The organism is Sulfuriferula sp., from assembly GCF_054605375.1.
In genome coordinates this window covers 1-41121 of sequence record NZ_JBTSEG010000024.1, presented here as the reverse complement: position 1 = coordinate 41121, position 41121 = coordinate 1, and the positions used below count along the sequence as shown (strand labels likewise).

Annotated in this window: 37 protein-coding genes and 1 other RNA gene; 28 read left to right on the top strand and 10 right to left on the bottom strand. The window is 54.9% G+C overall.

The window, feature by feature from the left end; genetic code table 11:
• Window positions 1-366 precede the first annotated feature (366 nt).
• The 3 genes from ACYCZJ_RS12720 to ACYCZJ_RS12710 form a co-directional block, all read right to left on the bottom strand.
• Window positions 367-993 carry a hypothetical protein gene (locus ACYCZJ_RS12720; RefSeq protein ID WP_461554600.1) on the bottom strand — a complete coding sequence of 209 codons (627 nt, stop codon included), beginning with the start codon at window positions 991-993 and terminating at the stop codon, window positions 367-369.
• Between the two features lie 53 nt (window positions 994-1046).
• A complete protein-coding gene (locus tag ACYCZJ_RS12715; protein WP_461554599.1) occupies window positions 1047-1799 on the bottom strand; it encodes a DUF975 family protein in 753 nt (250 codons plus the stop codon).
• A 656-nt stretch (window positions 1800-2455) separates the two neighbouring features.
• Complete coding sequence (locus ACYCZJ_RS12710; RefSeq protein ID WP_461554598.1) at window positions 2456-3082, bottom strand: DJ-1/PfpI family protein; 627 nt, start codon at window positions 3080-3082, stop codon at window positions 2456-2458.
• Window positions 3083-3576: 494 nt separating this feature from the next.
• On the opposite strand from ACYCZJ_RS12710, the gene ACYCZJ_RS12705 reads away from it, so the two are divergent.
• The 14 genes from ACYCZJ_RS12705 (at window position 3577) to ACYCZJ_RS12640 (ending at window position 20395) form a co-directional block, all read left to right on the top strand.
• On the top strand, window positions 3577-4329 hold the full coding sequence (locus tag ACYCZJ_RS12705; RefSeq protein WP_461554597.1) for a GntR family transcriptional regulator: 753 nt from the start codon (window positions 3577-3579) through the stop codon (window positions 4327-4329).
• 33 nt (window positions 4330-4362) lie between these two features.
• Window positions 4363-6093: a fumarate reductase/succinate dehydrogenase flavoprotein subunit gene (locus tag ACYCZJ_RS12700; protein WP_461554596.1), complete on the top strand. Its 1731-nt coding sequence runs from the start codon at window positions 4363-4365 to the stop codon at window positions 6091-6093.
• 12 nt (window positions 6094-6105) lie between these two features.
• Entirely contained in the window at window positions 6106-6339 is a 234-nt protein-coding gene (locus ACYCZJ_RS12695) for a 4Fe-4S dicluster domain-containing protein (protein WP_461554595.1), read from the top strand.
• Window positions 6340-6354: 15 nt separating this feature from the next.
• Window positions 6355-7317: a HEAT repeat domain-containing protein gene (locus ACYCZJ_RS12690; RefSeq protein WP_461554594.1), complete on the top strand. Its 963-nt coding sequence runs from the start codon at window positions 6355-6357 to the stop codon at window positions 7315-7317.
• A gap of 25 nt (window positions 7318-7342) precedes the next feature.
• Window positions 7343-7669, top strand: coding sequence for a ferredoxin FdxA (fdxA, locus tag ACYCZJ_RS12685; RefSeq protein WP_461554593.1), 327 nt, complete (start codon window positions 7343-7345; stop codon window positions 7667-7669).
• Between the two features lie 178 nt (window positions 7670-7847).
• Complete coding sequence (locus tag ACYCZJ_RS12680; RefSeq protein WP_461554592.1) at window positions 7848-9311, top strand: ABC transporter substrate-binding protein; 1464 nt, start codon at window positions 7848-7850, stop codon at window positions 9309-9311.
• Entirely contained in the window at window positions 9311-10264 is a 954-nt protein-coding gene (locus ACYCZJ_RS12675; RefSeq protein WP_461554591.1) for an ABC transporter permease, read from the top strand. Before ACYCZJ_RS12680 ends, ACYCZJ_RS12675 begins: the two co-directional genes overlap by 1 nt.
• Window positions 10261-11115 carry an ABC transporter ATP-binding protein gene (locus ACYCZJ_RS12670; RefSeq protein ID WP_461554590.1) on the top strand — a complete coding sequence of 285 codons (855 nt, stop codon included), beginning with the start codon at window positions 10261-10263 and terminating at the stop codon, window positions 11113-11115. The genes ACYCZJ_RS12675 and ACYCZJ_RS12670 overlap by 4 nt, the downstream gene beginning before the upstream one ends.
• Window positions 11116-11261: 146 nt before the next feature.
• Window positions 11262-14813 carry an FAD-dependent oxidoreductase gene (locus ACYCZJ_RS12665; protein ID WP_461554589.1) on the top strand — a complete coding sequence of 1184 codons (3552 nt, stop codon included), beginning with the start codon at window positions 11262-11264 and terminating at the stop codon, window positions 14811-14813.
• On the top strand, window positions 14813-15115 hold the full coding sequence (locus tag ACYCZJ_RS12660; protein ID WP_461554588.1) for a DUF971 domain-containing protein: 303 nt from the start codon (window positions 14813-14815) through the stop codon (window positions 15113-15115). The genes ACYCZJ_RS12665 and ACYCZJ_RS12660 overlap by 1 nt, the downstream gene beginning before the upstream one ends.
• A gap of 37 nt (window positions 15116-15152) precedes the next feature.
• Window positions 15153-15905 (top strand): sulfite exporter TauE/SafE family protein, encoded by a 753-nt coding sequence (locus tag ACYCZJ_RS12655; protein ID WP_461554587.1) that lies wholly within the window; start codon window positions 15153-15155, stop codon window positions 15903-15905.
• 182 nt (window positions 15906-16087) lie between these two features.
• Window positions 16088-17680, top strand: coding sequence for a DUF1800 domain-containing protein (locus ACYCZJ_RS12650; protein WP_461554586.1), 1593 nt, complete (start codon window positions 16088-16090; stop codon window positions 17678-17680).
• Window positions 17681-17705: 25 nt separating this feature from the next.
• Complete coding sequence (locus ACYCZJ_RS12645; RefSeq protein ID WP_461554585.1) at window positions 17706-18932, top strand: DUF1501 domain-containing protein; 1227 nt, start codon at window positions 17706-17708, stop codon at window positions 18930-18932.
• A gap of 503 nt (window positions 18933-19435) precedes the next feature.
• The gene (locus ACYCZJ_RS12640; protein WP_461554584.1) at window positions 19436-20395 is read left to right on the top strand and encodes a chemotaxis protein; all 960 of its coding nucleotides are present in this window, start codon (window positions 19436-19438) and stop codon (window positions 20393-20395) included.
• Window positions 20396-20447: 52 nt separating this feature from the next.
• On the opposite strand, the gene ACYCZJ_RS12635 is transcribed toward ACYCZJ_RS12640, so the two are convergent.
• Together ACYCZJ_RS12635 and ACYCZJ_RS12630 are read right to left on the bottom strand one after the other, a co-directional pair.
• Entirely contained in the window at window positions 20448-22928 is a 2481-nt protein-coding gene (locus ACYCZJ_RS12635; RefSeq protein WP_461554583.1) for a P-loop NTPase, read from the bottom strand.
• Window positions 22929-23163: 235 nt separating this feature from the next.
• Window positions 23164-24078 (bottom strand): LysR family transcriptional regulator, encoded by a 915-nt coding sequence (locus ACYCZJ_RS12630; protein ID WP_461554582.1) that lies wholly within the window; start codon window positions 24076-24078, stop codon window positions 23164-23166.
• Window positions 24079-24199: 121 nt separating this feature from the next.
• On the opposite strand from ACYCZJ_RS12630, the gene ACYCZJ_RS12625 reads away from it, so the two are divergent.
• The 6 genes from ACYCZJ_RS12625 to ACYCZJ_RS12600 all read left to right on the top strand — a co-directional run bounded on the left by ACYCZJ_RS12625 (window position 24200) and on the right by ACYCZJ_RS12600 (window position 29139).
• A complete protein-coding gene (locus ACYCZJ_RS12625; RefSeq protein ID WP_461554581.1) occupies window positions 24200-24745 on the top strand; it encodes a cytochrome b in 546 nt (181 codons plus the stop codon).
• Between the two features lie 10 nt (window positions 24746-24755).
• Entirely contained in the window at window positions 24756-25343 is a 588-nt protein-coding gene (locus ACYCZJ_RS12620) for a YceI family protein (RefSeq protein WP_461554580.1), read from the top strand.
• Window positions 25344-25379: 36 nt separating this feature from the next.
• Entirely contained in the window at window positions 25380-25946 is a 567-nt protein-coding gene (locus tag ACYCZJ_RS12615) for a YceI family protein (protein ID WP_461554579.1), read from the top strand.
• An 11-nt stretch (window positions 25947-25957) separates the two neighbouring features.
• Window positions 25958-26740, top strand: a complete 783-nt coding sequence (locus tag ACYCZJ_RS12610; RefSeq protein WP_461554578.1) for a DODA-type extradiol aromatic ring-opening family dioxygenase — start codon at window positions 25958-25960, stop codon at window positions 26738-26740.
• 55 nt (window positions 26741-26795) lie between these two features.
• Window positions 26796-27347 (top strand): NADPH-dependent FMN reductase, encoded by a 552-nt coding sequence (locus tag ACYCZJ_RS12605; RefSeq protein ID WP_461554577.1) that lies wholly within the window; start codon window positions 26796-26798, stop codon window positions 27345-27347.
• A gap of 229 nt (window positions 27348-27576) precedes the next feature.
• Entirely contained in the window at window positions 27577-29139 is a 1563-nt protein-coding gene (locus ACYCZJ_RS12600) for a phospholipase C (RefSeq protein ID WP_461554576.1), read from the top strand.
• Between the two features lie 116 nt (window positions 29140-29255).
• On the opposite strand, the gene ACYCZJ_RS12595 is transcribed toward ACYCZJ_RS12600, so the two are convergent.
• On the bottom strand, window positions 29256-31220 hold the full coding sequence (locus ACYCZJ_RS12595) for an APC family permease (RefSeq protein ID WP_461554575.1): 1965 nt from the start codon (window positions 31218-31220) through the stop codon (window positions 29256-29258).
• Between the two features lie 84 nt (window positions 31221-31304).
• Here ACYCZJ_RS12595 and ffs point away from each other — a divergent pair.
• From ffs to ACYCZJ_RS12560, 7 genes are all read left to right on the top strand, one after another.
• Window positions 31305-31403, top strand: an RNA gene (ffs, locus tag ACYCZJ_RS12590) — signal recognition particle sRNA small type.
• Window positions 31404-31448: 45 nt separating this feature from the next.
• On the top strand, window positions 31449-33107 hold the full coding sequence (gene dnaX, locus ACYCZJ_RS12585) for a DNA polymerase III subunit gamma/tau (RefSeq protein ID WP_461554574.1): 1659 nt from the start codon (window positions 31449-31451) through the stop codon (window positions 33105-33107).
• A 1-nt stretch (window position 33108) separates the two neighbouring features.
• The gene (locus ACYCZJ_RS12580; RefSeq protein ID WP_124706171.1) at window positions 33109-33435 is read left to right on the top strand and encodes a YbaB/EbfC family nucleoid-associated protein; all 327 of its coding nucleotides are present in this window, start codon (window positions 33109-33111) and stop codon (window positions 33433-33435) included.
• 112 nt (window positions 33436-33547) lie between these two features.
• On the top strand, window positions 33548-34147 hold the full coding sequence (gene recR / locus ACYCZJ_RS12575) for a recombination mediator RecR (RefSeq protein WP_124706170.1): 600 nt from the start codon (window positions 33548-33550) through the stop codon (window positions 34145-34147).
• Between the two features lie 145 nt (window positions 34148-34292).
• On the top strand, window positions 34293-35669 hold the full coding sequence (gene purB, locus ACYCZJ_RS12570) for an adenylosuccinate lyase (protein ID WP_461554573.1): 1377 nt from the start codon (window positions 34293-34295) through the stop codon (window positions 35667-35669).
• A gap of 57 nt (window positions 35670-35726) precedes the next feature.
• Window positions 35727-36584, top strand: a complete 858-nt coding sequence (locus ACYCZJ_RS12565; protein ID WP_461554572.1) for a tetratricopeptide repeat protein — start codon at window positions 35727-35729, stop codon at window positions 36582-36584.
• Window positions 36585-36602: 18 nt separating this feature from the next.
• The gene (locus ACYCZJ_RS12560; RefSeq protein WP_461554571.1) at window positions 36603-37349 is read left to right on the top strand and encodes a GAF domain-containing protein; all 747 of its coding nucleotides are present in this window, start codon (window positions 36603-36605) and stop codon (window positions 37347-37349) included.
• Window positions 37350-37388: 39 nt separating this feature from the next.
• Here the strand turns inward: ACYCZJ_RS12560 and ACYCZJ_RS12555 are convergent, their stop codons facing one another.
• Both ACYCZJ_RS12555 and ACYCZJ_RS12550 read right to left on the bottom strand, forming a co-directional pair.
• Window positions 37389-38087: a Crp/Fnr family transcriptional regulator gene (locus tag ACYCZJ_RS12555; protein ID WP_461554570.1), complete on the bottom strand. Its 699-nt coding sequence runs from the start codon at window positions 38085-38087 to the stop codon at window positions 37389-37391.
• Window positions 38088-38316: 229 nt separating this feature from the next.
• The gene (locus ACYCZJ_RS12550; RefSeq protein WP_461554569.1) at window positions 38317-38727 is read right to left on the bottom strand and encodes a hypothetical protein; all 411 of its coding nucleotides are present in this window, start codon (window positions 38725-38727) and stop codon (window positions 38317-38319) included.
• 299 nt (window positions 38728-39026) lie between these two features.
• Between ACYCZJ_RS12550 and ACYCZJ_RS12545 the strand changes: the two genes are divergently transcribed.
• Window positions 39027-39890, top strand: coding sequence for a YihY/virulence factor BrkB family protein (locus ACYCZJ_RS12545; protein ID WP_461554568.1), 864 nt, complete (start codon window positions 39027-39029; stop codon window positions 39888-39890).
• Window positions 39891-40009: 119 nt separating this feature from the next.
• On the opposite strand, the gene ACYCZJ_RS12540 is transcribed toward ACYCZJ_RS12545, so the two are convergent.
• Together ACYCZJ_RS12540 and ACYCZJ_RS12535 are read right to left on the bottom strand one after the other, a co-directional pair.
• Window positions 40010-40798, bottom strand: coding sequence for a DUF4197 domain-containing protein (locus ACYCZJ_RS12540; protein ID WP_461554567.1), 789 nt, complete (start codon window positions 40796-40798; stop codon window positions 40010-40012).
• A 114-nt stretch (window positions 40799-40912) separates the two neighbouring features.
• Window positions 40913-41121 (bottom strand): trehalose-6-phosphate synthase (locus ACYCZJ_RS12535; protein ID WP_461554566.1); only part of this gene is annotated, 209 nt, incomplete at its 5' end.

Here is a 41121-nt window from a genome sequence, read left to right as displayed (position 1 = left end):
CAAAAAAATGGACCATGCCCATCCAGAACTGGCGCAATGCAATGAGCCGATTTATTATCGCCTTCGAGGATCGACTTCAAGGACATATTTAAACGCGGGGCAGTTACACAGAATTATTTACAGGCTCAAGCCCCTTAGTGCATAACAATTATTATTTATGGCAGCCATTATGCCCATTTAATTCACTGATTCGCAAACGCTTTGACCTTTCTGCGTCTCTATAATAACTCTCAATAATACGGGCAGCGCAGCCGCGTCTGAACGGCTGTTTTGGCCCAGTGACTTCAAATTCTGTTCACGTGAGTGCTGAAGCATGAACTACTATTTTGCTGGAAGCAGAAACACCCGGCTTGGGTATTACCAAGTCTAATGTAAGGGGTGCGCAACCTCCATATTGTCCCGCTTGCCATCGGCATCAGGCGCTTTATCTGCACCCTGAAACTGAATCTTCATTGGATTCAAAGTGGATACAAAATTCTCAAACGCGGGTCGCAGATGTTCAAAGGCTTTCTGTGTCCGAGAGGTAAGCACGATGATAAGAAAAACATTGCCAGCGTCCGCGTATGCGACCAACTCATGATTGCCATACTGGTCGCCGGAAAGCTGTCTGACCAGGGCTGAGTTCTTCTTTTGAAAAGCGAGCGAGTTTGCGACTTGAACTTGCAACTTCGGTGATTGAATACGGAAACGCGTTATTTCGTCTTCGGCAAATTGTTCCAATGAAAATTCACCTTTATCGCTCACAGTGACATACATGATGCCCGGGGCATTCGCCATCGCTGTGCCTTTTGGCCATAAGGCAACCACTACGCCGGACGGTTCGTTGGCTGGGCACACGGCCTCCCAATTTTTGGGTGTGGCAAAGAGGAAAGCCCAATTCTGCCCATAGACAATTGCGCACCCTGTTTCCGCTCTTGACGTTGCGGGCATGAGCAAACACAACGCGAGAAGCACGGTGTATGCATATTTGGATTTTGGCATGTCGACACTCATCAATGATGCCTGACGAAAGTAACCAGTTTGCGCAGCTTTCCGGACAAACCCGGTTATTGCACCGAGGCCACCCCGAACATTTTTTTATACAGGAGGCCCTGCACGATAGCCAATAGTGGCAGCATCCAGATCAAGCCGATAAAGATAGGTAAACAGGCAAGAAGAAACATGATACCCATCGCCAGATAGAGGAAGAAAACTTTGAACCAGTGTTTGGAAATGGCTTTGCGTGATGTTTCCAGCGCTTCCCACACGCCCATGTTCCTATCCATCATTAAAGCCATGCTCATCAGGTAGGCAACAGAAAGATAGATACCTGGAATGATCAATAACACATATCCCAGCATGATTAGCAGCGTCAACACAATGCCCAGCAGAGTAAGTGGAATGACTTTGGCATAAGCCCGAAAAACTGAGCCCGCATCGATTTCCGCATCGACTGAACGCCGGATGCCAAGTACGATGATACCTGCCACCAATGGATAAGTTATCGGAATACTGACTAACATGGTGATTGCCAGCCAGAAGAATCCGGCGCCTAGCTGGTGATGCTGAAACAGGAGATTCGGGTCGGGAAAAATCAGCTTTTGTACTACACTCACAATCGTGGCAATGACTATATATGCCAGAAAAGCCAGCAGAATAGCCCCCTTGGCACCACTGGTTTTTTCCCATCCTTCTGCGATGATGGCTGTGATGGAAAAGTCATACTGACCACTGATACCTCCTTCCAGTGAGCTCTGGCCTTCGATATCCAGAGTTTGCTGTTCCAGTTGTGCTGTAGGCGTGGCGTATGGATTCGTCATGTTTTTCCCCTTATGCGGTACACAAAGTTTATTTATTGTTCTGAAAATACTACGGCATTGATATTACAGTCCCATTTTGTCAGCGTCTCAGTCTCGATCTCTTCTTTATAGCGCTGCAGCTTGCATATAACGCCTCCTGATGGACCTCAATTTGAGGTTTATGAAGTGTCTAGAAAAGCTGCGGCGATTCATTAACGGCATTCTGTTGTCCGTGGCATATCAGGACGGCTTAGCGTACTTAATTTTCCATTGTGATTAAAAATCAGTACTGGAGAAATTTTGCATCAACTGCATGCCATCACGCGTAGCATCGGCACGCTTGGTGAAGGCTCGCGCTGTTTACTGGGAAAAACAGCGCGCTGATTGGCGTTATAGGCCAGCGTAATGACGCATTGCGATTGTAGCCAGAATTCCGGCAATCGCTAAAATCGCCATTAGTTGAAGTATGGTCAGACCTTTTTGTACATGCTTTGCATTGCGCATATTTGGCTATTCTCATGTGGATAGATTGGGCTTTCCTCTTTTGTCGTCTGTCAAAGAATACACAGAACCAAAGGAGATGCCGGATATATGACTGCAGGCGATTTCAAAAAACCAAATCCATCGATCAGTTTCCTTGATTTTGAGGAGCCCATATATGTTATGTCTTGTTAGGCTCAGAGTTCAATTCTGCGGGCATTGTTATAAGGATACGGATATTCCATATGTTTGGCTGTGGCTTGCGCAATGGCTTCACCCCAATAGCGGGCGACAACCTTGAGTGCCATATCAATACCCGCAGAGATACCTGCGGATGTAAATATTCGCCCATCCTCAACAACATGCTTGTCATACTCAACTGTTACTGCTGGAAATGACTCGCGCATCCAGTCGAGCGAACGCCAGTGAGTTGTGGCATGACGCCCGTCTAGTAACCCAGCAAACCCAAGTAGCATTGAACCGGTACAAACCGATGTCAATGTTTCAACTTCTGACGCACGGATACGAAGCCAATTAAGCATCGCGGGATTTTTGAGTTCTGTGCGGGTTCCCCAGCCACCAGGAACAACGAGAATATCCAGCTTGGGGCAGCTCTCAAATGTGTGGTCAGGAATGACTTTCATGCCCCCCGATGTAACCACTGGATTGCTTTTCTCCGCGATCAGCAGTGTTTCAAATGGCGATATTTCTTCCCATCGCTTTTCCTCATTGAGGCGGGTGGTTGAAAAAACTTCGAAGGGCCCGCAAAAATCGAGAACCTCGATATTCTCAAACAACACGATTCCGACAAGTTTTCGTTCCATGCTTTTCCTTTTTGCAAAGCCTAATTTGGTTTTGTATATTCCAGTGACAGTTTGATGATATGTCTTAAATCAGAATAGGGTAAGCCAGCGCCAGTTATAGCGTGCAGGTACTATCCAAAATCTCCTTTCATCTAACCAATAGCCTCGTACAAAACGCCACATCAATGCGTAGATACGCATAATTCAAGCGCGGTTTTGCGTATTCCTCAAGCGGCTAATTTACCTGCGTTGCACCAACGGATTGATGGTTAATATCAATCTCGCGCAATGCCTGTTGATTCGGCTCAAGCCAAGTACATTTTTAGTGCGTGCTGCTCTCTTGCGCACAAATCCGGTGCCAAATAGATGCGCTTCATCCTGTTTTCTGTTGGCGCATTAATTCATATATTTCAAATTGTTAGATTGATATTCAAGAAACTTAACATGCTGGCATGCGGTTTGCTTTGTTTCATCATGTCATAACAAGTAAGCATGTGGATTGGAGCGTGTGAATAATGGATCCGAAAAAAGAAACCGTGCTGTCTTTGTCGCCGGTGCCGCTGTATACGCAGATCAAGGAAATACTGCGCAACCGCATCCTTGATGGAACCTACAAGGCACACGAACAGATGCCTTCGGAAAGCGATTTGACGCGATCTTTTAGCGTAAGCCGGATTACGGTTCGCCAGGCGCTGGGTGACCTGCAGAAAGAAGGGTTGATTTTCAAGATACATGGCAAAGGCACGTATGTCTCGCAACCCAAGGCATTCCAGAATCTCGGCAAGCTGCAAGGGTTTGGCGAGGCAATGGCCACGATGGGATATGAAACCTTCTCACAGGTCATCAGTTTCAAGATCGTCCCTGCCGATAAAGTAGTCGCGATGAAACTGGGGCTGGACGAGAACGAAATGGTGTCCGAAATCCGCCGCGTACGGTATCTGAACCGTTCCCCCATCTCGCTGGACGTGACCTATCTGCCGAAATCAATCGGCGAACGCCTGATCAAGGAAGACCTCGCGCATCGCGACATCTTTCTGATTCTGGAAAACGAATACGGTTATTCGCTGGGCCAGGCGGAACTGCAGATCGAAGCCATGCTGGCGGATGAATCCCTGGGCAGGCTGATCCAGTTGCAGGAAGGATCGCCGGTTCTGCGCATCGAGCGTCTGACATTTACCACTGACAACCAGCCGCTTGATTTCGAATATCTCTACTACCGCGGCGATGCCTTCCAATACCGGCTTCGCGTCGAACGCGGCCGCATTTAACGTCGACTCATTTAGAACAAGGAGAAGCATTCAATGAATACCATCGAAATGGAAGTGGATGTACTGGTGATTGGCGGCGGTACGGCTGGTCCGATGGCCGCGGCCAAAGCCAAGGAAAAGAACCCTGCATTACGCGTACTGGTGATGGAAAAAGCCAACGTCAAACGCAGTGGCGCCATCTCCATGGGGATGGATGGGCTTAACAATGCGGTCATCCCGGGTCATGCCACGCCCGAGCAGTATGTGAAGGAAATCACCGTCGCTAATGACGGTATCGTCAACCAGAAGACGGTAATGAAATACGCCACCAGCAGCTTTGACATGATTCAGGAACTGGATAGCTGGGGGGTGAAATTTGAAAAGGACGAGACCGGCGATTATGCGGTCAAGAAAGTCCATCACATCGGTACTTATGTTTTGCCCATGCCGGAAGGACACAACATGAAGAAAGTGCTGTACCGGCAGCTGAAAAAGCGGCGCGTTGAAATCACCAATCGGTTGATGGCAACCCGTTTGCTGCTGGATGAAAATGGAGCGATTGCCGGCGCGATGGCAGTCGACAGCCGTACTGCCGATTTCTATGTGATCCGTTCGAAGACCGTCATTCTGGCAACCGGCGCAGCCGGGCGTCTGGGCATGCCCTCATCCGGTTATCTGTTCGGTACTTATGAAAACCCCACCAATGCAGGAGATGGATACAGCCTGGCTTATCACGCAGGCGCCGAGCTTTCCGGTATCGAGTGCTTCCAGATCAACCCTTTGATCAAGGATTACAACGGCCCTTCCTGCGCTTATGTCACCGGTCCATTCGGTGGCTACACCGCCAACGCAAACGGAGACCGTTTCATCGAGTGCGATTACTGGAGCGGCCAGATGATGATGGAGTTCTACAAAGAACTCGAAGGCGGCAACGGGCCGGTGTTCCTGAAGATGGATCATCTGGCCGAAGAAACCATTTCCACGATTGAAGAGATTCTGCATACCAATGAAAGGCCGAGCCGTGGACGTTTTCACGAAGGACGTGGTCTCGACTATCGCACCGGCATGGTGGAAATGCATATCTCCGAGATCGGTCTGTGCAGCGGCCACAGTGGTTCAGGCGTGTGGGTCAACGAGCACGCTGAAACCACCGTGCCGGGCTTGTACGCTGCCGGTGACCTCGCTTGCGTGCCGCATAACTACATGCTGGGCGCGTTCGTTTACGGCAAGCTGGCCGGTGAAAGTGCGGCGGAATATTGTGCCAATCACGCCCTGCCGCCGGTCGATAACACCCAGGTTGAAGAAGAGCGCAAGCGCGTATGGGGGCCGCTGGATGTGGTCGACGGACTGCCTCCCAGCCAGGTCGAATATAAATTGCGGCGCATGGTTAACGACTATCTACAGCCACCTAAAGTCACCCGCAAGATGGAAATCGGGCTGCAGCGCTTCGCGGAAATCGAAGAGGATCTTTCCCGGATGAGTGCAGCAAATCCGCACGAATTGATGCGCGCAATGGAGATACACGCCATCCGCGACTGCGCCGAGATGGCAGCACAGGCATCACTGTACCGTAAGGAAAGCCGCTGGGGTCTGTACCACTATCGAGTGGATTATCCGGAGAAAAACGACGCCGACTGGTTCGTACATGTGCAGGTAAAGAAAGATGCCAACGGCAACATGAGTTGTTTCACGCGGCCGATCGAACCTTATATCGTTGCCCTCGACGAGGAAGAAAAGACCGCTTATCAAAAACTTCGGATCGTCAAAGAACCCGCGGCCGCCTAAAGGAGAGATGCCATGACTTACGCCTTCAACCGAGTAACCGTGCCTGTCACGGTAGATGAAGAAAAATGTATTGCCGCCAAGGGCTGCACCGTATGCGTGGACGTATGCCCGCTCGACATACTGGCAATCGATCTTGCCAAAGGCACGGCTTACATGAAATTCGACGAGTGCTGGTATTGCATGCCCTGCGAGAAAGATTGTCCGACCGGGGCCGTGCATGTCGATATTCCCTATTTGTTGCGTTAAGCCTGGAGCCAGACCATGACCGCACTCAGTATCCAAGATGGACTATCAGCGCAGCTGAAGCAGCGCATGACCGACGCCGATCCGGAAATCAGACGCATTGCGCTGATGGATCTGGCCGACAGCGAAGACGAGGACTTGATCGTCCCGCTATTAATCGAAGCGCTACAGGACGTCGATGCCAATGTTCGGGCCGAGGCAGCGGCTGCTCTGGAAGGCTACGAGAGCGAAGCCGTGGTGACGGCGCTGATTGGCGTGCTGACGGATAGCGATCCGCAGGTTGGCGCCAATGCAGCGCTATCGCTAGGTGAACTGAAAGACTCAAGTCTCGGCGGTGTATTGCTGAACGCGCTGGATGCCTCCTCAGGATATGCCAAGGCAGCGATTTTCCGGGCGCTGAAAGAACTCAAGGTGGCAGGTAGTTTGGAACCCGCCCTGGCAGCCATTACCGATGCCGATGCCGATGTGCGACAGGCGGCGGTCGGCGTGCTGGGTTATCTCAAGGATCCGCGCGCGTTGACATCATTGTCCAGGGTGGCCACGCAGGATGCAGATTCAGAAGTGAGGCGCATCGCGGTGGGAGCTCTCGGCTTTGCTCCAGCATTGCCTGTTGTGTTCCCTGCCTTGGCCGATGCCATGAATGATGAATCCTGGCAGGTGCGCGAGGAAGCCGTCATGACACTGGGCAAGTTGCGCGCGGAAAACGCGGTGCCGCAACTCATTGCCGCAATGCAGGACAGCTATTGGCAAGTCAGGATCAAGGCTGCACGCAGTCTCGGCAGGCTCAGGAGTCGTGCGGCTTTGCCCGTACTGTGCGAGGCACTGGTGCACCCGGTGAGCAATTTACGCAAGGAAGCCGCTGTCGCCCTGGGTGAAGTGGGCGATCCGGAAGCATTGCCCGCACTGGAAAAAGCGCTCGAAGACCCCGATCCGGATGTGCGCAAACTGGCCAGGCTGGCCATGACGCAGATAGCGCGCTGATCAAGCGGGCTGAAAGGAAAAAACCATGACCTATATCGTTGCCGAACCCTGCATCCGCTGCAAGTTTACTGATTGTGTTGAGGTATGCCCGGTGGATTGCTTCCATGAGGGCCCCAATTTTTTGGTGATCAACGCAGCTGTGTGCATCGACTGTTCGCTGTGCGTGGATGAATGTCCTGCCGGTGCAATTTTCGCTGAAGAAGATTTGCCGCCGGAGTATGAAAAATACGTGGTTTTGAACGAAGAGCTGTCCCAGTTGTGGCCGGTCATCAGTGCCCGTGTGGATGCGCCGGCAGATGCTGATGAATGGATGGGTGTGCAGGAGAAATTTCAGTATCTGCAAACAGGTTGAAATGTGCACCGCATGAATGCAGTGCACGCCACTACAGGTCGCACGCTTGAGGGGCATGGAACACAGTGGCAAGAGGATAAAGATTCAATAAAACAGGTTGTTATAAAAAAATACTCGCTGGGTATGAAAGTTGCCTATTTAAATACATGTGTAACTTATTTTAAAAGGGGTACTTATTGTGATTACGCGGCTAACAAGTAATACAACCGGAACAAAAGCATCATTATTTAAGCTGCTACTCGCAGCTGCGGCGCTGGCGTCCTCGGCATTTTTAACGGTGGTGGCACATGCCGAAGACGTGACGCTCGGTATCGGTATCCAGAACACCACGACCAATACAGTCACTGCCGGAATAGTCATCGAGAAGCTGGGCTTGCTGGAAAAATATTTGCCGAAGACCGGCAAGTACAAGGATATCCATTTCAAGATCGATTGGCAGAATTTCACATCCGGTCCACCAGTCACCAACGGCATGATCGCGAACAAGTTGCAGATCGGGATGATGGGTGACTATCCATTGCTGGTGAATGGCGCCACTTTCCAGAACAGTAACGATACCAAGAGCGAGCTGGTCGCGATTATTGCGTACAACAAGGATGGCGCAGGCAATGGCGTCGTGGTGCGCAAGGACTCGCCTTACTACCAGTTGTCCGACCTGAAAGGCAAGAGCATATCCGTGCCGTTCGGTTCTGCAGCCCATGGCATGCTGTTGAAGGCGATGGAGGACAGGGGCTGGAAGGATGATTTCTGGAAGCTGTCGAATCAGAGCCCGGAAGTCGGCACGACCAATTTGCAGGAGGGCAAGATTGATGCGCATGCGGATTTTGTGCCATTCGCGGAACTGCTCCCCTATCGCGGCTTTGCGCGCAAAATCTTCGACGGCGTCGAAACCAAGGTACCCACCATGCACGGCATCGTGGTGCGCAAGGATTTTGCGGACAAATATCCGGAAGTCGTCGTTGCCTATCTGAAAGCGCTGCTGGATGCGAACGACTGGGTTCGCAAGAATCCACAATTGGCCGCAGAAAAAATTCAGGACTGGACCAAGATCGAAAAAGAGGTGGTCTATATATTTCTTGGGCCAAGCGGTATCCACACCCTGGACCCGACCATCAAGCCGAAATGGATAGAAACCATCAAATACGACACCGGCGTGCTGCAGCGCATGGGGAAGGTAAAGCAATTCAATGCGGATGCCTGGGTTAACGAGTCCTATATTCGCGAAGCTTTCAAGGAAAAAGGCCTGGATTACGACAAGCAGAAGGCGAGTTTTGCCGGGTATGAAATTGGCGGCATGGACCCCTTGTGCAAAAAGCTGATCAAGGACCCCAGAGCAGGTGGAGAGGTGTGGATAGAAAATGGCGCCATTACAGCCTATAGCTCTCCGGACTGTACCCTGGCTGCGGTAAAGAAAGCCACATCCGAAGGCAAGAAAATCGATGTGGTTTACCTGTTCGACAAGACGTACGGCATCAAGCTGTTCGCCGACAAGGCGTTCTATGCCCTCAATGCCAAACAGCCAAAACATCCTTCCATCGTCCCGTTCCTGTTGAAAAATGATGCCGCCGCGTACGCAGCCAGGCATGGGGGCAAGGTTGCGGATTATACCGAAGCGCTTGCAGCTGCAAGCGTGGGGAGGTAATGATGCGAACCGCAGAGCTGATCAACTATCACGAAGAGACAAACGATGCGGCAAGTGCGCCGGAGAGGGCGGCAACGCCAGCTAATGACCAGGGCAAAGTGATCGCCGAACAAACGGTTGGCCAGACCTCGCCTGGTCATGCAGCCTGGCGAAATCTGACAGACAGTGCCGGACGCAATCTCGGCTCCGCGTTGCTTGCACTGACCTCCATCGCACTGTTCATCGGAGCCTGGTACCTGGCCGTGAAATACCGGGTCGACTTCTATGTCCGGTTTACCAATATCCCGGCACCGCTGGATGTCTTCAAAGAGATGGTGGACTTGAGCAAGAGCGACAGTTTCTACGAAAACATGCTGATCAGTTTGCGTAGAGTCCTGCTGGGGTTTGGCATCGCTGTGGTTTTCAGTGTCGCTTTGGGGCTCGTCATCGGCCGCTATAGGTTGGCCCGGCAACTCATGTCCCCGATCCTTGAAATACTTCGGCCGATTCCTGCCATTGCCTGGGTGCCCATCGCCATCATGTTGTGGCCGACCAACGAGGGCAGCATCGTCTTCATCACTTTCCTCGGGTCGTTTTTTCCGATCCTGCTGAGTACGGTGCACGGCGTGACGAGTGTCGATCCGGTGCTGATTCGTGCCGCACGCAGTCTTGGCGCGAAAGAGCCCGCATTGTTGCGGCAGGTCATCTTGCCGGCCGCGCTGCCGCAAATCTTCAACGGCCTGTCAGTCGGCATGGGTGTGGCCTGGGTTTCATTAATCGCCGCAGAAATGATTTCCGGTCAATACGGGATCGGCTATTTCACTTGGGAAGCCTATTCCCTGATCCAGTATTCCGACATAGTCATCGGCATGATCGTCATTGGATTCCTGGGCCTGGCCTGCAGCACGGCAATTCGCTGGATCGGGCGTTTGAGCATGCCCTGGGCTAACCAGAACGGAGGGAGCAAGGCATGATGGCAGATAAAGGCAACGTGGAAATCAGGAATCTGGACGTTCGCTTCGGTTCGGGTGCAAATGTGGTCGATGCCGTCAATGAGGTCAGCATTGATGTGAAACCGGGTGAATTTGTCTCCATACTCGGCCCATCCGGCTGCGGGAAATCAACGCTGCTGAATGTCGTGGCGGGCTTCGTCAAACGTACGGGAGGCAGCGTACTGGTTGACGGCAAGGAGGTGCGCGGACCGGGCGCCGAGCGTGGCATGGTATTCCAGCAGTACTCGCTATTTCCCTGGATGACGGTGCGCAAGAACGTGGAGTTCGGTCTGAAAATGCAAGGCCGTCAAAGAAGTGAACGGGAAACAGCGGCCCGAACCCTGCTCGGGCTGGCCGGATTGCTCGCGTTCGAAAATCATTACCCGGACCAGTTGTCGGGGGGGATGAAGCAGCGCGTCGGCATCGTCCGCGCGCTGGCAACCAGCCCACAGGTGCTGCTGATGGACGAGCCTTTCGGTGCGCTGGATGCACAGACTCGCGTCGTGATGCAGCAAATCCTGACCAACATGTGGCAACGCTTCCGGCTCTCCGTGCTGTTCATCACGCACGATATTGACGAATCCATTTTCCTCTCCGACAAAGTCTACGTGATGACCGCGAGACCCGGCCGCATCAAGGCGGAAATCGAAGTGCCGCTGCCGCGGCCGCGTGTCGCGGAAATGACCACGTCAAATGAATTTCTCCTGCTGAAACGGCAGCTGCATGAGCTTATCCGCGAAGAAAGTTTCAAGGCCATGGGTGGCGACCTCAAAGAGGGAATGGGCGGGTTCGGCATGGAAGTCGGTCCGCAAGGTGTGGCCGAACTGATTTAGCCACGCAGCAGGAGCAGGCAATCGTGCCTGGCTTGCTGCATGAGGACTTGTAATTACATGTCTTGTCGTGGTGAGCGCTTGATCCGTATGCAGGCGAAACAGATGCCTGCCTGAAGGAATATAGATTGTTTCAAGAAGGAACAGAGATGACATCATTCGAATTGAAGTTACCCGGATTCAAATACGCAGACATCTACGAAGCGGAGCGCTTGCCAGTACTGGATGAATTGTTTCTGCGCTTCATGACGCAACGTGACAGCCAGCTGGCAGCGCAATTTCTGGCGTATAGAAATGGGGCTGAGACCAGTGCCGTAGCAGAGTCAGGATTGCTCATCGATGCAGGCCGGTATCTGGAAGATTTTCTGGTGGGCGCATTCGGCGTTGAAACGGCACGTAACGAGTTAAGGCGGCAGCAGCTACTCGACAAGCCGGTTCATGCGTTCAAGGAAAAATTCATCAAGCCGCGCGTGCGCCGCAAGCGCGCCGCGACCCGCTCATTTGAAATGCTGGATGACCTGCTGGAACAGAAGCTGGATACACAGGACACAACCGACCGGGAACTGGCCGTTGCCAGACTGTGGGTATCGGCTGCGGAGTCCGGGGCCGACGATACCCTGAGTCTGCTGGAAGAATGGGCTTATGCCGCCTACAACACCCCGGAAGGTAAGAAACGCGTCGCCGGTTGGATCAGCTTCAAACTGCCGCAGAAAATCGAATACATGAAACTGGTACCGACCGTCGCACTGGAAAACGATGCGGCCGGGCGGGTCGGTGGACTGCCAGAACGGCAGCGTCGCCGTGACGGTTTCGGGTTGACGGACCCGCGCTTCAATCTGCGCGAAACCATGGATCATGTGCATTACTGCGTTTACTGCCATGACCATGAAGGCGACTTTTGCTCCAAGGGATTTCCGGACAAGGAAAATGGCGGATTTCGCACCAATTCGCTGGGCGTGGAGCTCACCGGTTGTCCACTGGAAGAGCGGATATCGGAAGCGCATACACTGAAGCTGGACGCCTATACGCTGGCTGCGCTGGCGGTGATCATGATCGACAATCCGCTGGTGCCTGCCACCGGCAACCGCATCTGCAACGACTGCATGAAGGGCTGTATTTACCAGAAGCAGGATCCGGTCGATATTCCGCAGATCGAGACGCGCATTCTGACCGATGTCCTGAGCTGGTCGTGGGGATTCGAAATCTATTATCTGCTGACGCGCTGGAACCCGCTCAATCGGGCTCGTCCCTATGCGTTGCCGCATCATGGCACGCGAATTCTATGCGTCGGAGCGGGACCGGCAGGGTTCAATCTGTCGCATCATCTGCTGCAATCAGGATTCGGCGTCGTGGCCATTGACGGGCTGAAAATCGAACCGCTGGAACAGGTCTGGACAGGAACAGACGGTGCAATCCCGGCGCCAGTGGAGCACATCAGCGACTTGAACGAACCACTCGATGAACGCGTGATGAGCGGGTTCGGCGGCGTGGCCGAGTACGGCATCACGGTGCGCTGGGACAAGAACTTCCTCAAGCTGGTGTACCTGACCCTGGCGCGCAATCGGCATTTCCGGGTTTACGGCGGCGTGCGTTTCGGCGGCACCATGACCATAGACGATGCCTGGACGCTGGGCTTCGAACATATAGCCCTGGCCACCGGTGCCGGCAAACCCACGGTGATCCAGATCAAGAACAACCTGGCGCATGGCATCCGTCAGGCCAGTGATTTCCTGATGGCGCTGCAACTCACCGGCGCCTCGAAAAAAGACAGTCTGGCCAATCTGCAAGTCCGGCTGCCGGCACTTGTTGTAGGCGGTGGACTCAGCGCCATCGATACGGCAACCGAAGTCCAGGCTTATTACGTGCTGCAAGTCGAGAAGATGCTGGAACGTTTTGAAAAGCTCACTTTGGCAGGCCGCTGGGACGCCACTTTAAATAAAGTAGAGCAGGGCATTTTTGAAGAATATCTGGCTCACGCCAGGCTGATTCGCGCGGAACGGCGACGTGCAGCCGTAGCCAACGAAACGCCGAATTTTGCGCCGCTGCTGCAGGCGTGGGGTGGCGTTACCGTGGTTTACCGGCGCGGGATGAACGAATCGCCAGCCTATCTGCGCAATCACGAAGAAATTGAAAAGGCTTTGCAGGAAGGGATTTTTTACGCGCAAGGGCTGGATCCGGCAGAAGCAGTACTGGATGAAGCGGGTCATGTGCAGGGCATGATGTTTCGCCGTTTGGTCGTGGATGCGCAAGGTGCCTGGGTCGATAGCGGCGAGCAGATTGAGTTGCCGGCGCGCTCGGTATTTGTTGCCGCAGGCAGCAGCCCCAACACGGTTTACAATCGTGAGCACCCGGGCGAGTTCGAGATGGACGGCAAATATTTCGCGACGCATAAACAGCTAACAGGCGAGACAAGTTTGCGCAGAGCGGCGTCAACAGGGAACTGCAAGAGTGCGGATATCGGCTTCCTGACTTCGTATCAAAAGGGTGAACACCGAATCAGTATCTATGGCGATAATCACCCGCAGTTTCAGGGTAGCGTGGTGAAGGCCATGGCTTCCGGAAAGCTGGGCGCACGCGAGATCGCAACGCTGTTCGCGCAGCGACTGCAGACACCGGTTGATTCCACCGTACAGGCCGCCTGGCAAGGCTTTGTGGAAAATCTGGACAGCTGGCTTTGCCCGGTGGTCACTCAGGTGGAACGCCTGGGCGGCAACGTGATGAGCGTCACGGTACGGGCGCGCCAGGCAGCCCAGAATTGGCAGCCGGGCCAGATTTACCGGCTGCAGAATTTCCATGCGCGTGCCGATCAATTGCAGGGGACCGTGCTGCAAATGGAAGGCATGGCCATCGACGGCATCGACGTGGATAAACAGACTGGGGAAATCAAACTGCTGGTGAACGAGGTCGGGGCCTCCAGTCGCATTGCTGCCCAGCTCGCACCGGGCGAGCCGGTAGTCCTGATGGGGCCGACCGGTACCGGTCTGCCCATGCCCGAGAACCAGACCGTCACGGTCATGGGTGGCCATTCCGCCGTGACCAGCACCATTGATGGCAGCACCGCCTGGCACGCTGCGGGCAATCAGGTCATCTTTATCGGGCATTTTCGTAACGGGCTACAGGCGCAAGCGGTGCAGGCGGTCATGGAAATCCTCTCCGATCAGGCGATATGGATACTCGACGAAGGTCCGGCGATCCATTGCAAACGCGCGCAGGACAGCTGCTTTACGCATGGCGTCGACGACTACATCAGCGCCTGCCTGGAAACCGAAGGCAGCTATTCAAACTGGCTGGGGCAAACGGATACGCTGCTGCTGTCCGATAACCCGGCCACCATGGATCGTATGTCCGGCGCCTTGCGCACCGCCTTGCGGCATTTGCTGAAACCGCAGCTCAAGGCGCTGGTGGCGGTGAATAGCCCGATGCAATGCATGATGAAGGAAGTTTGCGCCCAGTGCCTGTGCCAGCATCACGATCCGGAGACGAAATTACCCGCGAGTGTGGTATTTTCGTGCTTTAATCAGCATCAGCCGCTGTTCGCTGTGGATTTTGTGAATCTCAAGGCGCGCCAGGGGCAAAACAGCGTGCAGGAGAAAGTGAGCAATTTATGGCTAAGCTATCTTCTGGACAGGAAAAATCGCCATGCGCATGAACGCATTGCCTCGGTTGAAGCGGCGGCGCAGCGCATGGCGCAAGGGGAATAATGATGTCGAATGAACCGGTACCCATCGAGATACGCCAGCTTGCCGTTTCACGGGAACTGGAGATCAGCTGGAGTGACGGGTTTGTCAGCCGTTTTAAAGACGCGGCGTTGCGGCGCGCCTGCCACTGCACGACCTGCAGGCAGATAACCGCCAGGCACGAAGCCATTCCCTGCCCGGAAGATATCCGCATCCTGTCGATTGTTCCGGTGGGATCGTATGCGATGCAGCTCGGCTTTGATGACGGACATGATCGCGGAATTTTTCCATGGAGCTATTTGCGGCAGCTTGAGTGCGCGGCGTGACGTTCCCTATTGCATTGCCCGGGTTTGAGGGGCGCGCATGTTAGGGAGCATTGCGCTGTTATTCGCGGTGGTTGGTGTGGGAATACTGGTCGGGTCGGTGGGGGTCGGCGGGATACTGCTCCCCTCGGTGTTAACCATGCTGACCGGCATGGCGATCCACCAGAGCATGGCGACTTCGTTATTCACGTTTATTTTTGCGGGGATAGCCGGCACGTTCTTTTTTCATCGGCAGGGCAGCATCGACTGGAAATTGGCGCAGCCGGTTTGCGCGGGCGCGGCAGTCGCGGGTTTCCTGGGCGCATGGGCAAATTCAAGACTGAACGCACCTTCACTGGCTTTGATTCTGGCCGTGATCATCATCCTCGCGGGTATTTATACGTTGCGCGCCGGTCGTGACGAAATGCAGGCCGCATGGGGAGGTCATCCACACAGGCAGCGCCTGCTATTGGTCGGCATCGGCGCGGTGGCCGGATTCGGTTCCGGGCTGACAGGCGTGGGTGGCCCGGTGTTGTCCGTGCCGCTGATGGTCCTGTCCGGCTTTTCTCCGCTCACGGCAATCGGCGTAAGCCAGGTCATTCAGATCGTCGGGGCTGCATCCGGCACCTTGGGCAACCTGCGTTACGGGACCATCGATTTTGGAGTCGCCGGCCTCATTATTGTCTTTGAAATAGGCGGCGTATTTCTCGGCGCCCATATTGCCCACATCGCCGATACCCACGTCCTTAAAAAATTCGTCGGCGTGCTCTGCATCGTGGTGGGCGCGGTTTTTCTGGTACGTAGCATTGCCTGACTGCGCGCCTGCTTGAACAGGGGAAACCCTGATCTATCCCGTGCCCGGTTGTCCGGGCGTTCTGTCCGTCATTCCAACTCCCGTCAACCAAAGCGCCCCGATTGGCGTTATTGGAGTCACACTCCCGGGTAGCTGTATCAGGCAATCCCCTTCATTTCGATTTTGAATTCAGAGGAAAATACATGCCGGAATCCCCCCCGGGCTGGAGCCGCCGCCGCTTTCTGACGCTGTCCGGCATGGCCGGACTCTCGCTCGCTGCCTGCGCCGCCCGGGTACCTGCGCATGGCGGTCAGGCACAAGCCGCGCTGGGTTCGGCACTCGAGAATGCCGCGCGTGATCATCCCGTAGCCTTGATCAACCGGCTGACCTGGGGGGCGACGCTGGGCGACCTGAACAGCCTGCGCCAGCGCGGCGTGGGGCGCTATGTAAACGCCCAGTTACGCCCTGCGGCTGATCCGGTTTTGCCGCCCGAAGTCGTTGCACAGTTGCAGGCCATGACCATCAACCGCACGCCTGTGGCCGATCTGGCGCGCAGCAGCTTCGAGCAGTTGCGCAGCATTCGCACGAGCGACCTGCCGGCAGACGAAAAGCAGCAGCAACTCAAAACCGCGCAGCAAGGCATCAGCAATCTGGCGCGCGAAGCGGCCGAACAGCAACTGCTGTATGCGCTGTATTCGCCCAACCAGTTGCAGGAACAACTGGCCTGGTTCTGGATGAACCATTTTTCGGTGTTTCAGTACAAGGGCATATTGCGGCCCATGATGGGCGACTACTACGCCCGGGTCATCAAGCCGCACGCGCTGGGGCGTTTCCGTGACTTGTTCCGGGCGACGGTGTTCAGCCCGCAAATGCTCATCTATCTGGACAACGCCAACAACGCGCGCGGCCATATCAACGAAAATTACGCGCGAGAGATCATGGAGCTGCACACCCTGGGCGTGGGTGCCGGTTATACCCAGCAGGATGTGACCAACCTCGCCCGCGTGCTCACCGGTCTCGGGGTGAAGCTGACCGGCCATCCGGCACGCGTGCGCCCGGCCTTGCGCGCCGATCTGTGGCAGAGCGATCTGGTGGTGTTCAACCCGATGCGTCACGACCCCGATCCCAAACTGGTGCTGGGTCGTACCTTCCAGGGCCACGGGCTGGACGAGATCAACGAAGTGATCGAGCTGCTGGCGGCTCATCCGGCAACCGCGCGCCATGTCAGCACCCGGCTCGCGCAGTATTTTGTGGCCGATGCGCCGCCGCCTGCGTTGATCGACCACATGAGCGCAACCTGGCTGCGCACCGATGGCGATATTGCCGCGGTATTGCAGGCGATGCTGACCACGCCGCAGTTTGCGCAGTCGCTCGGTGGCCTGTTCAAGAACCCGGCCCACTATGTCGTGTCGGCCGTGCGTCTGGCCTACGAGGGCCGCGTCATTCGCAATGCCCAGCCGATGGTGAACTGGCTGGCGCGTCTGGGTGAGCCGCTGTATGGCCGGCAGACGCCCGACGGCTACCCGCTGGACGCCGCCGCCTGGAGCAGCTCGGGGCAGATGACCGCACGCTTTGAATTGGCGCGTTTGATCGGCAGCGGTCCGGCGGGGTTGTTCAAGACAGACGCCCCCGGCGCGCAGCCAGCGGCGGCTTTTCCACAGTTATCCAATGCGTTTTATTACCAGGCGTTGCAGCCGGTGTTGTCACCAGCCACGCGCCAGGCGCTGCAGCAAGCCAACAGCCCGCAAGACTGGAACGCGCTGTTATTGTCCTCACCCGAGTTCATGCGCCGTTGAGCGCAATGTGATCAGGAGTCTTTCCATGGATCGTCGCCAATTACTCAAGCTTTTTGCTGCCGCATCGCTGGCCGCAGCCAGTACCCGGTTGTGGGCAGCGCCGCCGGGCAGTGAACAGGGGCCGCGTTTCCTGCTGGTGTTTTTGCGCGGCGGGTACGACGCCGCCAACCTGCTGGTGCCCTACAGCAGCGATTTCTATTACGAGAGCCGGCCCCACATCGCGGTGCCCAGGCCGGAGAGTGGCCCCGGTGCAGCCATTGCGCTGAACACGGATTGGGCGCTGCACCCGGCGCTTACCGATACCGTGCTGCCGCTCTACCATCAGGGACAGGCTGCTTTCGTGCCGTTTGCCGGCACGCAGGATATGACGCGCAGCCATTTCGAAACCCAGGACCACATCGAACTCGGTCAGGGTGCCAACCCGCGCGATTTCCGTAACGGATTTTTGAATCGCCTGGCCAGCGTGCTGGGCAATCGGGCGCAGCCCATGGCCTTCACCGCGCAATTGCCGCTGAGCCTGAGCGGGCCGGATCGCGTGCCGAATATGGCGATGGCCAATGCCGGTAAAGGCGGGCTGAATACCCATAACAACGACTTGCTCGTGCAGATGTATCGCGGTACGAATATGGACGCTACGGTTCGCGAAGGTATCGCCGTACAAAAACAGGTGATGAGCGACATGCAGAACGCCAGCGCCGCAGGCTACGCGGGCGAGATGCTGGCGGCCAGCCGTGGCGCCGCCAACCCGCGCAGCTTTGCAGCCCAGGCGCAACGTATCGGCACGCTGATGCGCAACCAGTTCAACATCGGATTTGTCGATGTCGGCGGCTGGGATACCCACGTGGGCGAGGCCGGGCGCAACGGCGCCGAAGGCCAGCTTGCGCAGCGCCTGAGCGAACTCGGCGCCGGGCTGGCTGCCCTGCCGCAAGCCATGGGTCCGGCGTGGAACCAGACCGTGGTCGTGGTGCTGAGCGAATTCGGCCGTACCTTCCGCGAAAACGGCAATCGCGGTACCGATCACGGTCACGGCACGGTCTATTGGGTACTGGGCGGCGCGGTGCGTGGCGGGCGCATCGCCGGTGAACAGGTGCAGGTCGCCCGGTCCACCCTCAATCAGGATCGCGACTGGCCGGTGCTGACCGGCTACCGTAGTTTGCTGGGCGGCATTTTCCGGCGCCAGTGGGGCCTCAGCCCCGCGCAACTGAACAGCGTGTTCCCGGGCGCAGTGCCGGTTGATTTGCAGCTGGTTTGACCACGCCTGGCAGGTGTGTCACGGCCGCTGATTGAAACGCTTGCCGATTCAGGCGATCGTCCTGCCGAAATCTCTTCCATCCCCCTTAATAACGTCCACGCGAAGTGCCCTGAACCGCGCCGCAGCGGCCCGGCGCCGCCGTATAGCGCATTCCTGATTCTGATAGACAAATTAATTCAAGTTCTGGATGCGGCCGGTCGATAAGAAAGTACCCGCATCATAAATAGCGCATGGACCAACCGGGTTATGGACGGACAATAAATCAGGCGCTTGACGGGTGGTTCGATTGAGCAAGTAAACTCTGGTAACAACCAGTCTCTTGCTGCCGGGTTCCGCAAAACCCTGCGTGCCACCCGGAAGAGTCAGTCAACAGGTTTCAGTTAAGGAATGGAAAGATATGCCGACGCTAGCGTTGATCGCCAACAACCCCATCTCGTAGTGGGCAAAATTGAATCAGGCAGTACGCTGCCAACACATAAAACGCTGTCAACAAGGTGAACAACATGGGTTCAGCTCAACAGGAAATCGATGAACGCGCAAATCTGACGGGTTCCAACAAATTTGAATTGCTGCTATTCAAACTCGGTAGCAGTGCCGGCAGTGATCGATCAGAATTATTCGGTATCAATGTATTCAAGATCCGCGAGATCGTGGCAATGCCCGAGATTACCGTCGTCGCCGGCGCGTCTCCGCATTTGCTCGGTGTGGTGAACCTGCGCGGGCAGGTTATTTCGGTGATTGATCTGCCTGCGATCATGGGGTGCCAACCCAAAACCGGCCTGAATATCATGCTGGTGACTGAATTTGCGCGCACCACCCAGGCCTTTGCCGTCGAGTCGGTTGAAGATATCGTGCGTCTGGACTGGGGTCAGGTCCTCTCGGCGGAAGCCAGTACGGCGGATGGCCTGGTCACCAGCATCGCGCGGCTGGATGGCAATACCGATCGTTCGCGTCTGGCACAGGTGCTGGATGTGGAGACCATATTGCGCAGCATGACAGCGACCACCAGCCCGGATGTAAACCTCGAAACTATCGGCCCGAAAATCAATCTCAAACCGGGCAGTATTGTCCTTGCCGCCGATGACTCCATCGTCGCCCGTTCCCTGATCGAGCAAGGTCTGGCGGCAATGGGCATCCATTACATCATGACCAAAACCGGAAAAGAAGCCTGGGATCATCTCCAGTCCGTCGCACGCGTGGCCGAGAGTGAAGGCGCGCCGGTGTCCGACAAGATAGCAATGGTGCTGACCGACCTGGAAATGCCGGAAATGGATGGATTTACGCTGACGCGGAAAATCAAGCAGGACACGCGCTTCCGCGGGATTCCGGTGGTGATCCATTCATCGCTTACCGGCATTGCCAATGAAGACCATGTCAAGAATGTCGGGGCAGATGCCTACGTAGCGAAATTCGTGGCGGAGGAATTGGCCACCACCATGCGTAAGGTGCTGACGCAATCGTAATGCTGCGTCAGCAGGTGAACTGAATTGAAGTCGTCGCGGCTCTGGTGGCGGCTTACCTTTTGATCGCTAAATACTCTTTCATCTTGCGCTGGAAAAACTCATCTTCTTTAAAGTATTTAATCCCAAAATTAATACACTCTTTTAGACGCCGCGATGCATCTTTATGACTGGGATTGATTGACAAAATTTTGAGAAGTAGGTCACACAGTGTTGAGGTCGGGTATGCGTCAGAGTTGCCCCGGCCGAGCCGTTCTGTTTCAAGAAGGGCGACTCCCTCCTCATATGCTGATTCATCAGTGCAACCAGATTCAATGTACTTATCAACCAGTGCAGTACCTAACGAATGACGTGTCTGGAAAGAATTGTAATGAATAAGCCCTGTGCGAAAGCAATCGATAGCATTATCAAGCTCCCCAATTTTTCTATAGAATCGGCCAAAATGTAGCCAAAATACACCGTCTTTTCCATAGACCTTTTGTGCTTCATGATAAGTTTTTTCAGTATCGATTCTTCTAGAACCTTCTTGGAAATATTTATCGTATAAGAAATTAAACGAAATAATTTTCTTGTATATTTGATAGGCAATCGGATGATACTTAATGTCTTCAATAGAGAATTGCCGGGAAATATATTCAAGAATTCCCATAATAAATTCGACAGAGCCATGGCCGGATATGCAATTATCAAAATAATATTCCGCAATAACTCTATGTCGACAGTTGAGTTTTCCTGCTGGACAAAGCACGATGTCGAGCAAATCTGCATTTAAACAACTTACAATCTGTTCGACGCTGGTCTGGAGAAAACCCGCAACATATTTAATAGGTATCTGAAATCCAAGAGTATTCATAATTGCTGCAACATCGAGTATTCGGTGAGGCAGCACGCCTTCTACAGAATGGTAGTCAAGGTAAATCTTTTGCTCGAAGTTCTCATGTGTCGTTAGTGAGAACAATGTAGAAAGAAGATCTCCACCATACCCCCGTTCCTTATCCACAATGATGTTCGCACGCTTTTCGATTGAAAACTCTGAGAATCCCTCATATGTAAGTCCATGTTCGTCAATCTTCAAAGCTATTGAAATAGCATCATTCACTATTAGCCGCCCCATTTCGAACTGGCTTGAGATATCTTTACAGTCCTCCAATTGGCGCTCGTTCTTCTTATAATCTTTTGCTCGATCCTCTAGAATAAATAGGCAATGTGGTTTCTTCTTGTCCCTTAGCCGGTTAGCGATAGCATTAACTGCATAGTAGTACTCAGCTGCAGAATAAAATACGATTACAGATTTACCTGAGAAAGCACTCACAATCTCAAAAAGAAGATCTACATCGATTCCATTGGCAGATTCATATTCGTAGACGTAGGGGTAAGTCTTAATGAGTTCATATAGAGCGGCCCTTATTGTTGTCGTCTTGCCAGAGCCGCTTGGACCAACTACATTTATTATGCTCACGCCATCTGTTTGAGCCTTCATGGCAATGCCAAGTAGCTTGATTAACTCACTGATTCTAGAAGTGGCAGCATGTGCAGAATTGGAAATATAGAACCAATCTGGGTCTACCCCTGTCATGAAGTGGCGAAGTATCCCAACGGATTTGCTAACCCGATCCAACTCGGTAAGTACTGGACAAAAGGCTTCCTTGAACCAACTTCTCGCCTTAAGATTTACCCTTGCCGTTTTCGATGCTGGAACCGTATCTTGAATTATTTCGTCAATGGAGCGAGCTGTTAGATTTGAGAAAATACTTTCAAAAAACTCTTCGGCAGTAGCGTCAATAACATCAAAACCTGCGGCAATATAGTTTTCTCGCTTAATTTCATCTGGACTTGGCATTACAATCCAGTTTTGTCCGCCTGAAATTTCTCCGTACAGCCTCAGTCTCGCGGCCAAGTGGGAATCTATATCTGCTTCATCTAGCTGATTGCCAATGACCACAAGGCCACCAACCATTATTTTCGCAGCAAGCTCGTTATGCCAATCAAGAGTTCGGCTTCCGGCATTGGCGTATTCAAAGTTTGAAAAGATGAAGCCATCTGCTAGTTTTTTTATACTTCCATGAATGGAAACGACCGGTACGGTTCCTATAGAGCTACTAGCTAATTGCGGCTCAGTAAAGTTGAAGAAACTGAATTCAGCTCCCAGAATCCCTTTGGACTTAGCCTGCTTAAATGCAATCTCCAAAACATTGTCTATGTTTGTTGTGTAAATTCGACTCCATACATATTTAAACATTTTCTCTTGCCAGGGTTTTGCTGTCTGGACAGTAAAACATTTTGCAAGAAAATCTTGGAACTCGGGGATCTTTCTAGACGCAAATAGGTAGGCATCTTTCAAGGATGTCCGTGCGCCTGCTTTTGTTCCAGCCTTTTTCAAGAGCATGTCGCGCAAACCATCACCGCTAGGAATCCCCGACCCCGTTTCGGTGATATTTCCAAGACTAAAACCTGCTCCTAAGAGTAGAGATATCTCCCCCTTATTGATAAGTGGGCAAATTAATTCTTTTACTTTGTCGATATCATCCGAACGCATGCATTTCACCTAATTTTTTAATGATTTTTCGATTTGAGTGCGACCATATGCATCATCTAAACCATGGGCACAAATGTAGTCTCCCCGTTCAAGTAACTCGGCGGTTACAGTTATATACCCAAAAAATTTCTCGCTTAATGTAGGCTTTTTTCGTTTTCCCGGCAAATCGTTTGAAACATGCAAGCGCATTAGCGAGAAAAACAAAATCGTCCCGTGAGGTTTTTCTTGTACTCCCTCACTTCATTTTCAGAATCCCGTCCCACGGCGGTTTGGGCCCTATGCGTTGGGCAAGATATTCGACCAGGGTACTGACGCGATGGGGCACATAGCGGTTGCTCGGGAAGACGGCGTAGATACCCGCTTCCGAAGTTTGAAATCCGCGCAGCAGTATTTCCAGTTTGTGTTCCCGCACGGCTTGTTCGGCCATGAAGGTGGGGGCGCTGGTGATGCAGATGCCGCGAATCGCGGCGGCGAGCAGGGCATCGCCGCTGTTGGCTTTGAGCCGGCCGCTCACCGGGAACCACTGCGTTTTGCCGTCCATGATGAAAGGCCAGCTTGAGTGGGTAGTGAGCAGATAGCCGGCGCACTCGTGCTGGATCAGTTCTTTGGGATGTTTGGGCCGGCCGTGGCGCTTCAGGTAATCGGGTGCGGCGAGGATGACGGCGCGGCTGCTGCCGATCTTGCGTGCCACGTCGCCGGGGTCGAGCCGGTCCGAGATGCGGATGGCCAGGTCGAAGCCGCCTTCTATCAAATTAACGCGCTGGTCGCTGAATACCAGTTCGATCGATATCGCCGGGTTGGCGGCCATGAAATCGCCGAACATCGGCATCAATTGCTGAATGCCGAACGAATACGGCAGGGTGATGCGGATATGCCCGCGCGGTGCGTGCTGGTCGTCGGTCAGGCTGGCTTCGGCGGCATCCACCAGGCTTAAAATTTCGCGGCATTTTTCCAGGTAGCCAGCACCGGTTGAAGTGAGGCTCAAACGCCGTGTGCTGCGCGCCAGCAATTTGCTGCCCAGATGCGTTTCCAGCGCGGCGATCTGCCGTGTGACCACCGAGCGTGCCACGTTCATTTGTTGCGCCACGGCAGAAAAACTGCCGAGTTCGACTACCCTGAGAAAGAGCCGCATGCTGTCCAGCCTGTCCATGAACGCCCTTTCATTGTTGCTTTAAACGCAATGATAATTTGTTAATTGTAGACTATTTCAACTACAACGACTTGCGTAAAGTACACCCATCGATCAACCCCTCGCGTTGCGGATTTTGTCCATGAGCCAACCTGTCAGCTATACCCGTACTGCAATAGTCCTGCATTGGCTGGTGGCCATTGCGATTATCGCGTCTTTCGGTGTGGGCCTGTACATGTACGATCTGCCGTTGTCACCCGACAAGCTGAAAATCTATTCGTGGCACAAATGGGCGGGGGTGACGATCTTCGCGCTGGTGCTGTTGCGGTTGTTCTGGCGGCTTGCATATCGGCCACCGGCAGCGCCTGCCGGCATGCCTGCCTGGCAGCATGCCGCAGCGGAATATGCACACTATCTGCTGTATGCCCTGATGGTGGCGGTGCCGCTGAGTGGCTGGCTGATGAGTTCGGCCAAGGGATTCCAGACGGTGTATTTCGGCGTGCTGCCGTTGCCCGACTTGCTTGCCAAAAACAAGGAACTGGGCGAGGTGCTCACCGTGGTGCACAGATGGCTGAATTTCACTCTGGCCGGGCTGGTGGTGATTCATGTGGGCGCGGCGCTCAAGCATCATTTTTTCGACCACGACACTGTGCTCGCACGCATGCTGCCTTTTATCAGGAAGCCTTAGGAGATTTGCAATGAACAGCTTGATTAAAAAAACTGGACTGCTGGCCGGCGCGTTGGTCTTGTGGGCAAGCTGTGGCGCGCAGGCGCTCGAATTCAACCAGCTACAGGCAGACAAGAGCGCGGTGTCGTTTGTGTACAAACAGATGAATGTGCCGATTGAAGGCAGCTTCAAACGCTTTCATGGGCAGATCAGTTTTGACCCGGCGAAACCGGCGCAGGCGCGGGCTGAAATCGACATTGACCTGGCCAGTATCGACGCCGGTTCCGACGAAGCCAATGACGAGGTCGCAGGCAAGCTCTGGTTCAACACCAAGGCATACCCTGTGGCGCGTTTTGTGGCCACGTCGATCAAGCCGCTCGGCAACAATCGGTTCGAGGTGGCGGGCAGGATGAGCATCAAGGGCCGTACGCACGATGAACGAGCCGTGGCCACGTTTCAACCGCAAGGCAGCAACGGCGTGTTCGCAGGCAGTCTGGTTTTGAAACGCGCCGGCTATGGCATCGGCGAAGGCATGTGGGCCGATTTCGGCACCGTAGCCAACGACGTACAAATCAAATTTCGTCTGGTGGCCGCTGCGGCAGCCGCCGGTAAGAAGTAGTTGCTTGTACCCATTTTTTAACCAAGGAGATTCACCATGAAAAAACTCGCTATCGCACTGGCTTTTGCTTCAATCAGCACCGTTACATTCGCTGCGCCGGTCACGTTCAATATTGATACCGCGCATACTGCGCCGCGTTTCGAATACAACCATTTCGGCTACTCCAACCAGATACACAGCTTCGACAAGACCAGCGGCAAGATCGTGCTGGATAGCGCGGCGCATACCGGTTCGGTGGATCTCACCATTGATGCCAAATCGGTCAACACCGGCTTCCCGCTGTTCAATGAGCATATCCAGGACAAGGATTTTTTCGATACGGCGGACTACCCGGCCATCACGTTCAAATCGACCGGCGTGAAATTCAAGGGTGACAAACCGGTATCGGTGGAAGGCAACCTGACGGTCAAGGGAATCACCAGGCCGGTCACGCTGACCGTCACCTCGTTTCAGCAAATGGTGAACCCGATCCTGAAGCGGGATGCGATCGGCGCCAATGCGATGGCAAAAATCAAGCGCTCGGATTTCAACATGGGCAAATACGCGCCGTATGTTTCCGATGACGTGAACCTCATCATCGCTGTCGAGGCGGTGAAAGAGTAAGGGAGTACAGCATGTCCCGCATGCCTGTTGTTTTTGTTTCTCACGGCGCACCGGATGCCTTGCTGAATGCGCCGGACGCGGTGGCTTGCTGGCGCGAGATCGGCCAGCAGGTTGCGGATCCTGTCGCGATACTCGTGGTTTCGGCGCACTGGGAGGCGCGCGTGGCGACGGCCAGCTTGTCCGGGGCACCGGAAACCCTGCACGATTTCACTGGTTTTCCGCAGGCGCTATACCGCATGCAATACCCCGCGCCGGGTGCGCCGCAGCTGGCTGAACGTGCGGTGGCGTTGCTATCTGCGGCCGGCATGGCGGCGGAGCTTCACCCCGGCCGCGGGCTGGATCATGGCGCATGGGCGCCGCTGTCGGCGATGTACGCGCAAGCCAATGTGCCGGTGACGCAACTCTCGCTGGTGCGCAATGCCGGCGTCGCGGCCCATGTTGCCATGGGACAGGCGCTTGCAGCCTTGCGCGATGAGGGTGTGCTCATCGTCGCGTCCGGCGCGATTACGCATCACTTCGGCTGGCTGGATTGGCAAGCTAAAGCAGATCAGCCGCCTGTGTCGCAAGCGCAGGCGTTTACCGATTGGGTCGCCGAACGGTTAGCCATGCGGGATGTTTCCGGAATGCTCGCATACCGCGCTGCGCCATACGGCGCGGAGGCGCATCCAACCGAGGAGCATTTTCTGCCGCTGTTCGTGGCGCTGGGCGCTGCGGGCGACGATACACCGCAGCGCTACCGCCCGAATTTTGCCTATGGCGGCATGGCCATGGATGCCTATCTATGGCGCGGATGAGCCAGGGCTGTAGCACGGGTTATTAATTCATTCATCATTTTTACAGGAGATCATCATGAGCCAATATCAAATTGCCGTTATTGTCGGAAGCCTGCGCAAGGATTCATTCAACCGCAAACTGGCGAGCGCCATGGAAAAACTGGCACCGCCGGAATTCTCGTTCAAGCAATTGCAGATCGGCGATCTGCCGCTTTACGATCAGGACGAAGATGCGAATCAGGCCGATGCCGTCAAGCGTTTGAAAACGGAAATCATGGCAGCGCAGGGCGTGTTGTTCGTCACGCCTGAATATAACCGCTCCATCTCAGGCGTACTGAAAAATGCCATTGATCATGCCTCGCGGCCATACGGGCAGAGCGCATGGACCGGCAAGCCCGCCGGGATATTGGGTACCTCGGTCGGCCCGCACGGTACGGCGATGGCACAGCAGCATCTGCGCAATATACTTGCCTCTCTGGATATGCCTACGCTGGGACAACCCGAAGCCTATATTCATGCGCGGGAAGGCTTGTTTGACGAGTCCGGCAGCATAGGTGAAAGCAGTAAGGATTTTTTGCAGAAGTGGATGAACAGATATGTTGTCTGGGTGAAAAATCATACGGCCTGACCCGGTAAAAAGTGGGAAAGTCAGGACTCGACAGGTGATCTGTGCAGAAATCCTTTGGCAAATAAATCCGCAAAATCATTCGCATGTGACGGCTGACAGCAATTGGTAAGTATTTTGTAAGTTGATGTTCATCTCCCCGCAGTACGAGATAGGCAGACTGGAACTGCTGTACCTCTACAGGCCCAAAAGACCGGGCTTTCTCTGAAACTCAATAAAGGGGAGTTAAACCATGGCCTCCAGCCATAAGTCATATTTCAAGTCTCGCCAGACGGTTCTTGCATTCGCGCTATGTGCCGCGCTTCACACAGCCATGACGCCATTTGCCATGGCTTCTGACGACAGCCGGACTGCGACACCGATCAAGCACGTGGTGGTGATTTTTCAGGAAAACGTGTCTTTCGATCATTATTTTGCAACTTACCCGCATGCAGCCAATCCGGCCGGCTCGCCTGCTTTTATGCCGCAGCATGGGACACCTTCGATCAACGGATTGACGCCCGAACTGATCAACAATAATCCTAACTCAGTTAAACCGTTCAGGCTGGATCGCAGCCAGGCGATGACGTGCGACATGGATCACCGCTATACCCAGGAGCAGCAGGCCGCAGATGCCGGCCTGATGGACAAGTTCGTACAGAATACCGGCGCCCATTACGGCAGTTGCGACCCGTCACAGGTGATGGGGTATTACGATGGCAACACGGTGACCGCGCTGTGGAATTACGCGCAGCATTTCGCCATGAGCGACAACTCCTTCAGCACGACTTACGGGCCTTCCACACCGGGTGCGCTGAATCTGGTCGCGGGCCAGACGCATGGCGTGACGCCGGCCGACCTCGCCGGGGTGACAGCCAACGGTACGGTGATCAGCGATGCCGATCCTGCGTATGACGATTGCTCCAACCATACCAAACCGGTGTTGGCGATGAGCGGTACCAACGTGGGCGACTTGCTGAACAGCAAGGGCGTGACCTGGGGATGGTTCCAGGGCGGTTTCCGCCCCACCGGCATGAGCAACGGCAAGCCGGTGTGCGGCGCGACCAGCCAGAATATCGCCGGGAAAAGCGTGAGCGATTACAGCCCGCACCACGAGCCGTTCCAGTATTACGCGTCCACGTCCAATCCCCACCATGTGGCGCCTTCATCGGTGGCGATGATCGGCAAGCAGGACCAGGCCAATCATCAATATGACCTGTCCGATTTCTGGTCGGCGGCAGAATCCCGCCACATGCCCGAGGTGAGTTTCCTGAAGGCCAAAATGTCGCAGGATGGCCATGCGGGTTATTCGGATCCGCTGGATGAGCAGACCTTCCTGGTGCAAACCCTCAACCGGCTACAGCATTTGCCGGAGTGGAAGAATACGGCCGTGATCATTGCCTATGACGATTCGGATGGCTGGTATGACCATGTCATGCCGCCGATTGTCATGCAGTCCAACGATCCCGCCTACGATGCGCTGACCGGCCCGGGAAGCTGCGGCACGGCTGCGCAGGGCGCGTATCAGGATCGTTGCGGTTATGGCCCGCGCCAGCCGCTGCTGGTGATCTCTCCTTACGCCAAATCCAACTTCGTTGACCATGCAGTGACCGATCAATCTTCCATCCTGCGCTTCATTGAAGACAACTGGAATCTGGGTCGCATCGGTGATGATTCGGCAGATGCCAAGGCCGGTTCGCTATCGAATATGTTCGATTTCAGGATGGGTCCGGCGCGTAACCGATTGTTCCTCGATCCGGCAAGCGGCCAGGGTGTAAATGGTGGCGACCATGATGCAAACGGGAACCATGGCTAAGCATTCATGTTTTAAATAAAAGGAGAAGCGTTTCCTCTGGCGAGTGGTGCTGGCTGCACCACTCGTTTTTTTTTAAGCTGCGCGACGAAAATACGTATTCGCAATGGATCGCGCTTTCATACCTTCATCGGCAAAATGACCATCTGCATCCCTTGCAGATGAAGCCGGCGTTGCAGCACGTCGGCGGTCTGGTTATGGAGCAGGCGGGTTCCCCAGTTGTCATGCACGAAGATCAGTTTGCTGGCGAAGAATACGCAGTTGGAATAATCCGCATGGGTCTGTTGCGCGAGCTTGGTGAGTTCCTGAGCCACGTCGCTACCATAGGCCAGCCGGGCTTCGGCAGCCAGGTCATGGTGATGGCAGAAATTAACGAAATACTGGAGGTTTTCACCGACTTCATCGCGCAGGTTTTCGAGCGCGCCGGTGCCGCCATAGCTTTGAGTGTCCACCTCACCGACGCTGAGGAAAATGAAATTCTTGAAATGATCCGGGAACAGGCGCTGTATCCAGAGCAGGCTGTGCATGCCGCTGCCCCGGCTTTTCCCCACCAGCAGTACCGCGGTGGGCAGGGCAGGGTCGAGCACGGGCGGCGTGGCTACCGGCGCCATCTCCTGTGCGGCAAATAAATTATCCACCTGCTTGAGCTGGGCGCGGGTTTCATCATAGTGGCGGCGCACCAGCAAGCCTGCGCCAATGACCATGCTGGTAATGAGTACGGTCATCCAGCCGCCCTCGCTGAATTTTTCGACAATCAGCACGATCAATATACCGCCGGTGACCGACAGGCCTGTGCCGGACAAGGCCAGACGCCATATCCATTTCTGTTCCACACCGCGATTGCGCCACCAGTAGATGCACATGCCGGCCATCGATAGCGAAAAGGTCAGAAACACATTGATGCCATACAACACCACCAGCAACGTGACGTTGCCACGCGTCAACAGCAATACGCCGATCGCCGCGACTGCCATCAGCATCACGCCATTGCGTGTCACCAGCCGGCTCGACAGATAGCTGAACTGGTGGGGCACCCAGCGATCTGCCGCCATATTGGCAAGCACCGCCGGGCCACCCAGAAAACCGGTGTTGGCAGCGACAAACAACAGCCCCGCCTCCAGCGCCAGCACAACGGGCAACAACCAGCGTGCCCAATCGATGCCGCCCAGCGTCCAGCTGCGCAGGATTTCCCTGAATACCACGGCATTCAGGGTTTCACCAGGCACGTGGTGCACATTCCAGAGCAGATACAGCATGATGATGCCGCTGGCGGTGAAAGCCAGTGATACAGCCAGGTAGAACATGGTCCACTTGCCGGTGCGCGCACGTGGTTCAGCCAGCGTATTGACGTTGTTGGAAACGGCTTCCAGCCCGGTGTAGGTACCGCCGCCGGTCGAGTAGGCCAGCAGCAGGTGGGAGATGATGAACATCCAGCCCATCTGCGCACTCAGGTTAAATGTTTCGGTGGCAGTGTCGTGCATCAGGGTAGGCAAGCGGCTGCTGTGAAACAGGATGCCGTACACAATCAGCACCAGATGGATCACGACAAAGCCGAGAAAAATGGGCAGCAGAAACTTGATGGATTCTTTCAGTCCGCGCAGATTCAGGATCACCAGCAGCAATACAAATATCAATCCGGTGGCCAGCTTGAAAGCCTGCGCTCCAGCCGGCAGCAGGGAAAACAGCGCATCGGCGCCGCTCGCGACTGAAATGGCGATGGTGAGCACATAGTCCACAATCAGTGCTGCACCTGATATCAACCCGGCATGCGGGCCAATGAGTTTGGTGGCGACTTTGTAGCCGCCGCCTCCGCTGGGGAATAATTCGATGACCTGGTTATACGCAAACGAGATCACGAACACCGTGATGGCGGTGGCGATTGCCAGATACAGTGCCAGATGGGTATGCTGGCCAAGCGCGAGGAAGGCTTCTTCGGGACCGTAACAGGAAGACGACAAACCATCCGCACCCAGCCCCACCCAGGCAAAGAAGGCGATTAGCGCGATATGCTGGCGCGTTTCCGGCTTCATCGGATCGCGCGGGGCACCGAAAATCTTGTCTCTAAGCACGTGCAGTGTAGGCATTGCCGTGATTTGTTGTCTGCAGTTATCCGTGACCGCGCACTATAACGCTTTGCCGCACCTTGAGGCTAGCGTAGAATATATAGCGGCGGGCCTCCCCGCATTGCAAGGTGGTGAACCTGGTCAGGTCCGGAAGGAAGCAGCCACAGCTATTTATTGCAAGTGCCGGGGGCCGGGCTCGCCACTTCCACAGCCCGTCTCATCTTTGTGTTTCTGTTAAACTTGGGCGCTATGGCATATCAAGTATTGGCGCGTAAGTGGCGCCCCAAATCCTTTGCAGAGCTGGCCGGTCAGGAGCATGTGGTGCGTGCGCTGAGCAACGCGCTGACCCAGAACCGGCTGCATCATGCCTATTTGTTTACCGGTACGCGCGGCGTCGGCAAAACGACGGTAGCGCGCATTCTAGCCAAAGCACTCAACTGTGAAACCGGGATAGGTGCCACCCCGTGCGGAGTGTGCTCGGCATGCACGCAGATCGATAGCGGGCGCTTTGTCGATTTGCTGGAGCTGGACGCTGCTTCCAATACCGGCATCGACAACATGCGCGAAGTGCTGGACAACGCGCAATATGCACCCACGGTAGGCCGCTTCAAGGTTTACATCATCGACGAAGTGCACATGCTGTCCAAGGCGGCGTTCAACTCCATGCTGAAAACGCTGGAGGAACCGCCCGAGCACGTCAAATTCATCCTCGCCACCACCGATCCCCAGAAGATTCCGGTCACCGTACTGTCGCGCTGCCTGCAATTCAACCTCAAGCAAATGGCGCCGGAAATGGTGCGCGAACATCTGGACAAGGTGCTCGGGCTGGAAGGCATCCCATCCGAGCCCGCCGCGTTGCGCCTGATTGCGCGCGCCGCCGCCGGCAGCATGCGCGATGCGTTGTCGCTGCTGGATCAGGCTATCGCCTACGGCAATGGGCAGGTGCTGGAAGACACGGTGCGCAGCATGCTGGGCGCGATTGACCAGCGTTACCTGTTCAATCTGTTGAATGCGCTGGTGGCAGCCGATGGCGCGGCGCTGCTGGGCGAGGCGGATCAGATGGCTGCGCGCAGTATCGCTTTCGACGCGGCCTTGCAGGAACTGGGCGCGCTGCTGCACAAGATTGCACTGGCGCAAACCGTACCCGCCGCGCTGCCGGATGACTTGCCCGAGCGCGACGCCATTCTCGAACTGGCGCAACGCATCGATGCCGAGACAGTCCAACTTTACTACCAGATCAGCATCCTCGGGCGGCGCGACTTGGCGCTGGCCCCGGATGAATTCGCCGGTTTCACCATGACCTTGCTGCGCATGCTCGCATTCGTGCCCGACATGGGCGGTACGCATATTTCTGCGCCATCCGATGCGCCGGTCATGAGCCGCCCGGTTCGCCCTGCGCCAGTGCTGGTGGCGCGGGAGCCAGATGCGCAAGCCGTGTCAGCGCCGCCACCTGCTGCACCGGTTTCCACCCAGAATGTACCCCCTGAACCCGTACCGGCTGCTGCACCTTCCCAAATCACGGCTTTTGATGGCGATTGGACGGCCTTGGTAACGACTTTAAAATTAGGCGGGCAGGCGCGCATGCTGGCCGTGCATAGCGAGCTTGAATCCTGCGCAGGCGACTGCCTGCAGTTAAGGGTGCCGGTTGCCCATAAGCATCTCGCCGACAAGTCCTATCAAGACAAGCTGCGTGAAGCGATCAGTACCCATTTTGGCCGGCCCATGCGCCTCCAGGTCAGCCTCGCGGAGGGCGAAGCCAATACGCCGGTGCGCCAGCAGAATGAGGCGCGGGCCGCACGCCAGAGCGAGGCGGAAGCTGTTATCGCCGCCGACCCGTTTGTGCAGGACGTGATGCAGCAATTCGATGCCCGTGTTGTCGAAATTAAATCTATCGCAAAGGAGCAGTGAAATGATGAAAGGTGGTTTGGGCAACATGATGAAGCAGGCCCAGCAAATGCAGGAAAACATGAAAAAAATGCAGGATCAGCTGGCTGACGTCGAAGTTGAGGGCGTGGCAGGGGCTGGCATGGTCAAAGTGTTGATGACCTGCCGCAACGATGTGCGCCGGGTGACCATCGACCCCAGCCTGATGAGCGACGACAAGGATATGCTCGAAGATCTCATCGCTGCCGCCATGAATGATGCCGTGCGCAAGGCTGAGGCGACTACCCAGGAGAAAATGGCCGGTTTTACCTCCGGACTTAACTTGCCTCCCGGCTTCAAGCTGCCGTTCTGATTTTTTTGTGCACCTGGGTTGAAGCTGCCGCAGGACGGGGCGACAGCGCCTGGCGCTGCGCTTCCTGTGGCAAAAAGCAAAAAAGTGTTACCTATACTTTCGTTGACATTCTATGAAATCCCCCACCAGTCTTGAGCGTTTGATCGAGGCGTTGCGCATATTGCCCGGCGTTGGGCCCAAGTCCGCCCAGCGCATGGCCTATCATTTGCTGCAGCGCGACCGCAATGGTGCGCAACGGCTGGGGCAGGCAATCGATCAGGCGCTGGTCAAGTTGCAGCATTGCGAGAAATGCAACGACCTGACTGAAGGCAGCCTTTGTGCAATTTGCGCCGCGCCGAATCGCAATCCCGCCCAACTGGCTGTCGTGGAAATGCCCACAGACCTGTTGATGATGGAACAGACGCAAAGCTACAGCGGGCTGTATTTTGTGCTGATGGGCCGGCTGTCGCCGCTGGATGGCGTGGGGCCGCGCGAAATTCATCTCGACCGCCTGATTCGTCGTGCCACCGATGGCGTGGTGACGGAAATCGTCCTGGCCACCAATTTCACCACCGAGGGCGAAGCCACGGCGCATGCCATCGCCGAGTTGCTGCACGCGCGCGGACTCAAGGTGACGCGTATTGCCCGGGGCGTGCCGGTGGGCGGCGAGCTGGAGCATGTGGATTCCGGCACCCTGGCGCAGGCAGTACTGGATCGGCGCGACTGGACATAAGCCGCTACGGAAAAACCACACGTTCGCCTTTTAAGCCACTCTGCTGCCGGATATTCGCTTCCAATAGGTGCGGTCGCGTGACAAGGGCGCAGTCGTACCCCACTTTTCCGGGTAAAATCGGGCTTTTGCCTTACCGGAAACAGTCATGAGCTTCTCTTCCCTTACCGCCCTGTCTCCCCTTGATGGCCGCTATGCTGCCAAAGTCGAAGCGCTGCGTGCGCATTTCAGCGAGTTCGGCCTGATCCGGAATCGTGTCACGGTCGAGATCGAATGGCTCAAGGCACTGGCCGCCGAGCCGGCGTTTTGCGAGGTGCCGGTGTTTTCGCCCGCCACCATCGCGGTGCTGGATGCAGCCGCAGCCGATTTTTCCGAAGCCGATGCCGAGCGCGTCAAGGAGATCGAGCGCACCACCAATCACGATGTGAAAGCAGTGGAGTACTTCCTGCGCGAGCGCTTCGCCAGTAATCCCGAGGTGATGCAAGTGAGTGAATTCATCCACTTCGCCTGCACCTCCGAGGACATCAATAATCTGTCGCATGCGCTGATGCTCAAGGCGGCACGCGCGACGGTACTGCTGCCTGCGCTGGATAAAGTGACCGCCCGTCTCACCGCGCTGGCGCATGAGCACGCCGAACTGCCGATGCTGTCACGCACGCACGGGCAGCCCGCATCGCCGACTACACTCGGCAAGGAAATGGCCAACGTGGCCTATCGGTTGCAACGTCAGGCTGAGCAAATCAACAGCGTGCCGATGCTCGGCAAAATCAACGGTGCAGTAGGCAATTACAACGCCCACCTGTCCGCTTATCCCGACTTCGGCTGGGAAGGGTTTGCACAGCGCTTCGTGCAAGGGCTGGGCCTGAGCTTCAATCCCTACACCATCCAGATCGAGCCGCACGATTACATGGCCGAGCTGTTCGACGCGGTGAGCCGCGCCAATACCGTGCTGATCGACCTCAACCGCGATATCTGGGGTTATATCTCGGTAGGCTATTTCAAGCAGAAGGTGAAGGCGGGCGAGATCGGTTCCTCGACCATGCCGCACAAGGTGAATCCGATTGATTTCGAAAATGCCGAGGGCAACCTCGGGCTGGCCAATGCGCTGCTGCGCCATCTGGCGGAAAAACTGCCGGTGTCACGCTGGCAGCGCGATCTTACCGACTCGACCGTGCTGCGCAACATGGGTGTGGCACTGGGTTACGCGCTGCTCGGCTACGACTCGTGCCTGCGCGGTTTGAACAAGCTGGAAGCCAACCCGCAGCGCCTGGCCGAAGATCTGGATCACAACTGGGAAGTGCTGGCCGAGCCGATCCAGACCGTGATGCGCCGTTACAACGTGCCCAATGCCTATGAACAGCTGAAGGAACTGACGCGTGGCAAGTCCGGCATCAACCGCGATAGTTTGCATCAATTCATTCAGACGCTGGCCATTCCGGAAGCCGACAAGGCGCGTCTGCTGGCCATGACGCCCGCCAGCTATATTGGCAGGGCCGCGGAGCTGGCGCGCCGCAGCAGCACTTGAAAATATATTTCGCCGTCGCGATTTTAATCACGTTAATGGTGATCAGGAAACCCGGACATGACCGAATATTCGCTTGATGTAGATGCACATAATTTTCAGCAGGTAGTCATCGAAGGCTCGAAAAAGGTCCCGGTAATCGTGGACTTCTGGGCGGAATGGTGTGGCCCGTGCCGTGCGCTCAAGCCGGTGCTGGAAAAGCTCGCAAATGCCTACCAGGGCAGGTTCATTCTCGCCAAGATCGACTCTGATGCGAATCAGGATCTGGCCACGAAATATGGCGTGCGCGGCATTCCCAACATCAAGGCTTTTGTCGATGGTGAAATGGTGGACGAGTTCTCGGGTGTGGTTCCGGAGCCCGCCATTCGCGAATTCATCGAGCGCCTGTTGCCGTCGCCCGCAGATGGCGTGCGCCTGGAAGCAATGCAGGTATTCGCCGATGGCGATGCAGCACGCGCCTTGCAAATGCTTGCCGAGGCGAGCAAGCTCGATTCACAGAATGAACGCGTCCGGCTGGATGCGGCCGAGGTCATGCTGTCACTGAATGAGCTGGAAGAAGTGGGCCGCCTGCTCGAATCGCTGTCGGCGCAAACCGCAGGTGAGGCACGTGCCATGCAGCTGATGGCGCGCCTGCAGTTTGCACGCCAGGCGGAAAGTGGCGATGATGAAGCCAGTCTGATTGCAGCGGTGACTGCCAGCCCGAAAGACCAGGCAGCTCGTCTCAATCTGGCTAACTTGCGGGTTGCCCAGCAACGCTATCAGGAAGCAATGGATGAGTTGCTGGAAATGATGCAACGTGACAAAACCTGGCAGGATGGCCTCGCCCGCAAAACCATGCTGAATGTTTTCAATTTGCTTGGTGGCAGCGGTGAACTGGTGACTGCTTACCGGCGTAAAATGGCGGCGGCACTTAACTAGCGTTTCTGGGGGTTCAAGATGACCGGTAACCCGCTCGACAAGTTGCATGATCTGGCCGGCTTTCTGGAATCGCCGGACAGCCTGGAATACAACCTCGGGCACCTGGTTACGCTGGCCGCCGACACGCTGGATGCTGCGCATTGCTCCATCATGCTACAGATCGAAGGAGACGGCGAAGACTTGCGGCTGCGGGTATGCGCTACGCATGGCGCATTGCCGGATGTGGCATTTACGCAGACGGTGGGACGCGGGGAAGGGATAGCCGGGCACGTCGTTGCTAGCGGCGTGTCGCTCCTGGTTGAAGATATCGAGCAGTCGATTTTTACTGATTATGCGCGTCGACCGGGAGCAAATGCGCATAGTCTGATGTCCGTCCCGTTGAGTGTCAACGGCAAGCTTATCGGTGTCATCAACGTGTCAGAGCCGAATAGCCGTTTGCCATTTATCCAGACTGATCTGGCCCTGCTGGAGACGGTGGCATTTTTTGTGGGAAAGTCGATCCAGGTGGTTCAATTGCAAAACCTGCTCAATTCGCGCTTTGCCCAGATTGCGCTGGCGCAGGAAGCGGAAAAAGCCATTGGCGGGGTGATGCTGTCTACTGCGTACGATACCGATAAAATGGCCAGGATCGTGGCGAAATCGTTTTTCCGAGAGATGACCCAGGCAGGTTTTGGATCCAATCAGATCATTCAGGCGGCCTCGGAAATTATTTCCCAACTATCCACCAGCTTGCACAAACACAGCAAACGCCTGGATAAATCCTGATCCCCTGAATGCACCATCCATGTTCAATTGTCCGTACCATCAGCCCAGTACACTCTGATACAGGGTTCGTTCTGCCCGGTAACATTCGCATGATGCGGTTTCCAGGCCACTGGGGTCGAGAATCGTGATATTTCCTCTGCGATAACTGATCAGATTTCTCCGTTGCAGTGCGGTGGCAGCCTTGGTAATGCCCACACGGCGCACTCCCAGCATATAGGCCATGTCTTCATGAGTTAAATGGAAACAATCGGCGCAGGCCCGGTCTCGGGTCATCAGCAACAAACGTGCAAGCCGCTGTTCAACCACATGGAAACGCATACAGGCTGCCATGCGTGCAAATTGATTCTTCAAAACGTAAGCATAAGCTTGCAGACGTTGTTGCAAAACCATGCTGTACCGGATTTCACTGGTAAAGGTGGTGGCCGGCATGCGTAATGCGGAACCGGTTCCCTGAACAACTGCATAAAATGCTGCCACATCGACACCAAACATGAGGGGTGTACCTAACATGCCTTCCCATCCGACCAAACCGATCTCCAGATGCGAATGACCGTCGATCATCATCACCAGTGAAATGAAGCTGTCGACAGGAAAATAAACATACTCGATAGGGGTGCCTGGCACATTGAGTTCATCCTTAAAGTCGAGGTGAACAGATTCGCATCTTGCCAGAAAATGTTCGTGATCCTTATGTGGCAGCCTGGAAAGCAGGAGATTTTCTGATGTAACGAGTGACATGAAAACGCTCCGGTGATGGCGAGAGATCAAATCCAAAGCACAAGGCGCGAGAACGCATGGTGATGATGTCGTATAGAGGCATGCGCAAAAAATCGGCATGCTTGCTTAATCGTAATGCATTCGCATACAGGCGATGTTCGGCAACGGGATCAATGCCGAATCCACCTGAATGACCATATGTGGAGCAGCATGGCCTTACTCAGGCAAGCCATGCTTTATTCCATATGGATTAATTGTTGCCTGGAGCCGGTGGTGGAACAATCACCGTGGTGTTGCCGCCAGTTGCTCCGGTATCTCCTGTCGCTCCAGTTGAACCTTTTGCACCATCATAGCCAGTAGCGCCCTGTGAGCCGGTTGCACCCGAGTCTCCAGTTGCACCGGCGTCGCCAGGCGCTCCCTGAGGACCAGCAGGGCCAGGTACAACAACGGTTGGTCCCGGGGTTTCGGCGGGTGGAGTGTTGACGACTACGGGTTGTTTTTCGCATGCGCTAAGTGCAAATACTGCAACAAGTGCGGTAGCCAGCAATGAATATTTCATGATTTTATTACCTCCGATTGTAGGAAACCTGCAGTTTCCGATATGCATTAAAATTGAAATCAGTTCTGATAACAATTGTGGTAAGTCAACCAGCACGGTCAATTATCAGGAGCCCGTAATGGTTAAAATAACGCGTACGGATAGCGTAATTTTCCCGAAGTTGATGTACTCGAATTGCCTTGCCTGTGCGCAGAATAGAATTAATCGCCGGGTGACTCTGTGCGTTAGCGAACGTATAGATAAATTATCAATATTCAGAAAATCCGCTAGTCATGAGTCTATGTATGAAAAATGCGTGCGGCTACATACCGGCTCCAGCCATTGAAGGGTAGAAACTATCTTCTGTCATCGGCCTGTCGGTTTGCTTGGGCAGGTTATTTTTACAACCGGGTTACCCTCAAATGAAGAAAATAATACTCGAATCATTAAAGTCGTGGATAGAGCACCGCGCTGCAAGCAAAGGCGCTGCATTGGCTTTTTATACTTTATTTTCCATGACCCCGATCCTGATGTTGGCGGTTGCCATTGCGGGTTATTTTTTTGGAGTGCAGGCGGCTCAGGGTGAGATCATCGGGCAGATACAAGGTCTGGTGGGGCCGAATGGTGCGCAGGCGATCCAGGCCTTGCTGGCTGCAGCGCGTAATCCTGTATCAGGGTTGATGGCAACAATCAGTGCCGTGGTGCTGCTGGTGATTGGCGCAAGTAGTGTATTTGCCGAATTAAAAAGTAGCCTGGATGAAATATGGGGTATATCACGGCCTGGCCATTCCGCCTTTTTTACGTTGCTCCGGGCGCGTTTCCTGTCCTTCAGCCTGGTGCTGGTACTGGCATTTCTGCTGCTGATTTCATTGGTATTCAGCGCTGCCATCGCCATGCTCGAACGGTATGCAGGCAATATGTGGAACGGCTCGCTGATCGTTCTGTCTGGTGTCTCCGTGCTCTTCTCGTTTGGAATTATTGCTATTCTGTTTGCGGTCATATACAAAATGCTTCCGGATGCGCCCTTGTCCTGGCGTGACGTCTGGATAGGCGCTTTAATCACGGCATTGTTATTCAGTTTGGGGAAATACGGGATCGGACTGTATCTGGGTAACAGCGGCGTAGCGTCCAGCTTTGGCGCCGCCGGTGCGATGATCGCCTTGTTGTTATGGGTTTATTATTCAGCGCAAATTTTTTTCCTGGGAGCTGAATTTACGCGTCAGTATGCACTCATGTATGGCAGTCTCCAGGCACGGAGAGACCGCAGTTTGCAAGAAGGTAATTGATTCCCCGTAAGAGTGCTACATGGCTGCTGGCTCAAATGTTAGCGTGCAATCCTTAAGCACCGGAACATGGTTGGTTTGTGGCCGGGCGGTACATGGTAGCAACTACTGCATGGAAACGATCAGTTTTTGATTGCTGAAAAAACCTTTTTTGCCAGTGCGCCTGTGGCCTCCAATGGATTCGCGCGGATGGCTTTTTCCTGCTCGGCCATCATCACGAACAAACCGTCCAATGCCTTGCGGGTAACGTAGTCATCCATTTTGGCATCGCGTTGATCCACCAGACCTAATGCAGCGCCTTTTGCAGCGAACTGATCGTATTTCTGGGCAAGCTGCACTTTTTCCATGGATTTCTCGACAATAGGCTTGAATTTACCGGTCAGTGCTGTTTCGGTTTTCTTGCGAAAGTATTGCGTGGCTGCTTCATTGCCGCCAGTGAGTATGTTTTTGGCATCGTCCACACTCATGGTCTTGACTGCGCCGGCCAGCAACTTTCTTGCTTCAGGCACAGCTGCTTCTGCAGCGCGATTCATGGAGGCAATCAAGTCGTCGGCGTATTTTCCCATCCCCACTGTTTGCATCAGGCCCGCGATTTTTTGCAGATTTTCAGGCAACGGAATGCGTACCTTGTCATTGCCAAGATAGCCGTTCTGTTTCGCCAGTTCGCTCACCGCCGTTTCTGCACCCTGCGTGAGCGCCTGTTTCAGACTGGTGACTTGATCCTTGTTGCTGAAATTCGCCAACCCGGCCGCGGAAGCCGAGGTGTTGTCCGTGTTTTGCGGCAAGGATTTACCCAGATTGAGAATCTGGTCACTGTTAATCATTCCACCCAAATCAAAGGCCAGTGCCGATGAAGAGAAAAACACAACGGATGCAGCAAATACATTGTAGATAAAGTAATACTTCGGCATGATCATCCTCTTTATATTAAGTATTCCGCTCGATGTGACAGGCGAATCCTGCCCCACTCTAACGCCGCATCTGTCAGCATGTCAGTGAAGCATCCATTGCAATGAACCGGTTGGTCATGTGGCAGCGCCGGGGTCATCGCTGCGCACTGCGCGCAGGAAGCCGTCACCCCAGGAGCGCACGTCATTGGCGCGAACGACAGCGGACAGTCGAGACATGCGATAGGCGCGATCATCCTCTGCCAGCGTAAGCGCCAGATGGAGTGCCTGCTCCATGCTGGACGCATCGTATGGATTGGTCAACAGGGCGCCATGCAGTTCAACTG

Coding starts and splice junctions, on each gene's coding strand:
- ACYCZJ_RS12720 (WP_461554600.1), bottom strand. CDS start 993: ATGAGTGTCGACATGCCAAAATCCAAATATGCATACACCGTGCTTCTC.
- ACYCZJ_RS12715 (WP_461554599.1), bottom strand. CDS start 1,799: ATGACGAATCCATACGCCACGCCTACAGCACAACTGGAACAGCAAACT.
- ACYCZJ_RS12710 (WP_461554598.1), bottom strand. CDS start 3,082: ATGGAACGAAAACTTGTCGGAATCGTGTTGTTTGAGAATATCGAGGTT.
- ACYCZJ_RS12705 (WP_461554597.1), top strand. CDS start 3,577: ATGGATCCGAAAAAAGAAACCGTGCTGTCTTTGTCGCCGGTGCCGCTG.
- ACYCZJ_RS12700 (WP_461554596.1), top strand. CDS start 4,363: ATGAATACCATCGAAATGGAAGTGGATGTACTGGTGATTGGCGGCGGT.
- ACYCZJ_RS12695 (WP_461554595.1), top strand. CDS start 6,106: ATGACTTACGCCTTCAACCGAGTAACCGTGCCTGTCACGGTAGATGAA.
- ACYCZJ_RS12690 (WP_461554594.1), top strand. CDS start 6,355: ATGACCGCACTCAGTATCCAAGATGGACTATCAGCGCAGCTGAAGCAG.
- fdxA (WP_461554593.1), top strand. CDS start 7,343: ATGACCTATATCGTTGCCGAACCCTGCATCCGCTGCAAGTTTACTGAT.
- ACYCZJ_RS12675 (WP_461554591.1), top strand. CDS start 9,311: ATGATGCGAACCGCAGAGCTGATCAACTATCACGAAGAGACAAACGAT.
- ACYCZJ_RS12670 (WP_461554590.1), top strand. CDS start 10,261: ATGATGGCAGATAAAGGCAACGTGGAAATCAGGAATCTGGACGTTCGC.
- ACYCZJ_RS12665 (WP_461554589.1), top strand. CDS start 11,262: ATGACATCATTCGAATTGAAGTTACCCGGATTCAAATACGCAGACATC.
- ACYCZJ_RS12660 (WP_461554588.1), top strand. CDS start 14,813: ATGATGTCGAATGAACCGGTACCCATCGAGATACGCCAGCTTGCCGTT.
- ACYCZJ_RS12655 (WP_461554587.1), top strand. CDS start 15,153: ATGTTAGGGAGCATTGCGCTGTTATTCGCGGTGGTTGGTGTGGGAATA.
- ACYCZJ_RS12650 (WP_461554586.1), top strand. CDS start 16,088: ATGCCGGAATCCCCCCCGGGCTGGAGCCGCCGCCGCTTTCTGACGCTG.
- ACYCZJ_RS12645 (WP_461554585.1), top strand. CDS start 17,706: ATGGATCGTCGCCAATTACTCAAGCTTTTTGCTGCCGCATCGCTGGCC.
- ACYCZJ_RS12640 (WP_461554584.1), top strand. CDS start 19,436: ATGGGTTCAGCTCAACAGGAAATCGATGAACGCGCAAATCTGACGGGT.
- ACYCZJ_RS12635 (WP_461554583.1), bottom strand. CDS start 22,928: ATGCGTTCGGATGATATCGACAAAGTAAAAGAATTAATTTGCCCACTT.
- ACYCZJ_RS12630 (WP_461554582.1), bottom strand. CDS start 24,078: ATGGACAGGCTGGACAGCATGCGGCTCTTTCTCAGGGTAGTCGAACTC.
- ACYCZJ_RS12625 (WP_461554581.1), top strand. CDS start 24,200: ATGAGCCAACCTGTCAGCTATACCCGTACTGCAATAGTCCTGCATTGG.
- ACYCZJ_RS12620 (WP_461554580.1), top strand. CDS start 24,756: ATGAACAGCTTGATTAAAAAAACTGGACTGCTGGCCGGCGCGTTGGTC.
- ACYCZJ_RS12615 (WP_461554579.1), top strand. CDS start 25,380: ATGAAAAAACTCGCTATCGCACTGGCTTTTGCTTCAATCAGCACCGTT.
- ACYCZJ_RS12610 (WP_461554578.1), top strand. CDS start 25,958: ATGTCCCGCATGCCTGTTGTTTTTGTTTCTCACGGCGCACCGGATGCC.
- ACYCZJ_RS12605 (WP_461554577.1), top strand. CDS start 26,796: ATGAGCCAATATCAAATTGCCGTTATTGTCGGAAGCCTGCGCAAGGAT.
- ACYCZJ_RS12600 (WP_461554576.1), top strand. CDS start 27,577: ATGGCCTCCAGCCATAAGTCATATTTCAAGTCTCGCCAGACGGTTCTT.
- ACYCZJ_RS12595 (WP_461554575.1), bottom strand. CDS start 31,220: ATGCCTACACTGCACGTGCTTAGAGACAAGATTTTCGGTGCCCCGCGC.
- dnaX (WP_461554574.1), top strand. CDS start 31,449: ATGGCATATCAAGTATTGGCGCGTAAGTGGCGCCCCAAATCCTTTGCA.
- ACYCZJ_RS12580 (WP_124706171.1), top strand. CDS start 33,109: ATGATGAAAGGTGGTTTGGGCAACATGATGAAGCAGGCCCAGCAAATG.
- recR (WP_124706170.1), top strand. CDS start 33,548: ATGAAATCCCCCACCAGTCTTGAGCGTTTGATCGAGGCGTTGCGCATA.
- purB (WP_461554573.1), top strand. CDS start 34,293: ATGAGCTTCTCTTCCCTTACCGCCCTGTCTCCCCTTGATGGCCGCTAT.
- ACYCZJ_RS12565 (WP_461554572.1), top strand. CDS start 35,727: ATGACCGAATATTCGCTTGATGTAGATGCACATAATTTTCAGCAGGTA.
- ACYCZJ_RS12560 (WP_461554571.1), top strand. CDS start 36,603: ATGACCGGTAACCCGCTCGACAAGTTGCATGATCTGGCCGGCTTTCTG.
- ACYCZJ_RS12555 (WP_461554570.1), bottom strand. CDS start 38,087: ATGTCACTCGTTACATCAGAAAATCTCCTGCTTTCCAGGCTGCCACAT.
- ACYCZJ_RS12545 (WP_461554568.1), top strand. CDS start 39,027: ATGAAGAAAATAATACTCGAATCATTAAAGTCGTGGATAGAGCACCGC.
- ACYCZJ_RS12540 (WP_461554567.1), bottom strand. CDS start 40,798: ATGCCGAAGTATTACTTTATCTACAATGTATTTGCTGCATCCGTTGTG.